The sequence below is a fragment of the Howardella ureilytica genome (assembly GCF_054657495.1).
On sequence record NZ_BAAHYP010000013.1, the window covers coordinates 1 to 57,671 of the forward strand.

The 57,671-nt window shown below is 38.3% G+C and carries 48 protein-coding genes and 1 tRNA gene (1 of these 49 running past the window's edge); 6 read left to right on the top strand and 43 right to left on the bottom strand.

Features of this window, described 5'->3' with window-relative positions:
- From ACYQ1N_RS06705 to gltX, 7 genes are all read right to left on the bottom strand, one after another.
- Positions 1-2,499 (bottom strand): SHIRT domain-containing protein (locus ACYQ1N_RS06705; protein WP_459834193.1); only part of this gene is annotated, 2,499 nt, incomplete at its 3' end.
- Between the two features lie 2 nt (positions 2,500-2,501).
- Positions 2,502-3,485 (bottom strand): DNA polymerase III subunit delta, encoded by a 984-nt coding sequence (gene holA, locus ACYQ1N_RS06710; protein ID WP_459834195.1) that lies wholly within the window; start codon positions 3,483-3,485, stop codon positions 2,502-2,504.
- A gap of 28 nt (positions 3,486-3,513) precedes the next feature.
- A complete protein-coding gene (mscL, locus tag ACYQ1N_RS06715; RefSeq protein ID WP_459834197.1) occupies positions 3,514-3,945 on the bottom strand; it encodes a large conductance mechanosensitive channel protein MscL in 432 nt (143 codons plus the stop codon).
- An 84-nt stretch (positions 3,946-4,029) separates the two neighbouring features.
- Complete coding sequence (locus tag ACYQ1N_RS06720) at positions 4,030-4,890, bottom strand: bifunctional 5,10-methylenetetrahydrofolate dehydrogenase/5,10-methenyltetrahydrofolate cyclohydrolase (protein ID WP_459834199.1); 861 nt, start codon at positions 4,888-4,890, stop codon at positions 4,030-4,032.
- A 20-nt stretch (positions 4,891-4,910) separates the two neighbouring features.
- Entirely contained in the window at positions 4,911-5,576 is a 666-nt protein-coding gene (locus ACYQ1N_RS06725) for a cyclodeaminase/cyclohydrolase family protein (protein ID WP_459834201.1), read from the bottom strand.
- A 155-nt stretch (positions 5,577-5,731) separates the two neighbouring features.
- A complete protein-coding gene (gene glnA / locus ACYQ1N_RS06730; protein WP_459834203.1) occupies positions 5,732-7,072 on the bottom strand; it encodes a type I glutamate--ammonia ligase in 1,341 nt (446 codons plus the stop codon).
- A 12-nt stretch (positions 7,073-7,084) separates the two neighbouring features.
- The gene (gltX, locus tag ACYQ1N_RS06735; protein WP_459834205.1) at positions 7,085-8,761 is read right to left on the bottom strand and encodes a glutamate--tRNA ligase; all 1,677 of its coding nucleotides are present in this window, start codon (positions 8,759-8,761) and stop codon (positions 7,085-7,087) included.
- Between the two features lie 256 nt (positions 8,762-9,017).
- Between gltX and ACYQ1N_RS06740 the strand changes: the two genes are divergently transcribed.
- Positions 9,018-10,001 carry an alpha/beta hydrolase gene (locus tag ACYQ1N_RS06740; protein WP_459834207.1) on the top strand — a complete coding sequence of 328 codons (984 nt, stop codon included), beginning with the start codon at positions 9,018-9,020 and terminating at the stop codon, positions 9,999-10,001.
- A 71-nt stretch (positions 10,002-10,072) separates the two neighbouring features.
- Positions 10,073-10,154, top strand: a tRNA-Leu gene (locus tag ACYQ1N_RS06745).
- Positions 10,155-10,230: 76 nt separating this feature from the next.
- On the opposite strand, the gene trmB is transcribed toward ACYQ1N_RS06745, so the two are convergent.
- Complete coding sequence (gene trmB / locus ACYQ1N_RS06750; RefSeq protein ID WP_459834209.1) at positions 10,231-10,878, bottom strand: tRNA (guanosine(46)-N7)-methyltransferase TrmB; 648 nt, start codon at positions 10,876-10,878, stop codon at positions 10,231-10,233.
- Between the two features lie 154 nt (positions 10,879-11,032).
- On the opposite strand from trmB, the gene ACYQ1N_RS06755 reads away from it, so the two are divergent.
- Positions 11,033-12,415: a D-alanyl-D-alanine carboxypeptidase family protein gene (locus ACYQ1N_RS06755; RefSeq protein ID WP_459834211.1), complete on the top strand. Its 1,383-nt coding sequence runs from the start codon at positions 11,033-11,035 to the stop codon at positions 12,413-12,415.
- 112 nt (positions 12,416-12,527) lie between these two features.
- Here ACYQ1N_RS06755 and ACYQ1N_RS06760 read toward each other — a convergent pair whose 3' ends face one another.
- The 24 genes from ACYQ1N_RS06760 to ACYQ1N_RS06875 form a co-directional block, all read right to left on the bottom strand.
- Positions 12,528-13,961, bottom strand: a complete 1,434-nt coding sequence (locus tag ACYQ1N_RS06760; protein WP_459834213.1) for an alanine/glycine:cation symporter family protein — start codon at positions 13,959-13,961, stop codon at positions 12,528-12,530.
- Positions 13,962-14,181: 220 nt separating this feature from the next.
- Positions 14,182-14,862, bottom strand: a complete 681-nt coding sequence (locus tag ACYQ1N_RS06765; RefSeq protein ID WP_459834215.1) for a YoaK family protein — start codon at positions 14,860-14,862, stop codon at positions 14,182-14,184.
- 241 nt (positions 14,863-15,103) lie between these two features.
- Positions 15,104-16,534 carry an alanine/glycine:cation symporter family protein gene (locus tag ACYQ1N_RS06770; RefSeq protein ID WP_459834217.1) on the bottom strand — a complete coding sequence of 477 codons (1,431 nt, stop codon included), beginning with the start codon at positions 16,532-16,534 and terminating at the stop codon, positions 15,104-15,106.
- A 136-nt stretch (positions 16,535-16,670) separates the two neighbouring features.
- Positions 16,671-16,901 carry a hypothetical protein gene (locus tag ACYQ1N_RS06775; protein WP_459834219.1) on the bottom strand — a complete coding sequence of 77 codons (231 nt, stop codon included), beginning with the start codon at positions 16,899-16,901 and terminating at the stop codon, positions 16,671-16,673.
- 59 nt (positions 16,902-16,960) lie between these two features.
- A complete protein-coding gene (recG, locus tag ACYQ1N_RS06780; protein ID WP_459834221.1) occupies positions 16,961-19,036 on the bottom strand; it encodes an ATP-dependent DNA helicase RecG in 2,076 nt (691 codons plus the stop codon).
- 72 nt (positions 19,037-19,108) lie between these two features.
- Entirely contained in the window at positions 19,109-20,773 is a 1,665-nt protein-coding gene (locus tag ACYQ1N_RS06785; RefSeq protein WP_459834223.1) for a DAK2 domain-containing protein, read from the bottom strand.
- A 27-nt stretch (positions 20,774-20,800) separates the two neighbouring features.
- A complete protein-coding gene (locus tag ACYQ1N_RS06790) occupies positions 20,801-21,160 on the bottom strand; it encodes an Asp23/Gls24 family envelope stress response protein (protein WP_459834225.1) in 360 nt (119 codons plus the stop codon).
- A gap of 248 nt (positions 21,161-21,408) precedes the next feature.
- Positions 21,409-21,594, bottom strand: coding sequence for a 50S ribosomal protein L28 (rpmB, locus tag ACYQ1N_RS06795; RefSeq protein WP_177956349.1), 186 nt, complete (start codon positions 21,592-21,594; stop codon positions 21,409-21,411).
- A 131-nt stretch (positions 21,595-21,725) separates the two neighbouring features.
- Positions 21,726-23,069 carry a S1C family serine protease gene (locus tag ACYQ1N_RS06800; RefSeq protein WP_459834227.1) on the bottom strand — a complete coding sequence of 448 codons (1,344 nt, stop codon included), beginning with the start codon at positions 23,067-23,069 and terminating at the stop codon, positions 21,726-21,728.
- Between the two features lie 88 nt (positions 23,070-23,157).
- Complete coding sequence (locus tag ACYQ1N_RS06805; protein WP_459834229.1) at positions 23,158-24,912, bottom strand: phospho-sugar mutase; 1,755 nt, start codon at positions 24,910-24,912, stop codon at positions 23,158-23,160.
- A gap of 273 nt (positions 24,913-25,185) precedes the next feature.
- Complete coding sequence (locus ACYQ1N_RS06810) at positions 25,186-26,061, bottom strand: DUF368 domain-containing protein (protein ID WP_459834231.1); 876 nt, start codon at positions 26,059-26,061, stop codon at positions 25,186-25,188.
- 269 nt (positions 26,062-26,330) lie between these two features.
- Positions 26,331-27,290, bottom strand: coding sequence for a 3-hydroxyacyl-CoA dehydrogenase (locus ACYQ1N_RS06815; RefSeq protein ID WP_459834233.1), 960 nt, complete (start codon positions 27,288-27,290; stop codon positions 26,331-26,333).
- A gap of 331 nt (positions 27,291-27,621) precedes the next feature.
- A complete protein-coding gene (locus ACYQ1N_RS06820; protein WP_459834235.1) occupies positions 27,622-28,251 on the bottom strand; it encodes a carbonic anhydrase in 630 nt (209 codons plus the stop codon).
- Positions 28,248-28,376 (bottom strand): hypothetical protein, encoded by a 129-nt coding sequence (locus ACYQ1N_RS06825; RefSeq protein ID WP_459834237.1) that lies wholly within the window; start codon positions 28,374-28,376, stop codon positions 28,248-28,250. The genes ACYQ1N_RS06820 and ACYQ1N_RS06825 overlap by 4 nt, the downstream gene beginning before the upstream one ends.
- 209 nt (positions 28,377-28,585) lie before the next feature.
- Positions 28,586-29,557 (bottom strand): ATP-dependent 6-phosphofructokinase, encoded by a 972-nt coding sequence (locus tag ACYQ1N_RS06830; protein ID WP_459834239.1) that lies wholly within the window; start codon positions 29,555-29,557, stop codon positions 28,586-28,588.
- 8 nt (positions 29,558-29,565) lie between these two features.
- Complete coding sequence (locus tag ACYQ1N_RS06835) at positions 29,566-30,141, bottom strand: chromate transporter (protein WP_459834241.1); 576 nt, start codon at positions 30,139-30,141, stop codon at positions 29,566-29,568.
- A gap of 24 nt (positions 30,142-30,165) precedes the next feature.
- A complete protein-coding gene (locus tag ACYQ1N_RS06840) occupies positions 30,166-30,765 on the bottom strand; it encodes a chromate transporter (protein ID WP_459834243.1) in 600 nt (199 codons plus the stop codon).
- Between the two features lie 87 nt (positions 30,766-30,852).
- Entirely contained in the window at positions 30,853-31,758 is a 906-nt protein-coding gene (locus tag ACYQ1N_RS06845) for an alpha/beta fold hydrolase (RefSeq protein WP_459834245.1), read from the bottom strand.
- Positions 31,759-32,188: 430 nt separating this feature from the next.
- Positions 32,189-32,671: a dihydrofolate reductase gene (locus ACYQ1N_RS06850; protein ID WP_459834247.1), complete on the bottom strand. Its 483-nt coding sequence runs from the start codon at positions 32,669-32,671 to the stop codon at positions 32,189-32,191.
- A gap of 104 nt (positions 32,672-32,775) precedes the next feature.
- The gene (locus ACYQ1N_RS06855; protein WP_459834249.1) at positions 32,776-33,090 is read right to left on the bottom strand and encodes a hypothetical protein; all 315 of its coding nucleotides are present in this window, start codon (positions 33,088-33,090) and stop codon (positions 32,776-32,778) included.
- Positions 33,053-34,642, bottom strand: a complete 1,590-nt coding sequence (locus ACYQ1N_RS06860) for a Y-family DNA polymerase (RefSeq protein ID WP_459834251.1) — start codon at positions 34,640-34,642, stop codon at positions 33,053-33,055. The genes ACYQ1N_RS06855 and ACYQ1N_RS06860 overlap by 38 nt, the downstream gene beginning before the upstream one ends.
- A 92-nt stretch (positions 34,643-34,734) precedes the next feature.
- Entirely contained in the window at positions 34,735-36,879 is a 2,145-nt protein-coding gene (cooS, locus tag ACYQ1N_RS06865) for an anaerobic carbon-monoxide dehydrogenase catalytic subunit (RefSeq protein ID WP_459834253.1), read from the bottom strand.
- Between the two features lie 219 nt (positions 36,880-37,098).
- Positions 37,099-38,427, bottom strand: a complete 1,329-nt coding sequence (locus ACYQ1N_RS06870; RefSeq protein ID WP_459834255.1) for an MATE family efflux transporter — start codon at positions 38,425-38,427, stop codon at positions 37,099-37,101.
- Positions 38,428-38,634: 207 nt separating this feature from the next.
- Positions 38,635-39,852 (bottom strand): iron-containing alcohol dehydrogenase, encoded by a 1,218-nt coding sequence (locus ACYQ1N_RS06875; protein WP_459834257.1) that lies wholly within the window; start codon positions 39,850-39,852, stop codon positions 38,635-38,637.
- Positions 39,853-40,112: 260 nt separating this feature from the next.
- Between ACYQ1N_RS06875 and ACYQ1N_RS06880 the strand changes: the two genes are divergently transcribed.
- From ACYQ1N_RS06880 to murE, 3 genes are read left to right on the top strand one after another with little or no spacing between them, the layout of a single operon-like run.
- Positions 40,113-41,267 (top strand): aldo/keto reductase, encoded by a 1,155-nt coding sequence (locus ACYQ1N_RS06880; RefSeq protein WP_459834259.1) that lies wholly within the window; start codon positions 40,113-40,115, stop codon positions 41,265-41,267.
- Positions 41,268-41,327: 60 nt separating this feature from the next.
- Complete coding sequence (gene coaBC / locus ACYQ1N_RS06885; protein ID WP_459834261.1) at positions 41,328-42,533, top strand: bifunctional phosphopantothenoylcysteine decarboxylase/phosphopantothenate--cysteine ligase CoaBC; 1,206 nt, start codon at positions 41,328-41,330, stop codon at positions 42,531-42,533.
- A gap of 1 nt (position 42,534) precedes the next feature.
- A complete protein-coding gene (gene murE / locus ACYQ1N_RS06890; RefSeq protein WP_459834263.1) occupies positions 42,535-44,112 on the top strand; it encodes a UDP-N-acetylmuramyl-tripeptide synthetase in 1,578 nt (525 codons plus the stop codon).
- Positions 44,113-44,204: 92 nt separating this feature from the next.
- Here the strand turns inward: murE and ACYQ1N_RS06895 are convergent, their stop codons facing one another.
- From ACYQ1N_RS06895 to leuS, 11 genes are all read right to left on the bottom strand, one after another.
- Positions 44,205-45,080 (bottom strand): DegV family protein, encoded by an 876-nt coding sequence (locus ACYQ1N_RS06895; protein ID WP_459834265.1) that lies wholly within the window; start codon positions 45,078-45,080, stop codon positions 44,205-44,207.
- A 202-nt stretch (positions 45,081-45,282) separates the two neighbouring features.
- Complete coding sequence (locus ACYQ1N_RS06900) at positions 45,283-45,477, bottom strand: hypothetical protein (protein WP_459834267.1); 195 nt, start codon at positions 45,475-45,477, stop codon at positions 45,283-45,285.
- 307 nt (positions 45,478-45,784) lie between these two features.
- Complete coding sequence (gatB, locus tag ACYQ1N_RS06905; RefSeq protein WP_459834269.1) at positions 45,785-47,212, bottom strand: Asp-tRNA(Asn)/Glu-tRNA(Gln) amidotransferase subunit GatB; 1,428 nt, start codon at positions 47,210-47,212, stop codon at positions 45,785-45,787.
- 3 nt (positions 47,213-47,215) lie between these two features.
- Positions 47,216-48,691: an Asp-tRNA(Asn)/Glu-tRNA(Gln) amidotransferase subunit GatA gene (gene gatA / locus ACYQ1N_RS06910; protein WP_459834271.1), complete on the bottom strand. Its 1,476-nt coding sequence runs from the start codon at positions 48,689-48,691 to the stop codon at positions 47,216-47,218.
- 47 nt (positions 48,692-48,738) lie between these two features.
- Positions 48,739-49,029, bottom strand: coding sequence for an Asp-tRNA(Asn)/Glu-tRNA(Gln) amidotransferase subunit GatC (gene gatC / locus ACYQ1N_RS06915; protein WP_459834273.1), 291 nt, complete (start codon positions 49,027-49,029; stop codon positions 48,739-48,741).
- A 428-nt stretch (positions 49,030-49,457) separates the two neighbouring features.
- Complete coding sequence (gene aspS / locus ACYQ1N_RS06920; protein ID WP_459834275.1) at positions 49,458-50,792, bottom strand: aspartate--tRNA(Asn) ligase; 1,335 nt, start codon at positions 50,790-50,792, stop codon at positions 49,458-49,460.
- Positions 50,793-50,805: 13 nt separating this feature from the next.
- Positions 50,806-52,179: a DNA repair protein RadA gene (gene radA / locus ACYQ1N_RS06925; protein ID WP_459834277.1), complete on the bottom strand. Its 1,374-nt coding sequence runs from the start codon at positions 52,177-52,179 to the stop codon at positions 50,806-50,808.
- 14 nt (positions 52,180-52,193) lie between these two features.
- On the bottom strand, positions 52,194-52,607 hold the full coding sequence (locus ACYQ1N_RS06930) for an endosialidase (protein WP_459834279.1): 414 nt from the start codon (positions 52,605-52,607) through the stop codon (positions 52,194-52,196).
- A 291-nt stretch (positions 52,608-52,898) separates the two neighbouring features.
- On the bottom strand, positions 52,899-55,352 hold the full coding sequence (locus tag ACYQ1N_RS06935) for an ATP-dependent Clp protease ATP-binding subunit (RefSeq protein WP_459834281.1): 2,454 nt from the start codon (positions 55,350-55,352) through the stop codon (positions 52,899-52,901).
- A 36-nt stretch (positions 55,353-55,388) separates the two neighbouring features.
- Complete coding sequence (locus ACYQ1N_RS06940) at positions 55,389-56,954, bottom strand: putative polysaccharide biosynthesis protein (protein ID WP_459834283.1); 1,566 nt, start codon at positions 56,952-56,954, stop codon at positions 55,389-55,391.
- 1 nt (position 56,955) lies between these two features.
- Positions 56,956-57,671 carry the 3' end of a leucine--tRNA ligase gene (gene leuS / locus ACYQ1N_RS06945; protein WP_459834285.1) on the bottom strand. The gene runs 1,690 nt beyond the window's last position, so the window shows 716 of its 2,406 coding nt (coding positions 1,691-2,406); its start codon lies off the right edge, out of view; its stop codon occupies positions 56,956-56,958.

Below are 57,671 nucleotides of genomic sequence, written 5' to 3' on the forward strand. Positions count from 1 at the left end.
CCCGGAAATATCAACAAATCCGTCTTTTCTTGCAACGGTCTCTATGTTGTAATAATCTCCCGCATTCAGATTATTTATTATTCTGAATCCGTCATTTTCCAATTTTATCAATGAAGCGTCACTAGGAGCCGTTATGGCAATGGTTGTTGAAGCACTCTCGGTTACATCACTCGTACCCTTATATCTTACATAAAGTGTATGTGAACTTCCTTTTTTAACGTTGTAAAATGTATTGCTGTCCTGCCATGTACCGTTATCAAGCTTATATTCACATCCTGGTTTAACAGGAGCATTATATGTAAACGAACCGTTATTATCAGGTGAAAAACTTCCCTTTTCATATGAAGCAAATCTCGGTGCTCTTGTACTTGTTTTCTTGTTAATTACATAATAGGCTCTTCCGATTCCCCTGTTGTACTTTTCGCCTGCCTTAGGTGAAATTACTATAGTATAATCTCCTGCATGAATAAGTTTATCCGAAGAAACGGTCTCTCCCTTGTAATCCAAAAATGTAACCGTATACTCCGATGAATCAACTACATTTCCGTTATAAGAAACAGTAATAATCGGAACTATCGGATAGCCCGTATATGTTGTTGATGCAGGATATACCTGTATTCCGGCTTTACTGAAATCAATAATGTCGGTTGCAGTCCATGTTCCCGTATATGTAATTGTAGTATCGTTTACATTCTCAGTCCATCCGCTGAATCTGTATACTTTATCATCAACCACTGTTTCATATGAGGAAGTGTACTTTGTATCTTTATTCTTAGATGCATTTGTATATCCGTTATAGGTTTTTCCGCTTTCCGGAATTTCTTCCGTAACCGGTGCGTTAGTCCATTCATAATTAACAGTATAAGTTTTATCGTACTCATCTGCCGTTGTAGGAGCAACGGTCATTTTATGATCTTTAAATCCGACATATATAAGACCCGGATCCGCATCCTCTGGAATTGTAAATGTGGATGAATCCGCCGTTCTTACGTATATTCTGCCTCCGCCTTCTATATTGGCCGAAGTATTTGATGCATTGGCCGGGCATGTGTAAGGTCCGACATCTGCACTTATATTGCTTGCAATACCGTATATGCTGCCCTGTTCTTCTTTTAATACTAAGGAAATATAATGTGCCAATGTGAGCTTGGATAGCCATTCGTCCTCATTTTTACATATATCGCTGTTATCCGCGCTGGTATTTATATCCTGCTTGATACTATCCGGATATTCTATTACGGAATCGATCTGACTGACCTTGTCTGCCGGAAGTGTCTTCTTTAATATATTGCCGATATTGAGATCGGTTTTTGTTTTGGCTTCTCTCCAGTTTGTCAGAAATGTCTTCCACATTGTTACGTCAGAGGCCGTAGGATCCGATAATCTGGTTATATAATCCGTATACAGGTATGAAGCGCCGTAAGATGACACATTGCTCCGGAAGTTATATATTGATTTTCCCTTTATAATTTGATCCGATTCATTGAACTCATTTATGTATCCTTGATTTCTTACCAGTCCGCTCTTATATAATTCTTCGGCTTCCATTGCGGTACCTTCCGTAAGATAAGCCGGAATAAATCTCATCGCATTCTTATTGCCGAGTATATATGCATATGATATAAGATGCTGAAATTCATGTGCTATAACGCCGTAAACAGTCTGTTTTCCTCCCGACCTCGTCCATACATTATAGTTTGTATGCATGATACACTGGTCCGTATTCATTTTGGAAGGATCAAGATTGGAATAATAATTTGCTTCATCCGTTGAATAACAGTCCTTTGAATATGCGAATCCACCGAGATTCGACTGAGTCATCGGATAAACCAAAATATTAACAAGCTGATTGTTTTCAGGGTCGTCGAACCTTGCATTTCCGAAATGCTTATTATCCGATGCATAAATGTTATCATCAAATTCTTTTAATATTTCCTGTGCGAATTCCGTGGTTATGTTAGGAGAATCATATGTCCATACTATTCCCTTGCTTCCCACGGCCATGCATTTAAATTGCACAGCATTATCATATGCGCTTTCATTGTTCATATCCTGAAGAATATGAAAATCCTTTGTTGATCCCACGGCAGGAAGCACGTTCTTTTTGGAAATCACTTCGTTTGAACTGTTGCTCTTGTTGCTCTCCTTGGCTTTGGAATTATAATATTCCGTAAGATCCTGAAACTCATCTTTGCTGTGATCGAAATATTCTATTCCGGATGACGCAGCGTTTTGTGCACTTCCGGCATTCTCATCATTATCAGCAGGCACATACAGACCGTTTATGGTTTCATACGCATCAGTGCCCTGTCCTACAATATTACCTGTAGATTTTGTCACACCGCTTTCATACATAAGCGGATTATATATTAAAACAGTATCTACATTTGTTAATTTTGTGGTTGTTTCCGCATTTGTAATTTGCGGTAACCCTATTCCTACAGTGCCCGCCGCAACTGTTACGCTGCTGACCAAGGCTAAAAATCCCGTTTTTTTCATTCCTAAATCCCTTTCATTGCACTTATTATCATAAGTTCCGTTCCGTTCCTGTCGGAAATTTTACCGGTTTTTATGTCTCCCTCAATAAGTGCAAATTCCCTAATAAGTTGTTTTAATCTTTCCGTTGAATACATGGAAGCAAATCTTTTGTACTTTTCAACAACAAATCTCATAACACCCTTAGAGCCTATAAGCTTTGCCAATTCCGAATCCGGCAGTTTCCCGTTACCGCTTTTGGTCTGCAATATTCCAATATAGTTTCTTTCCAACAGAGTCAATATCTTAAGCGGAGCTTCCTTCAATGCGATGGAATCATAATAGAGTTTCAGAGCCTTCTCTTTTCTGCCCGCACATATGGCTTCTATCATTTCAAACACCCTCTCTTGAGGCTGAAAGATAACAATGTAGTCAATATCATCTGTGGTAATTTCTTCTCTTCCTTCACAATATGATATTATTTTTTCAAGTTCATTATCGATATTATTCATATCATTTCCGGTTCTTGACAACAGATGACTTACAGTACTTCCCCTGATTTTAAAACCTGCGTCCGACAGTTTCTTAACTGCCCATTTTGTTAGATCACCGTCCGACAATCTGCTTATTTCACAAATATACCCCTTTTTGTTAATGATTTTATAAAGCGTCTTTCTCTTATCTACGTTGTCTTCAACAATGACAACGGTGAGATACGACGGTATATTATCCATTAACTCATTGATTTCATCATTATTATTTTTAAATAATGATACTCTGTTAAGTACTATAAGCCTTCTGTCAGCAAAAAAAGGCAGTGTGCCCGCAACCGATATAAGTTCTTTTACATCAACTTTATCGGTATATTCCGATAAATTCATGGCATCCTCTCCGACAATTGCCTGCCTGAGTTGTCTCAGGCAGGCTGTCTTTAAGTATTGCTCATCTCCGTATAACAAATATATCGGTTTAAATGATTTGTTTTTTATATCCGATGCGATATTCTTCATACAGTACTGCTCACGATACAATCATATGTCAATTCTTTTCCGTATCTTCAAGTATTGAAGTACAATGCGGACATCTTGTAGCGGAAATATCTATTTCGCTTTTACAAAACGGACAAATCTTTGTTGTCGGTTCTTCTTCGGCAACCGCTTCGGTTTTTCTTAATGCCGCCTTTTTGAATCCCATCATTGCCTTGATAAGAAGAAATAAAACCAATGCGATTAAGAAAAAGTTAATTGCGGTCATAATAAAACTGCCGTATTTGAATTCCGCATCTCCGAACTTAACACTTAAATCATTAAAGTTTATTCCGCCGGTAAAAAGTCCCAAAAACGGTGACAATATATCTTTGACAAGGCTGTTGACAATTGCTGTAAACGCACTGCCCATGATAATACCCACGGCCATATCAAAAATATTACCTTTTGATATAAATTCTTTAAACTCCTTTATAAAGCCCATATCCGCCTCCTTTCCGTTAATTAATTATAAACTATTTTAAAGAAAAATAAATTATAATACATGTAATATTTTATACTTTTATCATTAAATGTCAAATTTCTTAATAAAGCTTCTCAACAGGTGTTCCGATAAAACAGAAGTTGTTATGCTTCCCACTCCTCGCGGAACGGGAGTTATTAGTTTGGCCTTTTCAAACACCGATCCATAATCTACATCTCCGCATAATTCTCCGTTTTCATCGACATTTACACCTACGTCTATTACAACAGAGCCGTCCCCTATGTAACTTCCGTCAATCATCTTCGCTTTTCCGACGGCTGCAATAACTATATCAGCCCTTTTGCAGATATCTTTTAAATTTCTCGTGTGTGAATGACAAATCGTAACCGTTGCGTTTTTGTCGATTAACATCATTGAAACCGGTTTCCCGATTACATTGCTTCGTCCTATTACGGTGACATTTTTCCCGTCCGTTTCTATATCGGAGTACTCCAATAACTTTATTACCGCTTCTGCGGTGCAAGGGGCATATCCGCCTGTTCCTGCGTACAGACATGCCATATTGGTAAGTGTAAGACCGTCCAAATCTTTTTCCGGGGAAAGGTTTGAAATTGTTTCCCTCGTATTGATATTTTCAGGCAGCGGCATAAATAACAGTATTCCGTCGATATTATTATCGTTGTTTATTTTAATAAATTCTTTTTGAAATTCTTCATTTGTTATATTTCCGTCAAATTCAAATATTTCAAAATTCATTCCCAATTTTTCAATTCTTTTAACGGCGCCTCTCTCATATGCAAGATCATCGTCTCTTTTGCCTATTCTTACAATAGCAAGCTTGGGAAGTCTTCCCGGATATTTATCGCTTTTCTTGGCCGCTTCCAGACTGTCGGTTATCTTCTCGCATATTTTCTGTGCTACGGGTCCACCCAAAAGTTCAGCCATATTCTCTCCTTCTTAATAACTTATACATTCTCGTCGGTTCTGAGTGACACAATAACCTTAGGAAGATTATTGGCTCTTATCTGGAACGATCTCTTTATAAGTTCATCGGCCTCCTCATTCATCTTATCAGCCACACTTCTGTTTTTCATAAGTTTGGTATTGCAATATACGTTTAACGCCGCGGATGTTGCCGCTGCGTCACATAAAAGCAAACCTGTTCCGATATCACTTACAGCCAGCTTTGTACCTATCTCCGTAAGCCTTTCCAATATTTCCATTGCAGGGATGATCTTCCTTATAAGTTCAAGAGGAGCACTTGCGGCGACAACCAATAACTCTTCAAGAGTTTCTTCCTTATACTTTTTCTCTTCTTCCGTTTCGCTCGGAAGTGAATATGCCCCGGCAAGAGGCAGGAAACTTTCGGCGTCCCTGCTTATTCCGTCCATAAGATCCTCTCTTATTACATCTGCGGTTTTTATAATATCTTCTATTTCTTCCTGATATTCCGCATATTTCTTTTTACCGCTTGTAAGATTTGCAACCATTCCCGCAAGAGCGGTTCCGAGAGAGGCCACATATGCGCTTACGCTTCCGCCGCCGGGAACAGGTGATGATGTTGACAAAAGTCCGCAAAAGTCCTCTATGGAGAGATTTTTTATCATATCCATATCTAATTGTTCGTCCATATTTTCCTCCGTAAATTCCGTATAAACATCCGTATATACCATAAAAAGCCATTACTTAATATTAAACCGTATCTAAAGCAGAGCTGTATGCAAATGCCGTTGATTAGCGATAAATAAAAGTAATAGCCTTTAATATATTTTATTAAATATAGTTATTAGTATTTGTCTAAATAATTGCTGATTTCCCATGATGAAACCGAATTTTTATATTCATTCCATTCACGGATTTTTGCCTCAGTATATTTTTCAACAATATGACTTCCGAGAGCTTCGCAAATCACATCATCTTCCAGTAAACAATCAACCGCATCTATAAGACTCTCCGGAAGTGTTCCCACCCCCGCTTCTTTTCGTTCTTTCTTTGTCATTTCATATACATTGCAGTCAACGGATTCAATGACCTGAAGCTTATTTTTAATTCCGTCCAAACCGGCTGCAAGGCATACCGCAAGCGCCAAATAAGGAGTTGCCGACGGATCCGGGTTTCTGAGCTCTACTCTTGTGGATCTTCCTCTTGCCGTCGGTATTCTTACAAGCGGACTTCTGTTTGTCCCGGACCACGCAATATACACGGGTGCTTCATATCCTGGAACAAGTCTTTTATATGAGTTGACAAGCGGATTTGTGATTGCCGCCATACCCTTGGCGTGTTTCATAAGTCCGGCTATGAAATGATATGCCGTCTGCGATAAACCGAGCTTGTCATTCTCGTCACAGAATACATTGTTGCCGTCCATATCTTCAAGTGACATGTTAACATGCATGCCCGAGCCCGCAACACCCGCAACCGGCTTCGGCATAAATGTTGCATAAAGTCCGTTCTTTTGAGCAATGGTCTTTACTGCAAGTTTAAATGTCATGATATTGTCTGCGGCGGAAACGGCATCATCATACTTAAAATCAATTTCATGCTGAGCCGGCGCACATTCATGGTGCGACGCTTCGATCTCAAACCCCATTTTCTGAAGGTTGAGTACCATCTCCTGACGAACTCCTTCCCCGGGATCTGTAGGTCCTAAATCGAAATATCCGCAATTATCGATAAATTTCGTGGTAGGTCTTCCTTCATTGTCATATTGGAACATAAAGAATTCACACTCGGGACCCACATTGAATTTATAACCCATATCTTCGGCTTCTTTACATACCTTCTTAAGTATTGTTCTCGGATCTCCCATAAACGGTTCCTTATCCGCCGTCTTAATGTCACAGATAAGTCTTGCCGTCTTGCCTCTCTCCTGATTCCACGGAATTATGATAAATGAGTCGTAATCCGGATACAGATACATGTCCGACTCTTCGATTCTGACAAATCCTTCAACGGATGATCCGTCAAACATACATTTATTATCAAGCGCTTTTTCTATCTGATCTGATGTAATAGCCACATTTTTTAGGGTTCCGAAAATATCAGTAAACTGCAGTCTGATGAATTTTACATTTTCTTCTTTTACTATTTTAATAATATCTTCTCTTGTGTACTTGTTTCTTGACATCTTTACCCCTCCTTACGCTTCTAATTCTCTTATAACTTTTTCAACTCTGTCAACCATTGTCTGTAATCCGAGAATCTGATTTATACTCCACAAATCCGGTGTATTACTTCTTCCCGTTACGGCTATTCTCACTATGGTTGCAACCGTTGTTATATCTCCTTTATATTTTTCCGGCTCTTCCTTATATGCCTTACGGTCTGTTGCAAAACCGTTTGTCATGGCAATAACTCCCAGCTTATCAAACCATTCGGCATTAGTATCGTTATAATCATATGATGTAAGGTAATCCTTAAGCACGGATACAACCGTCTTGTCATCCACCGGAAATTCTTCTCTTTCAGGCATGAATTCATTGAAGAATATTGCCATCTGTTCGAATGTCTGCTTAGCGTTTATGAGATCCTTTCTTCTTCTCTTCTGACCGTATCCCATAAGAAGCATTAAAATATCAGTAAACTTATTCTCGTCCGCAAACCATACTTTCTTTTTAGCAGGTTCATATTCATGAGCCCATCCGGCAAGAAAAGTATAGAGTTCCACAACGCCCATTTGTGACAATTCATTCTTACAAATGTTTTCCAGTTTGTCTATATCAAATAACGCTCCTGAATTATTCATATGTTTAACCGAGAAAGGAAATTCCTCCAAAGGCTTTCCCGGATTTTGCTTATGCCATTCTTCGAAGTTTGAATTGAGAAGGGTCATAAGATATATCTTTATGCACTCCGGATGAAATCCCGCCTCTTTATAGAATGAAAGTCCCATTTCAGGATCTTTTCTCTTTGAAAGCTTTCTCTTTCCTCCGGTTTCTTCGTCAATCTTCATCATATGAGCCGTATGAGCATATTTAGGGTGTTTCCATCCAAGCGCTTTAAACAGTTCGATATGAATAGGCAGGGAAGCAAGCCACTCTCCGCCTCTGAGTACAAGAGTCGTTCTCATAAGATGATCATCCACCACATGAGCGAAATGATATGTCGGTATGCCGTCTTTTTTTAAGAGCACAACATCATGAATATTCTCGGGCAATTTTACCTTCTTCTTAATTTCATCTTCAAATTCGAATTCTTTGTCCGGAGAGCCCTCGCTTCTCAATCTGATAACATAAGGTCTTCCTTCTTCAAGATTTTTCTTTATCTCATCCAATTCAAGATTTCTGCTTACGGCATATTTCCCGTAGTATCCGGTAAGCTCATTATTTTTCTCCTGAATCTCTCTTATTTTCGCCAATTCTTCTTCGGTGGCAAAACACGGATATGCCCTTCCCTCTTCCACGAGTTTTTTAGCATATGTATGATAGATACTCACCCTTTCACTCTGGGTGTAAGGTCCGTAAATGTTGGCCGGGTCATCTTCCGGAAGTCCGGCTCCCTCGTCAAATTCAATTCCGAAATAACTTAAAGCCTCTATAACAAGTTCAACGGCTCCGTCTACCTTTCTCTTTGCGTCGGTATCTTCTATTCTTAAGAAAAAAACTCCGTCCTTGGTATGGGCTATTCTTTCATCGGCAAGGGCACTGTATAAGTTACCTAAATGAATATATCCCGTAGGGCTCGGAGCAAGTCTGGTAACTTCCGCCTTATTCCCAAGCTTTCTGTATGGATACAGGGCCTCATATTCATCAGGTGTTTTTAATTCCTCTCCTTTAAAAAGAAGCTCTGCAAGATCTTTATAATCAGTTTCTGTCATCTGCATTCTCCATTATCAAAAAATCATTTTACACACTATAATACAATGAATATTAATGAGTATCAAGAATTCATATATCATTAAATACGGAAAATATTTGCTTTTTATTAAATGTCACATAAAGTGTGTCTTTTCATAATCAAGATATCAATATTCTTTATATTGTGTTGATTTTAATTTGTTTTTTATATATATTGTGGTATATATGCCCGTATTGAGCAGATACGCTTCAATATATTAAAAGGGGGACAATACAGTGAAAAAAGCATATAAAATAGCATTTGGAGCAGGACTTGTATTGACAGGTTCACTTTCCGTAGGATCATACATAGCGAGAAAGTATATTAAACTTGCCGTTAAACGCAATTACAAAAAATACAGCAATGAGAAAAACAGAAATGCAACATTTGCAAAAAAATCACCCGAAGAAATAAAAACTCTTATTTCCAACCATACCGCGAAGACTAACGAAGCTAAAAAATGGATGGAAAATGTACCTATGCATCAACTATATGTTACGTCCAGAGACGGTTTGGAGTTGTACGGCGAGTTATATAAAAATCCGAATTCAAAAAAATATGTAATAATCGTACATGGTTACAACTGTAATCTTGAGATGATGTACCCTCTTGGGCCTGATTTCTACAACATGGGATTCAATGTTCTGTTCGTTGATTTAAGAGCTCACGGAAAAAGCGAAGGAGATACCATCGGTATGGGTTGGCTTGAACGACTTGACCTTATTAATTGGTGTAATCTTCTTATTAAGTATGATCCGGATTGTGAAATCGTTCTTTACGGTCAGTCTATGGGTGCTGCTGCGGTTATGATGGCTTCGGGAGAGGATACTCTCCCGGATAACGTAAAAGCCGTAATCGAGGATTCGGGATACACGTCAATCAAGGACATATTCGATAAAGTCGTAAGAGCAAAGGTACATATTCCGGCAGCTCCTCTTATAGCTCTCACAAGCTACAGATTTAAAAAAATGACCAAGTATTCCATCAAAGACGGAGACGCCGTTAAACAGTTAAAGAAAAACAAGCTCCCTACATTATTTATACATTGCAGCGATGATTCTTATATTCCTTTTCCTATGGTATATAAGTTATACAGCGTCACAAACGGCCCTAAGGATATCTACACCGTTCAGGGCGGAGAACACGTTATGGCATATTATATGGATCCGAAAAAATATATGGATCATGTAAAGGCTTTTCTTGACAAATATTTAGATTGATCGCATGTTTAATGTTTGTTGACAACAGATTGGAAATTTAGTAGACTTCTACAAGTGCTTAAAAAGCATTTGCGGATATGGCGGAATTGGCAGACGCGATAGATTTAGGTTCTATTGTCGAGAGGCGTGGGGGTTCGACTCCCTTTATCCGCACTTTAAAAAACCGATGTCATATTTTGACATCGGTTTTTTTGTTTGAAATATTGCATCGTTTTTATCAAATCGGAAATCATTTCACGTTTCTTGCAATTAATTTACATATCGGATTACCTGCCTCGGAAAACTTAAGCTCATATTCCGTACAAATGTTTCCGACAAGTCTTTCGGCATCATTATGAAGATCATATGTATAATCCACAAGTTCCCATCCGCACTCTTTTATGGATTCAAGCGAAAAGTCAAATAAATCTTTGTTGTCTGTTTTAAATTCAACGAGACCTCCCTTTACAAGAATTTTCTCATACTTTCCAAGAAATCTGTCCGATGTAAGTCTCCTCTTTGCATGTCTGTCCTTCGGCCACGGATCCGAAAAATTAAGATATATTTTATCTGCTTCTCTTTCCGCAAATGCATCCAATATGTTATCGGCATCCATTCTTATTAATCTCAGATTGTCCAAGTCCGCTTCTTCCAACTTGTTAAGAGCCTTTAGAAGCACGCTCGAATACTTTTCAATACCAAGAAAATTCACATTCGGTTCTTCCTTTGCATGTGCCGTAATAAACCTGCCCTTTCCTGTACCTATCTCTATATGAAGCGGATTGTTGTTTTTAAAAACCTCTTCTCTCCACTTTCCTTTTTTAAGCTCACTGTCCGTATATACGAACTCATTTACAATCATTTCTTCCCTCGCACCGGGTATATTTCTCAGTCTCATTACATTCTCCTAAATTTTATATTTTGAATAATATAAATGTGCTATAATCATTTTTTGTACAATGTATCGTTAAAATAACAGTTTTCAAATAGACGTATTATTACATTATATAACATACACTTGCAATAAAACAAACAACTATATGAGGTTATATATGAAACATAATTCTGCAACAGTTTTTTTTAAATCCGTACATAATAAGATAATCATTATACTTGCTTTATTTGCGGTTATAATGTCATACGCGGTCGCTTCGGTTTCACGGGTTGACGCCGATGAGATAAAATGGCCCGAAGCACCTGAGCTTGTATCGGGTGCCGCCATTTTAATGGATGCCGATACGGGCGCAATACTGTATGAAAAAAATGCCTATGAAAGAAATTATCCGGCTTCAACAACTAAGATACTGACCGGTCTTTTGGTTGCTCAGAATAATGCCCTTTCCGATGTTGTTACATTTTCCTCCGAAGCCGCCAATTCGGTCTCACTGGAAGATGCCACTCTTGCAACCAAGCCCGGAGAACAATATACGGTAGAACAGGCATTGCACGGATTGTTATTATATTCTGCCAATGAAATTGCATACGGTCTTGCGGAACACACATCAGGTTCGCTGTCGGCTTTTGTTGATAAAATGAATGAGGCTGCCAAAAATGCCGGTGCGCTTGATACTCACTTTGCCAATGCAAGCGGTCTTTATAACCCGAACCACTATACTACGGCATATGATATGGCGCTTATTGCGAGAATGTGTTTTAATAATCCGACATTCTTAACCATTGATTCAGCCACAACATATACCATCCCGCCTACCAATAAAACCAAGGATGCAAGGGTGTTCAGCAACAGAAACCTCCTGCTTCCGGGGCGAACATACGGATATGAATATTGCGTGGGAGGTAAAACCGGATTCGTCGGAGAAGGCGGATATACATATGTTTCATATGCCATGAAAAACGGTATGAGACTTATTTGCGTTTGTTTCAAATCAACCGCCGACGGACGATTTAAAGATGCAAGATCTCTGTTTGAATGGGGATTTAAAAACTTCACCAAAGTTCCGATTACCGGAACGGCTCTTATATCCCAATTTTCAACCATATCATATCTCAGCTCAACCAGATTCAATTCAAACAATGTCGTATCGGGATTTAACGGCTCATATGTAACTCTCCCTAAGGATACATCTCTTGGTCAGGTTACAATATCAGGCGATTCAAAGCATAACGTTCAATCCACCGATAATAAAGTTGATGTTCCGATTAATTTTATGTACGGAGATCATGTAGTCGGCACAGCCGATATTACTTTCACATCCAAAGAAGATACGCAAAACGAATCTTCGCTGCTTCCTTATGCGGAAAATTCAAACGCTTCAGGTTCAACACAACCCTTTGCGGTTGTAATTAATATATGGATAATAATTATAGCCGTAGCAGCTGCTGCCGTAATTATATTCTTTATCAGAAGGAAAAGAATAATAGAGGAAAAATCTCCCGCTAAGTTCAGAAGAAAAAGACATTATAAAAAACACTGATTCAAAGATTATAATTTTCAACAACAAAATCCCGCTTTGCGCCGTTGCAGGTGTCCGAAATTTCGGTCATCTGCACATGCAAAGCGGGATTTATCATATTGTTAATTATTGATTATTCTTCTCCGAGATTATGTATTCTTTTTCTCATTTTGAAAAACTTCTTTGTTTCAAATGCCGCAACGCCGCTTAATGCAAACATTGCTATCATATTAGGTATCGCCATCAGTCCGTTAAATATACTTGCGGATGTCCATACGGCGCTTACCGTCATATACGGTCCTATAAATACCGCAGCTATGTACAAAATTCTGAATATCTTTATAACCGCCTTCTTACCTCCGGTAAGATATTCAAGACATTTTTCGCTGTAGTGACACCATCCTAAAATGGTGGTAAAAGCGAAGAACACCAGACTAACCATCAATATGAAGCTTGAAACCTGAGGAGGAAAAGGAAGTCCCTGTCTGAATGCATATGTTGTCACCTGTACGCCTTCCAAACCTTCTACCTGCCATGCACCGGTAATAACTATGGCAAGTCCCGTCATTGTACATATTATAATGGTGTCAATAAATGTACCTGTCATGCTGACAAGTCCCTGTCTTACAGGCTCTTTGGTCTTTGCGGACGCTGCAGCAATCGGTCCCGTTCCCAATCCTGCTTCATTGGAGAATATACCTCTTGCAACGCCGCTCTGTATAGAAACAAATATTCCCCCTACAACTCCTCCCGTAACCGCAGCCGGATCAAACGCTCCCTTTACAATGGTGCCTATGGCCGCAGGCAGAGCTGTTACATTGGTCAATATCAATATTAATATTGTGACAAAATACAAAATTGCCATAAACGGAACAATAATTTCACTTACACCGGCAATTCTCTTAATACCGCCGATAAGGACTATAGCCACAACCGCCGTAAGAACTATGGATGAAATTACGATAACAATCGAATATGTTCCTATAAACGGAATACTAACCGTATTGGCATTGGCAGGGTCAAAAAAGTCTCTTAAAGCACTTGTTACACCGTTTACCTGTGTAAATGTTCCGGTCCCCAGCAATGCGGCAAGAGGACACAATACCGCAAAAACTCCTGCAAGCCACTTCCAATTTTTTCCCATTCCTCGCTCAATATAGTAGAACGGACCGCCGAGAGCATGTCCCGTTTTTGTATCCACCGTTCTGTATTTTATTGTCAGCAGACCTTCCGTATACTTTGTCGCCATACCTACAAATGCGGCTACCAACATCCAGAATAGCGCTCCCGGACCGCCTAAGGCTATTGCGGTCGCAACTCCGACTATGTTACCCGTACCTATTGTAGCGGAAAGCGATGTACAAAGTGCGGCAAAACTTGATACCTCTCCCTTTCCGCCTTTTTCGTTTCTCACCATCCACCTTAACGCAAGCGGAAGTCTTCTCACCTGTATTAAGCCCAAGCGAATCGTGAGAAGCGTACCGCCGACAAGAATAAGTGCCATAAGCGGTATTCCCCAGACATAGTTCTCGACTGTGGACAAGATATTGTTAATTGCTCCCCACATGTTTAATAACTCCTTAATAATTAATTCCAGATTACAAAAATATTCTTTTTGCTATGATGTAAAACATTGGATATTGACAACCGTAATAATGATACAGTTAATTTATGATAACATAAAATTTTAATTCTTTATATATTTAATTCATAATCATGGTTTATCCGAAATTTTATTATTTACCGACAGGTCACCCTGTTTTACTGCCGTTACACTGTAAAATACTTTATTTCCGGGTTACTTCCGAATCCTTATCATCTTCGGATTTTTGAAACATTATAATCAAAACAATCAGCAGCAGCACCGGAGAAAGCAGGATTGCATAACCGTTCATTACCATAAGCATTCTGCTTTCAACAAGAGCACCTGCCACAAACGACAATATTATTCCGAAATACAAAAACGCCTTCCTCAAATAAGATTTCCGATGCGTATTAAAATATTCACCCATGTTGAATATACCGCTTCTTAAATTGCCTACGCACATCGTTGTTGAGATTACATTCCCGTGTATTTTCCTGAATGACTCTACCTGAATTCCGCAGGCAAAAGAAATCATAATGTTAGCCGTATTATCCAATGTCGACGGTACAAAAACAACGATAATAAGTGTAATCGCTTCAATTAAAACAGATATTTGCCGCCAGTGAACATGTAAAAATATTTTCTTCCTGTTAATAATATCTGAGATAATGATACCTCCCGCAAAAGCCAAAACAGGCCATAGGAATCTTAATGCGGCAAAAAAATCCCCGTTTCCGATATTTAATCCCAAGAATAAAATATTACCCGTCTGAGCATTTGCAAAAACATGTCCTCTGTACAGATACGAATATGCATCCATACAACCGCCGGATAATGCCAATAAAATACCGCACGGAATTGAATCCGAGATTTGTTTACTCATTACAAAAACTCCGTTAAATAATCATATAAATCCTACTTTCCGTTACATACCGTTTTATGATATGTAACAGTATTTATAACATTCTCCGTTATATAAATATTCATCAATATATAAAAACAAACATAATATACTTACGTAAGCGTAACATACAAAAATCTCAAGTGTTTTATTGACCATACATATTTACGAAGATGCGCCCTTTCGTAAGATTGTAAATATCAAATAAACACTTGAGATTTTATTATCCCATATTGTGAATTGTCTTTCTTGACTTAAAGAACTTCCTTGTTTCAAAGACCACAACGCCGTTGAGCGCGAATATTGCAATCATATTAGGAATTGCCATAAGCCCGTTAAATATATCCGCAATAGTCCATACCGCGCTTACTGTCATATACGGCCCTATGAAAACCGCAATAATGTAACATACTCTGAATATCTTTATTGCAACCTTTTTGCCGCCTGTAAGATATTCGAGACATCTCTCACTGTAGTAGTCCCAACCCAATATGGTTGTAAACGCAAAGAATACAAGACAAATCATAAGGATAAAGCTTGACACCTGAGGTGCAAACGGAAGTCCGTTCTGAAATGCGTATGTCGTAATCTGAACACCCTCAAGTCCTTCAACTTTCCATGCTCCCGTAAGCATTATCGCAAGTCCCGTCATGGAACATATAACAATGGTGTCGATAAATGTTCCTGTCATGCTGACAAGTCCCTGTCTTACAGGTTCCTTTGTCTTTGCTGCGGCAGCCGCAATAGGTGCGCTTCCGAGTCCGGCTTCGTTTGAGAAAATACCTCTCGCAATACCGCTTTGCATTGCAACAAATAAACTTCCCACTGCACCGCCGGTAACAGCCATAGGGTTAAATGCACCCTCTATTATTGTTACTATGGCATCAGGTAATTTATCTAAATTACAGAGCACAAGAATAAGAACCGATACAAAATACGCAATAGCCATAAACGGAACAATTATTTCACTTACTCTGGCAATTCTTTTTATACCGCCTATAAGAACAACGGCAACTACGGCTGCAAGAACAATTGAAGAAATAACCACCACTATGGAGTATGTTCCTATAAAAGGAATTTCCACCTTTAATGCATCACCGTTAGGATCGAAAAACCCTTTTACTGCGCTTGTTATTCCGTTTACCTGACTGAATGTTCCGATTCCGAACAGACCCACGCATACTCCGAAGAACGCGAATAACTTGGCAAGCCATTTCCAGTTTTTACCCATTCCGCGTTCAATATAATAGAACGGGCCGCCGAGAGTGTGTCCTGTTTTAGGATCCACGGTTCTGTATTTTACGGCAAGAAGACCTTCCGCATATTTTGTTGCCATTCCGACAAAAGCCGCAACAAGCATCCAGAATAACGCTCCCGGACCGCCCAATGCTATGGCAGTTGCGACTCCGACAATATTTCCGGTTCCTATTGTAGCGGAAAGAGCCGTACAAAGAGCCGCAAAGCTAGATACTTCACCCTTTCCTCCGTCCTCGTTTCTGACCATCCATTTAAGTGCCAGCGGCAATTTGCGCGTTTGCAGCACTCCCATTCTGATGGTTAGAAGAAGTCCGCCCGCAAGAATAAGTACCATAAGAGGTATTCCCCATACGAAACCGTCCACGGCAGACAAAAAATCATTGAAAGCTGACCACATACAAATACATATCCCCTTTTAAAAATAATTAAAAATAATCACACACACAATAAACCATATGTTTATTTTTGATATTTTCAAACGATTATATAATAAAATTATAAAAATTTATAGTCTTTTTATTTTTTCTGCGGTTTTACTCATCAAATTCCACTTCAAGTAAATGTCCTCTGCTCGTTTCTCTTATGTCCGTTACCCTTCCCCTGCGTGATTTTAATCTTTCAACGGTTGTATAATTCCCGGACATCGCAACCGCAGGCTCTACCGTATAATAATAGCTTGCCGGAAGTTTCCCCTCCGTAACTTCCACTTCGTCTCCTATATTGACAAGACCGAGCCTTGCCATTGTGAAATCCATTTTTCTCATAACTTCTCCGTTATATTTACCGAATTAAAATTATATATTAAATAAAAGACCGCCGAAAACTACAAATTAAGTGCATCCTCTCTGTCTTTCATATATTTTTTCAGCCGTTCCGTGATTTTTTTATACTTATCAATCTCTAATCCGTATTCATTGTCCATTATTTCATCAACAAGCAGTTTTGCGTTTTCGAATATCTCCGTATCTCTTTCCGGATCCGCCATTGCAAAAAGTATCTCTCCGCTCTGCCTGACTCCAAAGAAATCTCCCGGTCCTCTGAGTTTTAAATCATCTTCCGCTATTTTAAATCCGTCGTTGGTTGAACTTATTACTTTTAAACGTTTCTTTGCGTTTTCTCCTTTGGAATCTGACAAAAACATACAATATGACTGAATATTTCCCCTGCCGACTCTGCCCCTCAATTGGTGCAATGCGGAAAGGCCGAATCTGTCGGCATTATATATAAGCATCACCGTGGCGTTCGGTACATTAACTCCTACTTCGATAACCGTAGTCGAAACAAGAATATTAATTTCACCTTCGGAAAATCTCTTCATTATGTCTGTTTTTTCATTCGGGGACATTTTACCGTGCAAAATTTCCGTTTTTACGGATTTCGGTAAATGTTCCTTCAATTCTTCCGAAACAGTATATACGTCCGCCGCATTTATTTCATCGTTTTTTTCTATCATCGGACAAATTACATATGCCTGCCGTCCCGCACGAATATGCTTTTCCATAAATGAATATACATTTTTCATATACCCGGAATCTATTACGGCATTTTTTATCGGAAGTCTTCCCATAGGCATCACATCCATCACCGAAATATCAAGATCTCCGTATATTATCCAAGCAAGCGTTCTCGGTATGGGAGTTGCGCTCATTACGAGAACATTACATGATATTGTTTCGTCGGAACCCTTATTTCTTAAGTTTTTCCTTTGATTAACACCGAATCTGTGCTGTTCGTCAGTAATGGCAAGTGCAAGATTTTTAAATTTGACTTTGCCCTGAATGATTGCGTGTGTCCCGATTACAATATCGATCTCCCCGTTTTCCAAACCTTCATATATTTTTTTCTTTTCAGACATATCTGTCGAACTTGTAAGTAAGGCTGCTTTAATATCCATGTTATTATTTATTATAATACGCTCAAGTTCGGTATATTCCTGAACCGCAAGGACTTCGGTGGGGGCCATTAAAGCTCCCTGAAAACCGGCAAATACCGTATCAAATAAAGCAATGAAAGCAACTATTGTCTTGCCTGATCCCACATCACCGTGCAGCAATCTGTTCATGGCTTTCTCTGACGCCATATCTTCCCTTATGCTTTTTACAGCCGCCTTCTGACTGTCCGTAAGGGCATACGGCAATGTATTTATTATATTTTCCGTTTTCTTGCTTTTCTCTACGATATATGAATTACTTATTTCCTCGTTTAACCGCTTCTGTCTCTGCACTGCCAGCATAAATAATAAGAATTCGTCAAATATGACTCTTTTCCGTGCTTTATTAAGTTCTTCGGTATTTTGCGGAAAATGCATCGAATATAAAGATTCGAATAAATCCATAAGCTTAAACCTGTCTCTTGTTTCATTTGGCAAATAATCATCCTTAAGCTTATCCCCCATAATATCAAATGCGTTTTTAACCGCTTTGATTACAGTATTGTTTGACAGTCCCTTTGTCAAAGCATAAACGGGTTTCAGCTTACCTGACAGTTCTTCATATTCGGACAGAGAATATACTTTCGGCTGTTCCAGAGTAAAATGTTCCGACGACCGGGAAAGTCTTCCTCTGAGAACAAAGCGCATACCTTTTTTTACCGTATTTATAATATACGGCATATTAAACCATATGCATTTTATTCCGTCTCCGTTTATGTCTTTTGCAATACATGAAACTATGCTTTTTTTGCCGTATCTCTTTATATCCGGTTTATTGTAAATCACACAATCGACGGCAACATTTCGACCTGTCTGTGAATATGTAAGGCTGCCTATTGTTTCCGGCGCCTTAAACAATTCATAGTCTCTTGGATAAAATTCCATTAAATCTTCAACCGTACTGATTCCCGTTTTAAAAAACAATGCAGCTGTTTTATCCCCTATTCCCTTTATTTCTTTAATATCCATGTTAATCGTACTTTAAATAAAAAACCATTGAAGTAAATGAATAAACATTTTCAACAATGGTTTTATTATGGGTTATTCTACTGAAATTATATAATAATAAACCGGCTGTCCGCCGTATTCCAGCTCGACGTCAATGTCTGAGTATTTATCTTTGACAACTTCCGCTACATCTTCCGCGTCGGCTTCATCGACGTCAGAACCGAAATAAATGCTGATGAGCTCATGTTCATCACTTACCATACCGTCAAGCATTTTAAGTATGGAGTCCTTTATATCCGTTTCCGATGCAACAAGACCTTCGTCATTAATTGCAATGTAATCTCCTTTTTTAACATCATGACCGTCAATCTGTGTATCTCTTACGGCATATGTAACCTGTCCGCTCAATACGGATTCTATGGCCTCCATCATATTCTCTTTATTGGATTCCGCATCTCCCGTATGATCAAATGATACAAGTGCTGATATTCCCTGTGGAATTGTCTTTGTCGGAATGACAATTATTTCCTTATCATCGCATAATACGTCTGCCTGTGTGGCAGCAAGAATAATGTTACTGTTATTAGGAAGCACAAATACGGTCTTTGCGGGAATCTTCTCAACGGCATTTAAAATATCCTCCGTACTCGGATTCATTGTCTGACCGCCCGAAATGGTTGCATCGGCTCCTATTCCCTTAAATATCTCCGTAAGACCGTCCCCCGGTACCACTGCCAATATTCCGAGTTCCTTTAAATCCTTATGAACCTCTTTCGCTTTTTCTTCATTGGCTTTGTCCACGGCTGACTGAGAAATAATCTTATTTTCATGTTCTTCACGCATATTATCTACTTTCATTCGTGAAAGCTGACCGTATGTAAGGCCTTTTTCAAATACTTCTCCCGGATGGTTTGTATGGACATGAATTTTAACTATATCATCAAGAGCAACACATACTATTGAGTCTCCGACAGAGTTAAGATATGATTTAAACTCGTCCTCATCCTCTTCCGTAAATTCCTTATCAAGCTTGATAATAAATTCCGTGCAATATCCGAATTCAATATCAACGTCATCAAATGCCGCTCCTACCCCGGATGTATTCGGTGCTTTATCCGGTGCGGGAGTAATGTCAAATTCGCTTACTTTTCCCGTCAAAGCGTCAAAACATCCGTATAAAACACATAAAAGTCCCTGTCCGCCGGAATCGACAACTCCTGCCTGCTTAAGAACAGGAAGCATGTCAGGCGTGGAAGCCAATACTTTTTCGCCGTGTTCGAGAACATTTTCAAATGCTTCCGCTATATCTGTGGTTCTTCCGGCTTCTTCCATTGTTTTTTCGGCTATTCCCTTGGCAACGGTAAGAATAGTACCTTCTTTAGGTTTCATAACCGCCTTATATGCAGTTTCTGCAGCTTTTTGCATGGCAACCGCAATATCTTTCATATTTAATTCGTCATGCTCTTTGATTTCCTTGCAAAAGCCTCTGAATAACTGTGAAAGAATAACACCCGAATTGCCTCTCGCGCCTCTGAGCGACCCCGTTGAAATTGCCTTTGACAAGTTATCCATGGTAGGATTCTCAATACATCTTACCTCATCTGCGGCAGAATTAATCGTCATTGTCATATTAGTACCGGTATCACCGTCCGGGACAGGAAAAACATTCAGGTCGTTGATTTTTTCCTTATTAGATTCAAGTGTTGCAGCTCCAGAGAGAAACATCTGCTGTAACATACGAGCATTTATTGTCTCCATTAACAATTTTCCTCCATAATCTCAGGCTCAGTCTATAACTCTGACGCCCTCAACATATACTCTTATCTTATCTATATTCATTCCTGTAAGTTCTTTAACTTTATAAGACACATTATAAATAAGATTATCCGTAACAGTTTTAATACTTACTCCGTAAGATACAATGATATGAAAATCAAGTTCTATACTGTTACCGTTATTTATACTTACTTTTATGCCTTTTGTAAGACTGCTTCCCCTAAGCAGCTTGACCAAGCCGTCAGTCATGCTTACGGTAGCCATCCCTACTATTCCAAAACATTCAAGAGCTGATGTCCCTGCATATTGTGCAATTACCTCAGAAGATATTGATACGGACCCTTGTCCCGTCTTAAGACGTCCCTGCATTTCAATCACCCCCATGATTTACTTAGTGACCATATATTTAAAATATGTAATATACTGTTTTTAATTTTAAAAATCTTTATGCCATACGGTATATCATAACTATATAAGAAGGCAAATTTCTTATATCGGATTATTATAACATATAAAAATAATTTTCGACAACAATACAAAATAAAAAGAGGCTCTGTTGAGCCTCTTTTACGCAGTGTAAAGAACGTTTCCGTATTTCTCTAATAGTCATCTTAAAATTAAGCACGCTCTACCTTACCTGAACGAAGGCATGAAGTACACACATACATTCTCTTTGCCTGGCCATTCTGCTTAACTCTTACAAGCTTAACATTAGGCTTCCAAATCTTACTTGACTTTCTATGTGAGTGACTTACCTGTTTGCCAAACTGAAGAGTCTTCTCGCAAACTGAACACTTTGCCATGTCAATACACCTCCTCGCCATTCATTAGTAAAAACTGTTGCAAATTATACCAAATTTATAAATGCTTGGCAAGTTAATATGTAAAATATATTACTGACCGTTTTTTATATTGTTGTTTTGCGTATATTTTCTTATTGTTTTGCATCATTTGCATTTGCAAGAGTAACTTCGGCGGTCTTTTCTTTATATTCGTTATTCTCAAGATGATAGTACTTAATTGTAACGGTTTCTCCAGCTTTATAATATTTCAAAAGATTTTTAAATCCGTCCATTGAAGATACGGACTGACCGTCAAATGAACTTAAAATATCATATTGTGTAAGACCTGCCTTCTTTGCCGGTGAATCTTCTCCCACCTGACGAATAAGTATTCCCTGAGGATATCCGTAATTTTGACTTACGGTACTTGTAATATCAACACCCGCTATACCAAGATATGCACTTTCGCTCTGATCTACGGCAGTTCTCGTCTCTTTGGTCATCAATGAATCAATCAGATCCTGTACCGTATAAATAGGTATTGTATAACCCATATTTTCTACATTTGACGATGTATTTCCCGCAAAGTTAATTCCGATGACTTCACCCTTCATATTGAGAAGAGCTCCTCCGGAGTTACCCGAACTAATGGCCGCATCGGTTACAAACAACTTGGAAAATGTCGTTCCGTCCACATTAATGGATCTGTCCTTTGCGGAAATATATCCTACCGTAACATTTTGTCCCAGACCTGCCGAGTTTCCTATTGCAACTACCTGTTCTCCTACATTAACATTTTTCGAATCGGCAGAAAGAGTTGCTATTGAAATTGCTTTCATTGTATCATCTTTTATCTCTGAGAGCGGAACAGCCACTATAGCCACATCATGTGTAGAATCGGCTCCTTTGACATTTGCAGTCACCGTAGCATTGTTTACAAACTGTGCGCTTAATGTGTCTAAACCGCTGACAACATGTGCATTTGTTAAGATCAGAAGTTCTTTGTCATTTTTTCCTATTATAATTCCGGTACCTTTAACTTCTTCAGTTTGAGCTCCTCCGTATATCAAACCGGAGCTTGTTGTTGTCGTTCCGTCAAGTATTACCATTGCAGGCATATTTGCGCTTGCAATCGACTCTACAGAAGTTGTTTCATTCGATGCATAAGATGCGTCAGACTGTAATGTATTTGAAACCTGAGAAATATTTGCGCTGTTTCCGCTTCTGTTTGCTACGGCGTTTCCGACGTAGTTAATTCCGAACATGGTACCGCCTGCAATCGCTCCGAATGCTAATGCAGAACCAATAAAAATTGCAATTTTATTTTTCTTTTTAGGTTCCCTTACTTTCTTATGGCCACCCAGCTCTTTTTCCGTGCGTTTTTCGGCACTTTCATCTTTTTTTGATGACGACTCATTATTCAAATCTTCTTTTTTATATCTGTAAATATACTTATTTTCGTCATCATTTATGTTGTTATTTTCATTTTCGCTCATATTGTATAACCTCCATAAATAGTTTATATTCATGATCATCGACTTAATGCATTAACTATAATATGGCAACCTTAAATGAACTTAAAACTTATTTAACAAAATTTACTGTATTTTCCATTAACATATTAAGCAAATTCTTTGAATCTTCCACGGAATTTCCTCTTACACCTATATAGAATTTTATTTTCGGTTCCGTACCCGACGGTCTGATACATACCCATGCATCATTTTCCAATTCAAGATAGAATACGTTTGATGTAGGAAGTCCCGTAGGGCGCGTATTTCCCGTTGATGTATCGGTTATAATTCCCGTGCCGTAATCTCTTATTTCAAGCACTTTAAAACCTGCCAATTCCTTTGGAGGATCGGAACGGAACATCTCCATTATACCGTTAATTCGCTTTGCACCGTCTGCTCCCTTCATGGTAATGGAGTGCTGTCCTTCTCTGTAATAACCGTATTTCTCATATAATTCGTTTATTCTGTCTATAAGAGTTCTTCCCTTTGCGTATTCGTACGCCGCAACTTCGCAAAGACTCATAACGGCTGACGGAGCATCCTTGTCTCTGGCGTGAGTTCCCACAAGACAACCGTAACTTTCTTCAAATCCGAATTCATAAAATCTGTCACCACGCTCTTCAAAGAACTTAATTTGCTCCCCTATGTATTTAAATCCCGTTAAGGTTTCTATATAATCTATGTCGAAATCATTTGCCAGCACTCTGCCCATATTTGTTGAAACTATGGTGGTAACCAACGCTCCGAGTTTTCCTTCTTTTTTTGTTATTTCGGCATCTCTTGAGTGAAGCAAACCTCTTTCCTTTCTTCTTGAAAGAAGATAATCCGCAATAAGTATTGCCGACATATTACCGGTAAACGGCTCATACTCTCCGGTTTTGGCATCCTTTACATATATTCCCAACCTGTCCGCATCCGGATCTGTTGCAAGAATAATATCCGCATCCTTTTCCTTTGCAAGCTTTAATGCATATGTAAACGCCTTAGGATCTTCCGGATTAGGATAATCCAGTGTTGTGAAATTCGGATCAGGATTTTCCTGTTCCTTAACAACATATACGTTTTTAAACCCAAGCTGTGACAACACTCTTCTTACCGGAATGTTGCCGGTTCCGTTAAAAGGCGTATATACTATTTTTATTTTATCCGCAACGGATTTTATAACCTCCGGTTCAATGCAGTTACTTAAAAGTGCATCTGTATATTTATCGTCAATATCAAATCCGATTACATTGTATAAGCCTTTAACCTTTGCTTCATTATTATCTATTGATTTTATTTCACCAAGGTCTTTTACTTTTCTTACTTCCGAAATAATTTCACCGTCAATAGGAGGCGTAATCTGGGCTCCGTCTTCCCAATAAACCTTATATCCGTTATATTCCGGCGGATTGTGGCTTGCAGTAATAACAATGCCTGCCATCGCTCCCAACTCTCTGAGAGCAAAAGATAATTCCGGAGTAGGAGTAAGACACGGAAAGATATATGTCTTAATACCGTTTGCGTTAAGGCAGTTAGCCGCTTTTGCCGCAAATTCGGGAGACATTCTTCTTGAATCGTAAGCAATTGCAACCCCTCTGTCGGCTCCGTTCTTCTTATTAATATAATTAGCCAAGCCCTGAGTCGCTTTACCCACGGTATAAACATTCATTCTGTTTGTTCCCATGCCGAGAACTCCCCTGAGCCCTCCCGTTCCGAAATCCAACTCTTTATAAAATCTGTCTTCTATCTCTTTCTCGTCTGTAACCGCTTTAAGCTCCGCCTTATCGCTTTCGGCAATGATGTCGCTTTCAAGCCATTCGTTGTAAAGATCAATATAACTCATAGAAAAACCTCTTCATTTACATAACCTAACAAAAACTCTTTATAAATAAAATATTATAAACAAGTGAAATATACTATAATTGACAGATTTTATCAAATTAAGTGCATTGCCATGCTTTACGCTGATTAAAATTCTTTTTACATATCTGTTAATAAATAATAAAAACCTCCGCGAGTCAATTTTAAGTGCATCATAGGTTATGATACATTCAAATTACTCACGAAGGTTCGTATTATTAAATATATTCTACATCAAAGGATATACAAATAAATTTTATTTATGATTTTTTTTATTTCCCAAAAACTGTAATAAGAATATAAGTGCAACACCTATTCCGAACGCAATCCAGTTAAATGTTCCGAAGGTTATCGGCGGTTTAGGATCGGTTAAAGTCGTAGGTCCCATGATAATGGAATATATTGAACCTATCATCAATCCCAAAATAAAGAACATCGTAACGACTCTGAACTTTGCCATGCATATTTCTATAATCTTAACGATAAATAATGCTCCGACAACTATTCCTGCCGCAAAGATAATCATTCCCGGCAGGTAAGAAAGATGAAACTTAAGCAGCTCTCTTCCGGCTGCCATAACAGGAAGATATAATCCCATTATCAGAAGAATTGTCGATCCTGAAATTCCCGGAAGGAACATTGCAGATGTAGATGCCACCGCTCCGACAAATATAAGAATACCGCTTCCCCATGTTATGTTATTCATGCTTATGCCTGAGGAGAAACTGTGCTTATTTAACATTGTAATCAGTATAACGAATACAATACCGACACCCAATGCTATATATCCTCCGACACATGGTACAAATGACTTTTTCTCTTCTTTTATCAACATCGGGATAGAAGCAACAATAAATCCTATAAATAATGAACTTACCACATATACACTGCTTTCAAATGAATGAGTGATAATAAGAACAGACAGAATCATTCCCACTATCCATCCTATTCCCAGCTTAATTAAATATTCAAAGGCATTTTTTCTCTTCTTTCCGCGTTCATAAAAAATATCATGTGTTCCGCCTACGAAGTCATTATAGAATCCCATAATGAGGGCCACCGTACCTCCCGACATTCCGGGAACGCTGTCGGCGATAGCCATGCAAAAGCCATTGATAATAGTCCTTATCATATGGAAACCTCCGGTAAATAATTAGAAATATTTTACCATATTATCTTATTTATTTGTAGGATTTATTAATTTTGTATTGCTTTTATATTATACATTCTAATATTTATGTGTAAAATATGATTTTATAAAATATTAATTGTATAATAAAATGTCACTCTCCGAATAACGATATATTCCCATAGCGTAACATATCATTAAACTTAGAGTGACATTTAAAAATTTATTAATTATTTAATCAGTTACATGTATTAATCGGTTACATGTATTAATCAGTTATATTTATAGAAGCCTTCTCCGGCATTAATACCTGTTTTGCCTTCATCGATATACTTCTTAAGTATTGCCGCAATCTTACCGTTTTCCGTTGAAGGATCACTTGCGTCAGGGTTGTTCATAATAATATTGTAAGCAGTTGTCAAACCTACGATATCAAGAATTTCAAAAGGTCCCTTAGGAGCTCCCGTTCCCAACTTCCATGTTAAGTCAATGGTCTGTGGGTCTGAAACTTCTCTTGCAAGAAGCACTTCTGCTGCTTTAAGGAAAGGAATAAGCATTGAGTTGAGGATATAACCCGGCTGTTCCTTTTTAAGTAAAAGAGGTACCATTTGAATCTGTGCCGCAAATTCAGCAACTTCATCGTAATATTTCTGCTCGGTTCCGGCATGACCCATAACCTCTGCGGTATTGCCTCTCCAAATGTTATTTGCAAAATGAAGAGCAAGATACTTCTCAGGTCTTCCCGTATACTTTGCGAAAGCACTTGGAAGCATGGAAGAAGAGTTTGTTGCGATAACTGTTTTTTCAGGTAATACAGGAGCAAGTTTTTCGTAGAACTCTATCTTAGCCTGTGGATTTTCTGCCATTGCCTCAATCACAAGGTCTGCATCCTTTACCGCTTCGGCAAGATCTGTTACATATTTAATATTTTCATATGCCTTATCTGCATTTGACTTAAGTTCATCAATCTTTTCAGCCGTAAGATTTTCAGGATGTGGGTAAAGTCCTCTTCCGAACATTCTTGTAGCAATAAAGTCACCCAATTTTGACTTATAATCTTCTAACTCGGCAAGATAAATCTTATGAAGTCTGTCAATTTTCTTCTTTGCTCTTTCTACAGACTCTTCGCTTCTTAAATAAATTGTTACGTCAAATCCGCAATAAGCAGACTGATAAGCAATCTGACTTCCCAATACTCCGCCGCCGGCTAATACAACATTCTTAAAGCTCATAATGTTCTCCTTTTAAAAACTATTTTCTCATGTGCAGCAAATTAATGTTTATAAAAGTGTAATATTACATCAACAATACTATTTTTTTCTACATAAGTAAAGATAATTGCCATTATTTACACTATGTACATATTTTTTTATACATGTTTTATTCTTTGTATTGTCACTATGATGTATCTGTCTTATTAATATGTCAGTTGAATTATATCTCACAATAATATTTTGCACAATATACAATTATCAAATATTATTTAAAAACAAGACCCCGAAGCAGGACTTTGCCTGTTCCGGGGTCTTTATATGAATTTATCTAATATAAATTGTATTAATATTAATTATTTAAAAATTCCACGGCACCTGTTTCGATATTGTATCTTGCACCTACAATTTTAAGTTTGCCATCTTCCTGAAGCTTCTTTAACGTACTGCTTTCATTTAACTTGGCAATGGAATTCTCAATGTTGTAAATCTCAGCCTTATCTGCTACTTCATCCGTATGGTGATCGGCATCCTGAACATCGTTTCTTGCCTTATCCACGGAAGACTGGATTGTTGAGAGAATAGTACCCAAGTACACTTCACTGCTGTCAACATGTCCGTGTCCGGCAGCCGCTTCAACAACTCCGCCCACAGCTCCGCAATGAGTGTGACCCATTACCACAACAAGAGGTGTATTCAAATGACTTGCGGCATATTCTACACTTCCGAGCTCATAATCACCGATAACATTTCCTGCATCTCTGATAGTAAAGATTTCTCCCAATCCTGCATCAAATACTAATTCCGCAGGCACTCTTGAATCTGCGCATGTAATAACGGTGGCATATGGCTTCTGACCGTTGCTTGCCAAATCTGTTCTTGTTGATTCGCTTGTATCAATTGTCTTTGCACCCTTTAAGTATTCCGCATTGCCGTCTTTTAACGCCTGAAGAGCCGCATCTGCGGATGAGTATTTATTCAAATTCTCTGTATAAGTACCTGAAGAACCTGACTGAGTCGTTGTTTCTTCAGCTGTTGCAGCAGCTTCAGTGGTACTTTCGCCGCCAATGCAATTGCCATTGCCTTATTAAATCTGAATTTTTTCATAAATAAGAACCTACCCTTTTCCTAACATAAAACACAAAACGTAGAACAACAGTCTGTATATCCGTTATTTTAAATTTAAATATTTCAGTTAATTTATATAACTCGCTTTGTAATAACAAAAATATACAGCAGATATATAAATATCCACTCTAATCATAACAAAAATATTGCTGTTTAGCAATTTATACATTTTTTTATTTTTAAATAGATTATATTGAAATTATGTACGATAAATTGTATAATTTATTGTCAAATTTACTCTTTATTTTTATTCCCGCTTCCAAATCAATATCTTCCACCGCACCGTTTTTACAAATAATCATCTTACTGTCCTTATGATTATCTTTAAGAATCCTTGCGGCCGATTCTCCCATTTCACTGCCCGTTATTCTGTCTTTTGCACACGGACTTCCGCCTCTCTGTACATATCCCAACACACATTCTATAGAATTAATTCCGGTGCGTTCTTCTATTCTTTTGTAGAGATTATCAACTCCTTCCGCACCTTCCGCAGCAATAAAAATAAAATGTTTTTTCCCTGTTGACTTCGTAAATTCAATTCTCTCAATCACATCTTTCTCAAAGTCAAACCTTATCTCAGGTATTATTATCCCCGTTGCTCCTGTTGCAATACCGACTCCGACAGCTAAATTTCCGCATTCTCTTCCCATCACCTTTATTACACTGCATCTGTCATGAGACGTCATGGTATCTCTTATTTTATCAACCATCTCTACGGCGGTATTCATGGCCGTATCAAAGCCTATCGTATAATCCGTTGCCGGAATATCGTTATCTATGGTTCCCGGTATTCCGATACATTGAACACCGCGTTTTGATAATTCGCACGCACCCCTAAACGAGCCGTCGCCTCCTATTACTATCAGGCTGTCAAGCCCCATGTCCCTGCAATTTTCGACAGCCTTTTCAACACCTTTTTCCGTTGCAAACTCTTTGCTTCTTGAGGTATGAATCATTGTTCCGCCTCTGTTAATAATTTCCGAAACGGAACGTATATCTAAATCCGTAAATTCTTTTTTAAGCAGGCCGTCATATCCTCTTATTATCCCCTTCACTTCCATGCCGTATGATATACATGCTCTTGTTGCCGCCCTTATAACGGCATTCATACCCGGTGCGTCTCCGCCGCTTGTTAATATTCCGATACGTTTTTTCTTCATGTTATTCCTCACCATCCTATAAAAGGCTGTAAATATCCGTATGCAATTCCAGCTCCCGCCGATATTCCTATTATGATTATTGGGTGAACCTTTTTTAACGCAAGTATAAGCATTGATACGAAAATTATTACCGAACTTATAAATGCAAATGTCCCCATAACTTCAAGCTTTATTCCCGTAGGGAAAAATACAGTTATTGCGGTTGACAATACTGCGGTTGCGATAAATCCTATAACCGCCGGTTTTAGTCCCCCCATGGCGCCCTGCACATATTTGTTGGTTTTGAATTTTTCATATATTCTTGCAACTATTAAAATAATAACAAAGGAAGGCAACACGACGCCCAATGTTGCAAGTACTGATCCCAATATTCCTCCCGCTTCCATACCGACATATGTTGATATATTTATTGCAAAAGGACCCGGTGTGCTCTCGCTTACCGCAATAAAGTTTATGATCTGATCGTCATCCATCCAGTGATTTTCTTCTATACTCACCCTTATAAGGGGGAGCATTGCATAACCTCCTCCGAATGTAAACGCTCCGATTTTAAGAAATGTAAAAAATAAGTTAATAAGTACCATAATTCTTCTCTGTTTTCGTATACTTTATTTTAGTTTGTTCTTTACGGTATTTCCAACCGCAATTGAATATATAATACCGGCAACGGCACATATTATTGTCATATAAATTACATTTATATTAAAAAATGCAACCGCAACAAATGCCGCAGCCATAATTATGTATGAGAATACATTTTTAGGGCATGTTTTATACATTGAGATCAATCCCTTTATAATTAATGCCAATACTCCTGCCCGGATTCCCCAAAAGGCATATTTTACTATTTCAAGATTTTCAAATTGCCTAAGCACAAAAGATATTCCCACAATTATTCCGAATGACGGCAATACAACTCCCAATGTTGCACAAAAAGCTCCGAAGAAACCTGCAGTCCTATACCCGACAAACGTAGATGTATTAAGTGAAATCGGTCCCGGCGTACTTTCCGCTATTGCCACAACATCCAATATATCTTCATCGGAAATCCATTTCTTTTTTGTAACGGTTTCTTCCTGTATGAGCGGAATCATTGCGTAACCGCCTCCGAATGTAAATGCTCCGATCTTAAAAAAAGTAATAAACAATTCCCAAAATACATTTTTCCGTTTCTTGTTTATTGCACTGTCTTCTCTGTTTTTTTCCATATAAACCTTCTTTTATTTTATCTGTTTAGTCTGTTTTCTCACATTTAACTTCTCAAAACATTTTATTCATAATAAGTAATAAAATTATTATCGGTTATTCTTATTTATAAAGGAAATAATCGTCTTATAAACCTGCCCGTTGTTATGCTCGTTTAATATTTCATGCCTCATATTCTCAAAAGTTTTTCTTTTAATATTCTTAAAGCCTGCCTTGTGCAGGAAATAAATCGAAGCATTACTTCCTCTGACTCCGTCAATGCACGGATCCTGTGCTCCTCCAATACACAATATCGGAAGATATGAATCAACATTTTTATACAGTTCAGGTTTTCTCATATTTTTAACAAGTCTGAATAAATCATTAAAAGCAGAAACGGTAAATCCGAATCCGCAATACGGGTCTTTCATATATTCATCGACATTTTTCTCATTTACACTTAACCAATCTGCTTCCGTTCTCGGATTATCAACAGCGGAATTAAATGTTCCCACCGACATTTTTTCAATCAGCGGCGAATATGCATTTGCTCCTTTGAATGTCATTATAATATTCGAAAGTATTATTCCTGCGGATGCCTCTTTTGCCGGAGCCGGATACCCCGACAGTATTACGCTTTTATATTTATGAGACTCCGTCTGAAGCAGATTTCTCGCTATTATAGTTCCGAACGAATGCGCAAATATATTCACTTTATTTACACCGAATCTTTTAAAGATATATTTTGTTATAATCTTTTGATCTCTTATAAGTTCTTTGTATCCGTTTTTTTCTTTAAAGAAACCTAATGTTTCGGCAGCCTTGCCATGCCCTCTTAAATCTGAAGTTACAACGGAATATCCGGCTTTGTTCAATTCGTTTGCAAGCTTTTCATATCTGCCCTTATGCTCCATCATTCCGTGAATGACCTGTACAACACCCTTTGCGTTTGGAATTTCGTACACTGATAACGATATGTCAGTACCGTCTTTTGACTTTATAATTAAATTTTCCATTGGCGCACCTCATTTACATATAATAAACATTCATCTCTGCCGATTATAAAACCGACCTATTATTAATATAATAAAGAAAATAAGTGTTTATAGTTAATATTATTACATAGTATACAGCTTATAATATTTTTTTCAAGCTGTTAAAGCTTATATAACAAGACATCAGTGTCAAGAGCTCATTTTGATATTTTAATAATATCGGACATTCTCAATAATACGGTATTATTAAAATCATGAATGTGCAAGATGATTATAAAATTTTCAATCAAAAAAGCCCCTGCAGTGATATGTGCCGCTTTACCGGACTAAACGGTAAGAAATATACATATCTCTGACAGAGGATATCAAACTCCCGAACTGCAGATAAAAGTCTTGCCTGCAGAACCGTGGAATATTAATATATTAAATACATAATTGTATACTATGATTTTTATTTAATTCTTTCATATTTATATTGTTTGTAGGATATATCATCGGTCACTTCATTTATCAGCGTTTTTATATATTTTTTTTCGTCCGTTTCGGGGAAAAAGGTATCTCCCTCAACATACATGTCTATTTCGGTTAAATATAGTATGTCAGCAAGTTCTATACCCTCTGAATATACCGATTCGCCTCCGGACAGATAAACATCCTTATCCGGATCCAAAACATGAGCAAGTTTTACGGCCGTTTCCAAATCATCTGCGGAATATAAATTTTCTCCGCTGTATTTTCGGGATTTTGAAATCACTATCGTAATTCTGTCGGGAAGCGGTCTTCCTATTTCTTCATACGTCCTTCTGCCCATGATTACCACATTGTCAGTGGTAAGTTTCCTGAACAGTTTCTGTTCGCCGGGTATTTTCCACGGGATTATTCCCTTGTTTCCTATTACTCTGTTATGCGCATAAGCGGCTATAATGGCAATCATATTGTCATCCTTTATAAATCAAAACTACTATATGCCTAAAACAGTCAATCACGATTTAATATTGTGCCTGTGTAAAAGAGAACCGTTTTAAACATATAATTATCTTAATCTGAATATTCTTCATATTCTGTCTCATTATTTATCCTGTCATCATTATTTTTTGCAGTATCCGAAAGCATGCTTTCATAGCCTTTCAGCGGTGAGAACGGCATAAAACGCGCAGCTCTTTCACTGACTGTCATTCTTTTATGCTTCTTTGAGATAGGATGAGGCAAATCGATTATATCATTATATTTATCTGTTTTGTATAAGTTTAAATCACCCTTGTTATCCATATCTGCGTTTATCTTATCCTCCCTAAACACTTTAATAAAAATATGTCTATGCCTTATGACCTCCCACCTGCCCGTTTCTTTCAATCCCCGTTGCTCCATCTTCTAAACTTGTGCCTTTTATAAGTATATTACTTCCGTACTTGCTTTTCAGCGATAAAAGCGTGCTTTGCAATTTTTTCAGTTTGTCTTTTGAATCTTGTGAATCCCGACCGGGAATAACATTTTTTACATGTTGATTGTTTTTAATGCCTCCCGTTCCTCCTTTTAAAATCCCATCCGACGAATTGTCTGTTGAATTATCGCAATCCAGATCAAAATCATCAAAAAACGATAATTGCTTTTTTTCATTTTTCCTGATATTTTTTAATTCTTCTTCATTTATCACATCATCCGCCGACAATGTAATACGTCGTATAAGCAGTCTTGTATCGGTAATTGAGTTATATAATTTTACAAATGCGTCTGTGATATCCTGAGCAATATATGTATATTCATCGAGATTGAAAGTACCTCTGGAATGCTTGGGTTTCAGTCTGCCGTATTCGTCTTTTACCGTATCTCCTTCATATTCATCACCGAATATATTGATGTTATCCGCATCATATCCGACGGTAAGGACAAGTTTTTTTGTCACCAGTTTCTTTTTCATAAGTTCATATGACAGATTTTCTGCCATTTCCCGGACTATAATCTCCGCTTTTTTGTTGTCGTATGCACATTTTAAAACCTGTCCGCTGTTAACACTTCGGCTTTGAGGTTTATATTCCTTTACATCTTTTATGGTACACGGATCATATCCCCATGCATTGTCTATTAAAATCTCTGCATTTATGCCGAATAAATCATAGAGTAAATCCTCATTGTAAAAATCCGATTCCCCGCCTATGGAGCATCTGGCAATATCTCCCATTGTATATAATCCTACATCGGCAAGTTTTTCCTCATAACCCCTTCCTATTCCCCAAAATGATCTGAGAGGTCTGTAATTCCAAAGGTGCTCTCTAAAGGATTGTTCGGTAAGAATTGATATTCTTATACCGTTTTTATCTGCCTTCATATGCTTGGCTACGATGTCCATGGCAATCTTTGCAAGGTACATATTGCTTCCTATACCTGCCGTTGCGGTAATTCCCGTTGTGTCATATACATCTTTCATAATCTTCTTTACAAAATCATATTCACTTATGTCGTAGTATTCAAGATAATCCGTAATATCAATGAATACCTCGTCAACGGAGTACGGAAATATATCATCCGCGGATACATATTTAAGATAAATATTGTAAATTTCAGCACTGCGTTTCATGTAAAGTGACATCCTCGGCTTTGCGGCGATAAATTCCATTCCTATAGTAGGATTGTTATCTATAACGGATTTAAATGCGGATGTGCCGGACATATTTCTTATTTTCCCGTTATATGTTTTTATCTCTCTTATTACTTCAAATAATCTGGCTCTGCCCGGAATTCCGTATGATTTCAGAGCCGGCGAAACCGCAAGGCAAATTGTCTTTTCCGTCCTTGAAGGATCCGCAACAACAAGGTTAACATCAAACGGATCCAATCCTCGCTCCACACATTCCACGGATGCATAGAAAGATTTCAAATCTATTGAAGCATATACTCTGTCTCTCATTTTATTCACCAAAAAAATACTATCATACAAACATTTGTTTATATGATAGTATTTTCTTTTTGTATTGTCAACGAAGTGCTTTTATATTGATCTTAATCCCATCCGAGTTTCTTTCTGCTTTCTTTCATGTCATCTAATATCTGTTTTGCAAGCAGTTTCGGATTTGCGTTTATTGTCATTTTAGACCCGAGAGTTTCCATACTTCCGGATTTAAGATACTCACTTACGTTCCTTGAACCGTAGATTTGCTGTTCAACACAATGATATGAATTTATGCCTAATAATCGAAAACCTAAAGCAGCGTCGATTGCCTTTTCATTTGACCACTCCGGTGATGAAAATCCATAAGGCATGTCCGCAATCGGTATTCCCGCTTCCCTTGCTATGGCAGCCATAATTCCCGAGGATCTCGTATTATCAATACACTCTCCGACATGCCACACAGGAGGAAGATCAGCTTCCAGGAATTCCCTGAGCCCGTCACCGGCAAACTTTTCTCCTGAGCCCTTTTCACAAAAGCCCAGCTTCATAAGCGGATACGATGCACAACCGTTTGTAAGTATCAGTACGTTATTTTTAATAAGTTCCTCCGCAACATCAACTATACATCTTTCAAAAGGAACCTTAGGATTATTACATCCTACCATGTTGACAATTCCGAATATTTTACCTGACTTAAGCGCATCGGCAACAGGTCCGATACCCTTGAAACGTCGGCTCAGATATTCAAGAGAAAATCCGACTTCCGCCGTAACTTCCACATTTGGAATATGAGTCTGTATTCCCCTCTCTCTTCTCTCTTTAAACCTCTCAATTCCTTTTATAACAATTTCTCTCGCAATTTCGTCGGTCTTATCTATATTGCTGTGATAATGATCATATTCTATTCTTTCGGCTCCCGGAAGTCTGGCAGACTCGCTTGTCGTTACCACCTTAGTGTGGAAACAGTTGGCAACGTCCATTATTGCGGGATAAACATCCTGAACATCGGCAATCCAAAGGTCAATTGCTCCCGTTGCTACAACAAGTTCTGAGGAAACCGCATTTGAAAGAGGTATAACCCCTCCGTATCTGTACATTGCTGCAAGTGATGAACAACAAATTCCGTAAAACTTAATTCCCTTTGCTCCGCTTTCCTTTGAAAGCCTTACAAGTTCATCACTTTGTCCGACCTCTACGATTTTACTTACAAGTGTCGGTAAATGACCGTGAAGAGCAATATTTACATATCCCTCTTCTATTGCGCCAAGATTTACCTTTCCGGTTACTCTGTCGCCTACGCCAAACAATGCATCTGTTGCAATAGAAGATCCCATAACTCCGGAAAATGTAAATGCCAAACCGCAGCGATGGAATTCTTCCATAAGACTTTTCCAATCGGCGTCTGTGCCTACCCCCGATTTATGGAATGATTCAAACACCTCATGATACGCTCCTATAGGAATAATTCCAAGCTCCTTCCATATCTTCTTTCTCTCGGGAGGAGCAAATGCTTCCAAAGTTTTATATTCTCTTCCCGGATCTGTATTTGACAAATCTTCAAGAAGAACATCGGCAACATCTTTAGCTATATTGTTAAACTGTCTTCTCTTAGTCTTAATTCCCAACGCATCGGCAACATCAATAACTTTCTGTTTTCCGATAATCGGAATATTCAATTTGCCTTCTGCCGCCCATTTAAGGGAAAGAATTACCTCTCTTGCATGCATTCCGTGCTGTGAAACACCGGCTGCGGCACCTCTTAAAAGATTTCTTGCCACAATGGTGTCGGCATCGGCGCCGCAGGTGCCCTTAGGCGACTTGGCTGTAATCTTGCACGGCCCCATATTGCAGGCTTTACAGCATGTACCCGCAAGTCCGAAGCTGCAATGCGGCTTTTGTTTATCAAATCTGTCAAATAAATTCTCAATGCCGTTTTCTTTTTCATATTCAAGCATATCCTTAATTGCCGGATCCGGTGTTTTTTCAATTACCTCATCTCTCGTCGGAAATGTCTTTTTATATGCCGCAACGGCATCCATATAATCTTTTATAAAATCGGGATTCGCCGAATCTTCCGTATCATATTCTCTGTATTTTACATTCTGATTATGTATATGTTCATTCTCATAACTCTTTTTATTGCCGTCGTTCGTATCAACGTTGTTATGATATACATCCGCCTTATGAATAATAACCGAAACACCGTTCTCGTCAAAGCCTATTATATTTCTGTGTGTGTGAAATTTTTCTATCATGTGCCCTCCATAAATACCTATATAATCTATATGTATTATCAGTTTTATTTAATAATACTACACACTGAAATATATATCCAGTAATTCCGATATAGTTAATATTTATAGTAGGAAATAAAATCCGAATATTTTATTTAACCACTTTAAATAAAATATTGCGAAACCGTTTAAAACAGTGCATTGTGAAGCATTGTTTCAAACAATTCCGCAATAAAAACATTAAGATTTATTGTATTGTCTTAATTTATTATTTCTTAAAATATACAGAATAATACCTATGACGGCGACTATTGTTTCCGTAATCGGGAACGCCATCCAAAGTCCTATTCTTCCTCCCAAAAACGACATTAAAAACGCCATTGGAATAATAAGCGCAAATCCCCTGAGAACGGATATTATATGAGCCGGAACGGGATATTCCGTAGATGTAAAAAATATGGATATAATTATGTTAAAGCCTACAAAAGGACAGGAAATATAATATATTTTTAATCCCTCTTCCGCAATAAATTGCAATAAGTCATTGTGCTCACTGTTAAATATTGACGCAACATATTCCGCTCCGAAAAACATAATCGAATATATAACGGCCGAGATTATTCCCATAAGTATAAGACCGTATTTTAGGACTTTTTTTACATTATTATAATTTCCTCTGCCGTAATTATGACTGATGATAGGTTGTATACCCTGTGATATACCCGTAAACATTGACACAACTATAAACCAAAGATTGGCAATTACTCCGTATGCGGCAACTCCCGTATTTCCCTCTGTTTTCATAAACAGGAAATTAAATACTATAAGGACTATACCTGTGGAAATCTCTGCCAGGAATGAAGGAAATCCGCTTGAAAGTATTCCGCCGACCAACTTTCCGGAAATTCCGGTTTTAGCAACGTGAAAACTGTTTTTCTTTCTTATGAAATACTGCATGGTAATAAGAATACTGAGTACCGGAGAAATACATGTTGCAAGTACCGCACCGAACATTCCCATACCGAGCGGGAAAATAAACAGCCAATCAAGGACTATGTTTGACATACTCCCTATTATCATTGCTATCATTGACAAATGAGGAGATCCGTCATTTCTGACAAAACATTGTATTATGTTATTCAGTATAAATGCCGGCGAAAACAGCAAAAGCATTTTTAAATATATTTCCGTATTGTACATAACCCGGTCATTGGCTCCGAGAAGTACGGCTATGTTACCGGAGAAAAAAATGCCCAAAACAACAAAAACGGAAGCAGCTGCGGCACTCAGGTATAAAGTATTGGTAAATACCCTGTTTGCCTCTTCATGATTATCTCTGCTCACGGCCAATGTATACTTTGTGCCTCCCCCCATGCCGATCATAAGTCCGGTTCCGTTCACAAGGCTAAATATAGGCAATGCAAGGTTGATTGCCGTTAATCCGTCAACGCCTATTCCCATTGAAATAAATAATGTATCGGCAAAGATGTAGCATGAAAGAGCAATCATTCCGAATACATTAAATGAAGTATACTTTAAAAATATCTTAAAAAGATTATTTTCCGTCATTTTATTCCTTTCCGTCACTCTCTGCTGCATGATATTGTAAATACAAAAACAGCTTTATAAAAAAAGTAAGTTATCGGTAGTATACCAATAACTTACTTCAATATCCAATATTTTACTTATTTATTAACTTAAATGACTAACCATAGCAGGTGCCTGTTAGAAAATGTCGATATCCAAATTTACTTTTGTCTATGCAACTAAATAAAATCAGAAATCTACTTCTGTATCATAGTAGCAAGCCTTAAGAACCTTTTCCATCTCATCAACCGAAACGCTGCGAGGGTTAGATCCTGTACATGCATCTTCAACTGCTCTTTCTGCGATTGCTCTTGATCTCTCAAGGAATACATCCTCAGGAACAAATCCCTGTTCTGCAACAGAACCGTCTGCAGCATAGAATTTGATACCGTGTGGAATATTCATATCATCACTGAGCTGTCTTACGGCCTTAATAAGAGATGCAACTTTCTCATCCTCATTAGCGCCTGATAAATGCATATAATCAGCGATTGTAGCATATCTCTTCTTAGCTTCAAGATCTCTTGCGTTAAATGCGATAACCTTTGGAAGGTACATTGCATTAGCTGCACCGTGAACAATATGAGCTCCGCAATCCTGGAAAACAGCTCCCGTTTTGTGAGCAAGTGAGTGAACTATACCGAGTAATGCGTTTGTGAATGCCATACCTGCAAGACACTGAGCGTAGTGCATATTATCTCTTGCATCCATGTCCTCTTTGTATGATTTTACAAGGTTCTCCTGAATCATCTCAATAGCGTGTATTGCAAGAGGATCTGAGAATGGGCTCTTAGCTGTTGCAACATATGCCTCAACCGCATGTGTTAAAGCATCCATACCTGTAAATGCAACCATCTTCTTAGGAAGTGTATGTGCAAGTTCAGGATCAACGATAGCAACATCAGGTGTAATCTCAAAGTCAGCTATAGGATACTTTGTACCTGTTGTATAATCAGTGATAACGGAAAATGCAGTAACTTCCGTAGCTGTACCTGATGTTGAAGAAACAGCACAGAAATGAGCTTTCTTACGCATCTCAGGGAGTCCGAATACCTTACACATATCCTTAAATTCAATGTCAGGGTACTCATACTTAATCCACATAGCCTTTGTCGCATCGATAGGTGAGCCACCGCCGATGGCAACAATCCAGTCAGGACCGAACTCTTCCATAACGGCTGCACCCTTCATAACTGTCTCGATTGATGGGTCAGACTCGATTCCTTCGAATATCTTAACTTCCATGCCGGCTTCCTTAAGATACTCCTCAGCTCTCTGTAAGAAACCGCCTCTCTTCATTGCGCCGCCTCCGACACAAATCATTGCCTTCTTACCCTTAAGTTCCTTAAGATGCTCTAAAGCACCTTTTCCGTGATAGATGTCTCTTGGTAAAGTAAATCTTGCCATAATGGTATCCTCCGATTAAATATACTTGTCTCATGTATAATTAATGCCAGAATGCCTTGTCTTGTCTATGGGTCGTATTGTATTAAAAAAAATGCATTTAGTCAATAGCTGTTTTATTATTTTTTTAATCTCATTTAAAACTTTTGTTAATTATATTTAATTTATACTGTTTTTTTGTTTTAAATTTAAATATCTCATTACGGATTATATTCTCATATGTGTTATAATACTTTGAATAATAATTCGACGGGAGAATTGAAATGGGTAATAACTTTCCGAAAATAAATAAAAAACTCGGCTTCGGTATGATGCGCCTTCCAATGAACGGTGAGGATGTTGACATTGAACTGACAAAAGAAATGGTTGACTTCTACATGGAAAACGGCTTCAACTATTTTGATACCGCTCACGGGTATATAAACGGCAAATCCGAACTTGCGGTAAAGGAAGCGCTGACGGACAGATATGAACGTGAACGATACATACTTGTCAATAAGCTCACGGGATCATACTTTGAAAAAGAGGAAGATATAATACCGTTTTTCAATAATCAGCTTAAACTGTGCGGTGTTGATTATTTTGATATTTACCTTATGCACGCTCAAGGTTCTTCTAATTTTGAAAAATTCAAAAAATGCAAAGCATATGAAACCGCTTTTCGTTTAAAGAAAGAAGGTAAGGTAAAACATGTAGGGCTTTCCTTTCATGACAAAGCAGATTTTTTGGACAAAATTCTTACGGAATATCCCGAAATCGAAGTTGTCCAGATACAATATAATTATATGGATATGGATAACCCGACCATTGAAAGCAGAAAGGTTTATGATGTTGTTTGCAAACACAATAAACCCATAATAGTTATGGAACCCGTAAAGGGCGGAAATCTTGTAAAACTTCCGCCTAAAGCTCAAGAAGTGCTTGACGAAATTAACAGGTCGGATAACTCGCACATGTCAAACGCAAGCTATGCAATTCGCTACGCCGCAGGCGCCGAAAATGTAGCCGTCGTTTTATCCGGAATGAGCAATATGGAGCAAATGCGTGACAATGTTTCATACATGAAAGATTTTAAACCTCTTTCACATAAAGAAAACGCCGCGGTGGAAAAAATCGTTGAAGTGTTTAACCGTCTTGAAATGATAGATTGTACATCATGTCACTATTGCACGGAAGAAAATAAATGTCCGGTCAATATACAAATACCCGAAATATTGGCATGTCTTAATTCTAAAAAAATATTTAATGATTTTTTGTCAGGTTACTATTATAAAAATTCACTTACGGCAGGAGCTCATTCAAAAGCAAGCGCCTGTGTCGGGTGCGGCGGATGTGAAAAAGTTTGCCCTCAAAAACTGCCCATTATAAAGCTGCTTAAAGATGCCGCCGAAGAATTTGAAACGTTTGAAGGGAATTGATTATTAATTCATGTTTTCGACATTATTGTATTGTCTGTTATTTTTATTGTGAGGTGACATATGCTAAAAGGAAAAAATATTTTACTCGGTGTTACCGGCGGAATCGCGGCATATAAGGCCGCTTCTCTCGCTTCATTACTGGTTAAGCAACATGCAAATGTTACTGTTATTATGACTGAAAACGCAAAAGAATTTATCAGTCCGACAACATTTGATGCCATCACCCGTAACCGTACCGTTACTGATACATTTGACAGAAATCACGAATTTTCAACTGAACACATATCGCTTTCCGACAGCACCGACCTGGTAATTATTGCTCCGGCCACTGCCAACGTGATTGCAAAACTAGTTCACGGAATTGCCGATGATATGCTGACTACCACTGTTTTGGCATGTGATTGTCCAAAGCTGATCGCGCCTGCGATGAATACCAAAATGTGGAATAATCCAATTACTGAAGACAATATAAAAAAAGCAAAAGAATACGGTTTTGAGATTATAGAGCCCGACAGCGGTCGCCTTGCCTGCGGAACCCGCGGCAGCGGCAGACTCCGTGAACCCGAAGAAATTCTTGAAGCCGTTACATCTTTCATAAGTGCGCCTAAAGATATGTCTCAGCTTCATATTCTTGTAAACGCGGGTCCCACAAGAGAAAAAATAGATCCGGTCAGATTTATTTCCAACAACTCTACCGGTAAAATGGGATATGCCATTGCAAGTGCCGCTGTGGCAAGAGGTGCCAAGGTAACTCTTGTAAGCGGTCCCACCGCACTCAAGCCCCCCATGTATGCCGAAACGGTACATGTAACAAGCGCAATGGAGATGTTCAACGAAATGACCGACCGAAGCGATGATGCGGATATTATTATAATGGCCGCCGCCGTTGCGGACTTTACACCGGTCAGTGTTTCCGAACAGAAGATAAAAAAAGAAAATGCTTCGGGCGAGATTCTGCTTGAAAGAACTCCCGACATACTTAAAACCGTGGGCAATGCAAAATCAGACAGGCAGGTTGTATGCGGTTTTGCCATGGAAAGCGAAGATTTACTTCCAAATGCAAGAAAAAAACTGTCTTCCAAGAATCTCGATTTGATAGTAGCCAATTGCATAGGAACTCCCGGTGCGGGATTTGCCCATGACACCAATCAGGTTACAATACTTACCGGTTATGACGAAGAAGCACTTCCGCTTATGTCAAAGATCAGATGCGCACATAAAATACTTGATAAAGCACTTGAAATTTACAATAAAAAAGGACAATAAAATGAGTTATTCACTTACGCTTTCCGCGATAAAGCAAATTTTAAAAAAATATAAGTTATTAATTACCACCAACATACGGGACGATGACGATACTGTTGTTGAAAAACTGTCTTATGATTCACGAGACATTGATGACAAGACATTTTTTATTTGTAAGGGTATAGGATTTAAAGATGATTTCCTTAAGGCGGCCGTTGACAATAAGGCCCTGGGATTTGTCTCTGAAAAATATTATGAAGAATATGTCGATACAGTTCCTTTTGTACAGGTCAACAGCGCAACAAAGGCACTTTCGGTACTTGCAATATATTTTTATCAAAGACCGTCGGAATCTTTCTTCCTGACGGGAATTACCGGTACCGCAGGTAAGACGACAACCACATATATGATTCACAGTATATTTAATGCCAACGCGGGAAAAGAAACCGGCATAATATCCACCAATGAAACATACTGCGGAACCGTGCATAAAGAAGCGGAAAATACTACTCCGGAATCATTAAAACTTCAGGAATTGTTTTCCGAAGCTAAAGAGAATGATATTCCTTACGTTACAATGGAAGTTTCTTCTCAGGCCTACAGTGTGAACAGAGTATATGATCAAACATTTGATATCGGTATATTTATGAATATTGACAAAGATCACATAGGAGGTTCGGAACACCCATCATATGAGCATTACCGAAACTGCAAGCTCCAACTTATAAAAAACAGTCGTACCATGCTTGTATACTCAAGAACAAAGGAACTTGATTTAATTCTCGAAACCGCTTCCGAAAGCGACTGTAACCTTATATTATTCGATGTAGACGATACCGATTCGAATTGCGGTCATGGAGAAACCATAGCAACTTTTGACGGCATAAGAACAATCAGTGAACTCCAGAAAAAACTGGGAAGACAGCTGGATGTATATAAAACAACTCAATTCAAAAGCTTGGGATCCCGCGGATATTCATTTACCGTAAGTACTCCGATTAAAGGTGACTTTGAGTTTACTACCAACCTTACCGGTTTCTTCAATCTGGTAAATGCCACTGCAGCCGTTACAGCCGCATTTGAAGCAAATGTATGTGTATCCGATATCAGAAAGGGAATATCAAATGTATTTGTTCCCGGAAGGATGAATATATATAACAGCGATAAAAATGTCATTATTGTTGATTATGCTCATAACAGACTTACTCTTGAGGAATTTCTAAAATCCATTGAACACGATTACCGTGATTATACTGTCAATATAGTAATCGGCGCGGCAGGAAAAAATCATTTGCGTCGTGAGGATATAGGAAAACTTTGCGGCACATACGCTCATCACTTATATTTGACTGAAGAAGATCCGGATTTTGAAGATCCTGAAGAAATATGCGAAGATATTGCACGATTCATACCGGAAGGTCATGCAACGTATGAAATAATTACAGACAGAGAAAGCGCAATTAAAAAAGCTATAAGCGACAACAGAGGCAAAAAGGCACTTATTGCCATATTGGGAAAGGGAAGCGAAAAGTTTTCCAAGTTTAAAGGTAAGCATATACCTTATAAATCAGACTCTGTAGTTGTAGAGGAAAATATATAAAAATATAATAAATTCAGCCGAAGCTAATCAAACAAATCGTAAAGTGAGACTTTTACGAGCATTGCTTAATTAACTTCGGCTGTTTAATTGTATTATTTTTTTACTCCGGCAAGTCCTATGGCTCCCTTACCCCCGTGACATGATATAACACATCCCGTCATTACGTATTCAATATTTTTAAATCCGTATTCCGTTGCCAATTCTTTCATTCTGTCAAGAACGCTTTTGTCCAATCCCTTTCCGTACATTAAATAAATAATGTCTTTATTAAGATCAAACTTTTCAAAAAAATCAGGCAAAAACTTTTCACATACTTTTGCCATATTTCCCCTGTATTTCTTTGAGGCTATAAGTACGCCGTTTTCATCTATCTCGATTAGAGGATGAAGCTTTAATATACCTGCGATAAGTGCCTTAGCATTAGATACTCTTCCGCCTGCCTTAAGATATTCCAAAGTGGCCGGAATAAAATTGCACTCTATCTTATCGGTTATTTTATCCAGTTCATGCCCCAATTTAATATAATCTTCATCCGAATCAAGAGAACCTGAATAATTATCAATATGCTTTATGGCTTCAATGATATATGCGGTACATCCTCCTGAGACGCTTTTTGTATCAATGAGATAAATATTTTTGAAATGCCCCTGCTCCAACGCAATATGACATGCTTCATATGTTGCACTGGATCTGGATGCATACGAAAAATGATAAATAAAAGAATCAGGGTTTTCTTCCTGTAATTTATTGAAAAAATCAGTATATTCATGTGTATTGACACATGATGTTGTAGGAACCTTTCCTGTCCTTTCAAAATATTCAAATACAACGTCCGGATCCGTAACTCCGTCATCATAAGACTTTCCGTCCATAACCACATGCATCGGAATAATCTTTATATCGTATTTTTCCGCTAAATGTTGAGGAACGTCAGAACCGCTTTCAGTTGTTATAATAATCTTTTTCATATTACTCCTGTCAAATATTTGATATTCATATTTTATTTCTAAATTTTTTTTATTATAACAAGATGTGGTTTCTATTACTACATAATACGGATATATTAATATAAAGTTTATAATTAAAAAAATTATTCCATCATTGTTTTATTTAAATACACTTTATAATATTAAGTTAATAAAATATATTTTGATAAAAACCTAATTTTGTTTAATTCTCTTTTTTATTGGTTTTCTTAATTAATTTATCTGTATTATTTGATCTGTCGGATATTCCGGATAATTTTTTGCTTCCTCCGTAATATCTGTTATATTTATATTCACTCTCAGCCTCGGAAATAATATTTAAATTATTATATTTATCATAAATATCATTAATAACATGCTCACTGAAATAACTATACAATAGAGCCCCTCCTCAAAAACAAAACAAATTTTAAATAATCTAATAATGGAAAAAGTGCGAAATGCACAAAAATAAAATAAAAAGAATAAATTTTGCCTATATATTAATATAATATCATGTACATATCAATATATAATATAATTCGTTTATATTCAAAAAAGGATAAAGGCTTTGGGTATGTACCCTGCCTTTATCCTTTTTACTTAACATTATATGAACAATATCATTTAATTTTATATTTGTTTCGTATTGAAAAAATATGATTATCTCTTATAAAACCATATTAATATACTGTCATATCCTGCAATTATAATAATTCTTTGAGAATTTTGTTAACCATACCCGGATTTGCCTTACCCTTCATGGCTTTCATTGTCTGACCCACAAGGAATCCTATTGCTTTCTCTTTTCCGTTTCTGTAATCCTCAACGGATTGCGGATTATCTTCTATAACTTTAGCAACCGTATCACGAAGAAGGCCTTCGTCATTTACCTGTGCAAGTCCGTTTTCTTTTACATAAACTTCAGGATCGATATTTTCGTCAAATATTTTCTCAAATACTTCCTTGGCAACCGAACTGTTTATTGTTCCTGCCTCTGTTAATTTAACAAGCTTTGCGAGATTCTCAGGCGAAAATGAAATATCAATTGCATCAATTTCACGTTCTTTGATAAGTCTAAGTGTATCAACCATAAGCCAGTTTGCAACCTTCTTAGGCTCATTACATATAGCCGTTGCCTCCTCGAATATGGAAGCCATTTTTTTAGAGTCTGTTATTATATCGGCATCATATTCCGGTATACCGTACTCCTCAACGTATCTTACCTGTTTAGCCGCTTTAAATTCAGGCTCTCTTGCCTTCACTCTCTCTATCCATTCGTCTGATATATGGATACCTGGAAGATCCGGTTCCGGAAAATACCTGTAATCCTGAGCGTCTTCCTTGGAACGCATTGAAAATGAAGTTTCTTTGTTATCGTCCCATCTTCTTGTTTCCTGTATAACTTCCCTGCCGTCTTCAATAAGTTCTATCTGTCTTTCTCTTTCTCCGGCAATTGCGTGAGCTATGGCCTTAAACGAGTTAAGGTTCTTCATCTCGGTTCGTGTGCCGAATTCAACGGAACCTACCTCTCTTACGGATACGTTAACATCGGCTCTCATTGAACCTTCCTGCAGCTTACAGTCTGATGCGCCGAGATACTGTATTGTTGTTCTCAAAGTTTCCAAATAAGCAATAACCTCATCCGCAGACCTCATATCAGGCTCCGAAACTATCTCTATAAGAGGTACGCCGGAACGGTTAAAGTCTACGAGAGACGCATCTTCCCATTCGTCGTGGATGAGCTTACCGGCATCTTCCTCCATATGTATCTCATGGATTCCGATTGATTTTTTAACGCCGTTAACCTCAATATCAACATGACCGTTTCTGCATATCGGTTCATATAATTGGGAAATCTGATAATCCTGAGGATTATCGGGATAGAAATAATTCTTTCTGTCAAATCTGCAATTCTGATTAATAGTACAGTTTGTTGCAAGTCCGACTGCCATTGCATATTCCACAACCTGCTTGTTAAGCACCGGAAGAGATCCCGGGAGGCCTGCGCATACAGGACATGTATGTGTGTTTTTCTCTCCGCCGAACTTAGTTGTACATCCGCAGAAAATTTTTGTCTTGGTTGCAAGTTCCACATGAACTTCAAGACCGATGACCGTTTCGTACTGTTTCATTTCTTACGCCTCCTTTCCCTGTGCTAACGGACTGTTCTTATATTCTCTTGTCTGCTCAAAAGCATATGCCGCCCTAAGAATCTTATCTTCCGCAAAACAATCGCCTAAAAGCTGCATACCGATAGGCATTCCGTCCTTATCAAATCCGCATGGGAGTGATATTCCCGGAAGTCCGGCAAGATTTGCCGAAATGGTATAGATATCTCCGAGATACATACTGATAGGATCCGACAGTGACGAACCTGTTTTAGGAGCCGTAGTAGGCGCAACGGGACCGAGAATACAGTCATACTTTGAAAAAGCCCTGTTAAACGCCTGTTTTATCAATGCTTTTGTTTTGAGAGCCTTAATATAATATGCATCATAATAACCTGAACTTAATACGAATGAGCCGAGCATTATTCTCCTCTTAACTTCCGAACCGAATCCTTCGGTTCTTGTCTTTTTATACATTTCATGAAGTTCTTCGTACTCAGGTGTTCTGTAGCCGTATTTTACACCATCGAATCTTGCCAGGTTTGAACTCGCCTCTGCCGATGCAATTACATAATAAGCCGGAATTGCGTAATCAACCAGGCTTAAATCAAATTCTTCAACCTCAGCTCCCAGGCTTCTTAATACTTCCGCTGCGTTCAGAACCGCATCTCTTACCTCGGAATTAAGACCTTCCGAAAAATAGTCTCTCGGTATTCCGATCTTTAATCCCTTTACTCCGCCGTCAAGCATCTTTGTAAATTCAGTGTTCTGTCTTTTTACGGATGTGGAATCTTTCCTGTCATGTGATGCAATGGTCTCTAAAACCGCAGCTACATCGGCAACATCCTTTGCTATAGGTCCGATTTGATCCAGCGAAGAGCCGTATGCAATAAGGCCGTAACGGCTTACGGTACCGTATGTAGGCTTCATTCCGGTAACGCCGCAGTACGAACTTGGCTGTCTTATTGAGCCTCCCGTATCCGAACCGAGTGCAAAAGGAACTTCATTTGCCGCTACGGCAGCTGCGGATCCGCCCGATGAACCTCCCGGAACTTTCGTGGTATCCCAAGGATTGGCAGTAACACCGTAAAATGATGTTTCCGTTGTAGATCCCATGGCAAACTCATCCATATTGGTTTTGCCGACCATAACGGAACCTGCATTTTCCAAGTTCTCCACAGCCGTAGCCGTATAAGGAGGCACAAAATTGCTGAGAATTTTAGATGAGCATGTCGTAAGGACACCCTTTGTACACATATTATCCTTAATTGCTACGGGTACGCCTGCAAGAGGTCCGGTGAGTTCTCCCGCTTCTATTCTTTTTTGTACATTCTCTGCGGTTTCTAATATTTTTTTCTCATCAAGGACAGTAACAAATGCATTGATATCAGATTCTAATCTGTTGATGTTTGCAATACTCTCCTTTGCCGCTTCAACCGCTGATGTTTCGCCCGACTTGATTTTTTTACCAAGCTCTACAGCCGTTAAATCCATTAAATTCATGTTTCAATCCCCTTAATTTATATATTGATACAATATTACAAATTATCTTAAAATGTTCTCGGAACAACATATTGACCGTCTTTTTTCTGCGGAGCATTCGCAAGCATGTTATCCCTGTCGTCGCCGTTTGTTACTTCATCTTCTCTGAAGACGTTTTCCAAATCAATGGCCTGAACGAGAGGTTCCGCTTTGCTTGTGTCAAGTTCCGCAAGCTTATCAACATAATCAAGCATTTTTTCCATATCTGCTCTTGCTTTTTCTTTTTCTTCTCCCTCAATGTTGAGCTTTGCAAGTATTCCAACATATTCAAGAGTTTCATCATCTATTTTATTAGACATGTTTTTCTCCTTATTTTTCCGGTTCAAAATAAAAATTTAAAATAAATGTTTATTGGTTTTCAAATTAACCTGTATATTATATTACAATAAACAAAATAAATCACCACATAAAACAGCGCTTTTAAATTGTATTTTATACTTTGTTCAAGCTGCGTTTCAACAATACGGCAAATAACTTTCCCGCTGCGGTAACTTATATGTTAACATCGATAATTAAATTTTAAAATAATTCATATAAAAAGTAATCATTTTTATGACACATCACGGTTCATTATATTCTGTTCCCCCGCCAAACACATGACTGTAACTCAGAGGAGAATTAAATTATATATCGGCAACGGGAAGATAAATATATCTATACAAAAAATCTGAAATATACAAAATGTATATCTCAGATTTTAAATCGGTATAAGTTTTAAATTGTAAAATTAAGGCTCAAGTCTGCTTAAATCTCTTGGGAAAAGTGTTGTTTCCCTTACATTGTCTTCGCCGAGCATTTTCATTGTTAATCTTTCAAGGCCGAGACCGAGACCTCCGTGCGGAGGCATTCCGTACTTGAATATAGACATATAAGGCTCCATGCCCTCTTCAGTCATCTTTCTTTCTTCCATTTTTGCTTTCAGCTCGTCATAGTCATGAATACGCTGACCGCCCGTTGTTACTTCTATTCCTCTGAATAAAAGGTCAAAACTGAGCGTAAACTTAGGGTCTGCCGGATCATCCATTGCATAAAACGGTCTCTTCTTGGACGGATAATGTGTAACAAATACAAAGTCACATCCGTATTCATCTTTGAAATATTTACTGATGAGCTCTTCCTCTTCAGGCTCAAGGTCATACGGATTCTTGATATTTCTGTTATACTTCTCGGAAACTAATTTCTTAGCTTCATCGAATCGTACATAAGGAATTCTCTCAACATTAGGCATATCAATTTTAAGAGTGTCAATTTCTTTCTTATATTCCCTGTTAAGCAAATCCATAACATATTGAAGCATTTCGGTTTCAAGCTCCATAATATCGTAAAACGAATCAATATATCCCAATTCAAAGTCAAGGGATGTATATTCGTTAAGATGTCTGTGAGTATTGTGCTTCTCGGCTCTGAATACGGGACCTGTTTCAAACACTCTGTCGAACACTCCTACCATCATCTGCTTATATGTCTGAGGACTCTGCGCAAGAACGGCGTGTTTTCCGAAATATTCAAGCTTAAACATAGTAGCTCCGCTTTCGACGGAACGGGCTAAAATCTTAGGAGTATGAATTTCTACAAATTTTTGTGAAGTCATATACTCTCTGAAACCTCTGCATATGGCTTCCTGTATTCTGAACTTTGCTCTTTCCCTCAGGTTTCTGAGGGTAAGAGGACGAAGGTTAAGTATAGTTTCCAGTGATGTATTAAGTTTCCATTTGTTTATCGGAACAGGCATCTGAGCAATTGCAGGCTTTGAAAGTATTCTGATATTACTTATCTTTATTTCATAACCGTTAGGTGAACGATCCTCACTTGAAGCAATGCCGGTGATTTCAACCGTCATTCCCTCGGTGATATCCTTCTTTGTCATGTTGGCTTTGCCTTCTTCAAGTGTACACTGTATAATTCCTCTGCTCTGTCTCAAAATTACAAATGACACATCAGACATATCTCTTATATTGTGAATGGCTCCCACAACTTTAACTTCACTGCCGATAAGGTTTTGTGAAATAATTTCATCATATGTGACTGTATCTTTCTTTTTAACCTCACTTATAAATTCCATGCTAACTCCTATATTATCTTATATATTTTATTGCATCGCCTATGGTTTCCACACCTATATATCTGATGCCGTCTATCTTTTTAATTCCGTCCAGGCACACGGACGGAGCTATTATTGTCTTAAATGACAACTTAATCGCCTCGGCGATCCTTTCTTTTGCCCGACTTACGGCCCTTACCTCGCCGGAGAGTCCTACCTCTCCGAAACATACAAGGTCATCCGGGATGGATATTCCTTTCATGCTGCTTACCAGAGCAAGAACAAGCGCCAGATCAAGTCCCGGTTCATTGGCTTTTATTCCTCCGGCTACATTGACATATGCATCCATGCCCGAAAAATCCATTGACGTTCTTTTTTCAAGCACCGCTATAAGGAGATTAACTCTGTTATAATCCATTCCCGAAGCGGTTCTCCTCGGTAAACCGAAATTGGATCTTGACACCAATGCCTGTATTTCAATCATGATAGGTCTTGTTCCTTCCATCAGGCAGGTAACCACAGACCCCGGAGCATTTATACGACCGTTAAGCATATATGCGGACGGATTCAATACTTCAATCATTCCGTCCGAATGCATCTCAAATACTCCGATTTCATTGGTTCCTCCGAATCTGTTTTTAACACCTCTGAGGACTCTGTAGGAAGCACTTCTCTCTCCCTCCAAATACAAAACCGTATCCACCATATGTTCAAGCATTCTGGGGCCCGCCACAACGCCTTCTTTTGTAACATGACCTACAAGAAATATAGCTGTCGACAGCCTTTTGGCAAGTTTCATAAGTGAAAGCGTGGACTCTCTTACCTGAGTAGGACTTCCCGGAGCGGAATCGGCATTATCCGAATACATCGTCTGTATGGAATCAATAATAACCACATCAGGTTTCGTATTTTCAATAACTTCCGATATTATCGATACGGATGTTTCGCAAAATACTTTTAGGTTGTTGCTTTTTGCGCTCAATCTGTCTGCTCTTAACTTAATCTGTCTTTCAGATTCTTCCCCGGATACATAAAGCACTTCATGACCGTCATCGGAAATGTTTTTGCACATTTGCAAAAGCAGGGTTGATTTACCTATGCCGGGATCGCCCCCTATCAATACAAGGCTTCCCGAAATAATTCCGCCTCCGAGAACCCTGTCAAATTCATTAAAGCCCGTTGAAATGCTTATTGATGTGTTCGTATCTATATCTCCGATTGCTATCGGTTTATTGTCGAAATGCGAAATTGTTTTTGACGTATTTTTTCGGGTATTTCCGACAACGGAAGAAGGTGCCTCCACTAATGTGTTCCACGCTTTACAGGCGGGGCATTGCCCTGACCATTTACTTACTTCATTACCGCATTCGGAACAGTAGAACAATGTTGAGGATTTAGATTTGGCCATACAGCAACCAATCCTTATACTCTGACAACTCTGACGTCAACACTTCCGCCCGGCTTGTCATTGATGGTAAAGGAAAGCTTTCCCGAAATACCGGTGTCTATTGTTCCCATTCCTTCATCATCGATGAATAATCTATAAATTGTATTTTCTGCAAGACCGAGTGTAATTTGAGCATCGGACAGGCAGTCAACGGTAAATGAAACTTCGTCTTCACTCTCCGAAAAATTAAATACGCTTGTACCCGGAACGGACTCATAACAAAATGCTTCATCCTTTTCAAGCTTTGTAAGCTCATTAAATGTCTTCACTTTATATGTGTCTCCGCCGTGGGCGAAATCCGCAACCTTTGTTTTCTCCGTAAGCTCAAAATTACCGAAACTAAGACTTCCGTCTGCTTCACTTCTGATTATCTCTTTTACTACAGACATATATGTGCCTCCTTAATGTATATTTACAGGTATGATATCAACCCATACGGTAATTCATACCTTTCCTTATATAAAAACGATATGTATCCTTTTGAAAAATGTATGATACATATTCATTCATAGAATATAACATATATCATGTCAAATATCTATTGCATTGTATTGAGTTTAATTATATTTGTTTAAGAGCAAAACCCCCTATTTATCGCTTTGATAAATAGGGGGTTTTGAAGCCTGACAACTTAATAAGAATACAAAACGGCAATACGGTATCGTTTATTAAATTGTTATTCAGCTGTTAACCTGTATTTTAAACGTAAGTTCATTTTTCTTTGTATCCGACGATATTTTAACGATATCGCCCGGATTTACTTCATGAAGAATGATTTTTTCGGCAATAATATCTTCAATGTCTCTCTGAATCTGACGACGAAGCGGTCTTGCTCCGTATTTAATGTCAAATCCTTTCTCAATGAGATAATCATATGCCTTTTTATCAAGCTTAACTGAAATATTCTTAGATTTCAGCAATCTGTTATTAAGATTGTCTATCATGATGTTTACAATCTTTCTCATGTTTTCCTTATCTAACTGACGGAACACTATTATTTCATCAATTCTGTTAAGGAATTCCGGTTTATATGCCTTTTTCAGCTCTTCCATGACATTTTTCTTCATGTCATCAAACTCCAAAGCATTTACATCGCCCTTACTGAATCCGAGCTTTTTAGGCTCAACAATGTGTCTTGCCCCAAGGTTTGAGGTCATAATAATAACCGTATTTCTGAAATCTGTTTTTCTTCCCTGAGAATCAGTCATATATCCGTCATCAAGCACCTGCAGCAGAACATTAAAAATGTCGGGATGTGCTTTTTCTATTTCATCGAAAAGCAATACGGAATACGGATTTCTCCTTATTTTATCCGTAAGCTGACCTCCCTCTTCAAATCCAACATATCCCGGAGGTGAGCCTATAAGTTTGGAAACGGTATGTTTCTCCATATACTCTGTCATATCAACTCTTATAAGAGATTTTTCCGTACCGAACAATGCTCTTGCAAGTGCCTTTGCGGTTTCTGTCTTTCCGACGCCTGTTGGACCGAGGAACATAAATGAACCAAGCGGTCTGTCGGGATCGGCAATTCCTGCTCTTCCTCTCTTTATTGCCCTTACAACGGCTTTAACAGCTTCATCCTGTCCGATTACGGCTTTTTGAAGCTCCGGTTCAAGATTAATGAGTTTTTCCGTCTCTGTTTCAGTCATCCTGTTAAGCGGAATACCTGTCCATTGCGACACTACGCCTGCCACGGATTCTTTGTCAATAACAGGCTTATTGACAGATTTCTCAGCCTCATATTCATCTTCCCGTTTTTCAATCTTTTTCTCAAGAGCTTTGATCTTTCCCGTTATGGCTTTAACGTCGTCAAATTTCTTTTCTTTTATCAATTCTTCTTTTTCGGATATTAATTTATAAAGCTTATTTTTTAAATTAACAATATCATCGGGAACCATACCCCTGTTAAGCCTTATCTTTGAAGACGCTTCGTCTATGATATCGAGAGCCTTATCGGGAAGAAATCTATCCGTAATATATCTTTTGGACAATGTTACGGCCGCCTCAACGGCCTCGTCGTCAATAACCACATTATGGAATTCTTCATACTTCGGTCTAAGTCCTTTTAAAATTTCAATTGCGGCTTCTTCGCTTGGTTCTTCAACCGTAACGGGCTGAAATCTTCTTTCAAGAGCGGGATTTTTTTCTATATGCTTCTTATATTCGTCTATCGTTGTGGCTCCTATAAGAGTGAGTTCTCCTCTTGCAAGCGACGGCTTAAGCATATTTGAAGCATCTATCGCCCCATCGGCATTGCCCGCTCCGATAATTGTATGTATCTCATCCAGGAATAATATTATATTCTTGTTCTCCGACACCTCTTTGATTATTCTCTTTAGTCGCTCTTCGAACTCACCTCTGTACTTGGTACCTGCTACAACCGCAGGAAGGTCCAAAGAAACCAGGCGCTTACCGGCAATGGTATCGGGAACGGTTCCGTCAACCATTCTTTGAGCAAGGCCTTCCACTATGGCTGTTTTGCCGACACCCGGATCGCCTACAAGACAAGGATTATTCTTCGTTCTTCTGCTGAGAATCTGAATTACTCTTTCAAGTTCTTCTTCTCTGCCTATTACGGGATCCAGCTCTCCGTCTGTTGCCATGGCCGTAAGATCCTTGCTGTACTTGTCAAGAGTAGGAGTTTTACTTGATGTATCCTGAAAATTCAGGTCGTTATATGCCTTATTATTAGGGTCATATCCCATAGTTGTTATTATTTTGGAATATACTTCATTGTCGTCCAGTCCGAGTCCCAGCAATATTCTTAAAGCCACACAGTCTCTCTCGGTGATTATCGCCATAAGAATATGCTCCGTTCCGATTAGATCGGAATCAAACTTTTTGGCAATTGAAGATGCATTTTCCAATATTCTTTTTGCTCTCGGAGTGTATCCGTCTTTATCGCTGACAGCAACTTCCGAATTGTCGGAAATACTGAAATTTACGGAGTTTAGTACCTTATCCGAAGTAATTCCCCTGTCATGCAATATGTTGTATGCAAGAGTATCCGGAACTTCGAGTATACCCAATAAAATATGTTCCGATCCGACGCTGCCGCTTCCTTTTTCAAATGCGTATGTTTTAGCATGCTTTAATACTTCTTCCGATTTCTTTGTATAATTATCCGGCACCGAACATCACCTCCTAATCTGTTGTATCAACAATCATCAATATAATTTCTTTTTCTTCATGAGAATTAATAATCCAAAGTACACCAATACCGCCACTACAACCGCTGCGGCCAGTGAAATGATATTAATATGTATCACCGTGTATATTCCAATATATACAAGCAAAGCCGCAAGAGCCATTACAGCCGAACACATTAAAGGAATAATAAATGTTTTAAATATCTCCTGTCTATAACCAATATATCTGTTAAGGGCAATAAAATTCAAAACAAATATTAAGCCGCTGAATGTCATTACACCTATAACAAGTGCATATACACCTAAATCAGTCGCAGCAAATAAAATCAAAATGAGAGGAATATGTATTGCAAGTGATATAAGCGAATGTTTAACGGGAACTCTCATTTTGTCGATTCCCTGCAATGCCGAACTTGATATTGTTGACAATGTATAAAATACGATTGCGGACGATCCGAGCTTAAGCATGTTTCCGCCTATTGCGCTGTCATAACTTCTGAACAACAGCTGCACCACGGGTTCTCCCAATACCGCCAGTCCGAACACAAACGGGATTGATACCATCATGGTTATTCGAACGGTCTTTTTAATCTTCAGCTCCACTCCGTGAATGTCACCCGTAGAATGTGATTTAACCACGCTCGGAAGCATTGAGGCGGCCATTGCCGATGCAATTCCCTGAGGTATGCTTAAAAGTAATGTATAACTTGAACTGTAATTACCAAGCATTATCTTAATCGTGGAACCGTCCATCTTGCCTGCCATCATGTTGCTGAAGAATATATCATCAAGCATAGTGCTTATATTATAGAACGTCTGTCCCAAAATAATCGGGAACAACGTAAATACAATACTTTTATATGCGGTCTTTGTTGTTAGTTCTATGTCACTTGTATCCGCATACATTTTTGTTTTGTATTTGTCCTTTGCCCTGAGAAAAATCACAACCACAACGACAAGAGCCGCTATGGCTCCCAGACATGTACCCAGTGTTCCGCCGGCAGCTCCGTATGCAGCTTCGGATCCGCTTCCCAAAAACATTCTCATAAGAGCGAATGAAGCAACAATACTGACAACAGCATTTACTATCTGCTCTATAAGCTGGGATACGGCAGTAGGTATCATATTTCCCTGACCTTGGAACAAACCTCTGAATACCCCCAGAACGGCTACTATAAGTACCGTAGGAGCAAGAACCCTGAGGGGTATCTCAAGTCCGGAAACAGTCGGATACAGGACTCTTTGTATTATTCCCGCTCCGAACAGAAGAACCAGCATCGCTATACCGCCCGATATAATTGAAAATATAAGCGCACTTTTAAATATTTTGGCGGAATTTTTATATTCTTTATTTGCGATTCTTGCGGAAATCAGCTTCGATACGGCCATAGGAATGCCGTATGACGAAAGAATAAGTACAATGTTGTATATGTTAAATGCAACTCCGTATATTCCGTTACCTTCGCTTCCGATAATATTGACCATAGGTATTCGATATAACATACCTATAATTCTGACCAATATCCCGGCTATGGCAAGAATGCCTCCGTGAAATATAAATCCGCTTTTTGCTAATTTAGACATTTTATTTACCTACGATATTTACAATCTTGCCGGGTACATATATTTCCTTGGTAATATTTTCAGGTAATCTGTTTCCGAGTTCTTCCTTTGCCGCACTGATTACTGAATCTTTATCAAGATCCGTATCTACATTTATTTTAGCCTTAACTTTTCCGTTAACCTGTACAACTATCTCTATTGTACTCTCTTTTAATGCGTTTTTATCAACCTCAGGCCAGACAGCCTCAAATACGGAATTTGACTCTCCCAGATTTTCCCATAATTCCTCTGCAACATGAGGTGCAAAAGGAGCAATAAGAACAGTCATGGTTTTAAGTGCATCTTTATCGATTCCGCCCTGTTTCTTTGTAAGATCGGTTATCTTGTTGGTGTTTTCCATAAATCCGCTTATAACCGTATTAAGGCTGAAACTTTCGGTTCTCTCGGTTATTTCCTGTATCATCTTATTCTTTAATCTGTCCATTTCAGGCGTTTTTCCGAAGTTGCCGTCCTTATTGTCCGTAATAAGCTTATAAAATCTGTTGATGAACTTGTAAACACCTTCCATTCCCCTGTCGTTCCATTCCGCATCAAGTTCCGGAGGACCTACGAAAAGCTCATACATTCTTACCGAATCGCATCCGTAATCTCTTACCAGATCATCCGGAGAAACAACATTTCCCTTGGATTTACTCATCTTGGCTCCGTCCTTACAGATCATTCCCTGATTAAATAATC

Coding starts and splice junctions, on each gene's coding strand:
- ACYQ1N_RS06765 (WP_459834215.1), bottom strand. CDS start 14,862: ATGAGTAAACAAATCTCGGATTCAATTCCGTGCGGTATTTTATTGGCA.
- ACYQ1N_RS06860 (WP_459834251.1), bottom strand. CDS start 34,642: ATGAGAGACAGAGTATATGCTTCAATAGATTTGAAATCTTTCTATGCA.
- ACYQ1N_RS06725 (WP_459834201.1), bottom strand. CDS start 5,576: ATGGACGAACAATTAGATATGGATATGATAAAAAATCTCTCCATAGAG.
- radA (WP_459834277.1), bottom strand. CDS start 52,179: ATGGCCAAATCTAAATCCTCAACATTGTTCTACTGTTCCGAATGCGGT.
- ACYQ1N_RS06940 (WP_459834283.1), bottom strand. CDS start 56,954: ATGTCTAAATTAGCAAAAAGCGGATTTATATTTCACGGAGGCATTCTT.
- ACYQ1N_RS06790 (WP_459834225.1), bottom strand. CDS start 21,160: ATGCAGGGACGTCTTAAGACGGGACAAGGGTCCGTATCAATATCTTCT.
- ACYQ1N_RS06815 (WP_459834233.1), bottom strand. CDS start 27,290: ATGAGCTTTAAGAATGTTGTATTAGCCGGCGGCGGAGTATTGGGAAGT.
- ACYQ1N_RS06755 (WP_459834211.1), top strand. CDS start 11,033: ATGAAACATAATTCTGCAACAGTTTTTTTTAAATCCGTACATAATAAG.
- ACYQ1N_RS06895 (WP_459834265.1), bottom strand. CDS start 45,080: ATGAAAAAGATTATTATAACAACTGAAAGCGGTTCTGACGTTCCTCAA.
- rpmB (WP_177956349.1), bottom strand. CDS start 21,594: ATGGCAAAGTGTTCAGTTTGCGAGAAGACTCTTCAGTTTGGCAAACAG.
- ACYQ1N_RS06930 (WP_459834279.1), bottom strand. CDS start 52,607: ATGTCTGTAGTAAAAGAGATAATCAGAAGTGAAGCAGACGGAAGTCTT.
- ACYQ1N_RS06770 (WP_459834217.1), bottom strand. CDS start 16,534: ATGTGGTCAGCTTTCAATGATTTTTTGTCTGCCGTGGACGGTTTCGTA.
- ACYQ1N_RS06880 (WP_459834259.1), top strand. CDS start 40,113: ATGGGTAATAACTTTCCGAAAATAAATAAAAAACTCGGCTTCGGTATG.
- ACYQ1N_RS06760 (WP_459834213.1), bottom strand. CDS start 13,961: ATGTGGGGAGCAATTAACAATATCTTGTCCACAGTCGAGAACTATGTC.
- glnA (WP_459834203.1), bottom strand. CDS start 7,072: ATGTCAAGAAACAAGTACACAAGAGAAGATATTATTAAAATAGTAAAA.
- cooS (WP_459834253.1), bottom strand. CDS start 36,879: ATGATAGAAAAATTTCACACACACAGAAATATAATAGGCTTTGACGAG.
- gatC (WP_459834273.1), bottom strand. CDS start 49,029: ATGTCTAATAAAATAGATGATGAAACTCTTGAATATGTTGGAATACTT.
- aspS (WP_459834275.1), bottom strand. CDS start 50,792: ATGGAATTTATAAGTGAGGTTAAAAAGAAAGATACAGTCACATATGAT.
- ACYQ1N_RS06875 (WP_459834257.1), bottom strand. CDS start 39,852: ATGGCAAGATTTACTTTACCAAGAGACATCTATCACGGAAAAGGTGCT.
- ACYQ1N_RS06800 (WP_459834227.1), bottom strand. CDS start 23,069: ATGAGCGAAAATGAAAATAACAACATAAATGATGACGAAAATAAGTAT.
- recG (WP_459834221.1), bottom strand. CDS start 19,036: ATGGATATTAAAGAAATAAAGGGAATAGGGGATAAAACAGCTGCATTG.
- gatB (WP_459834269.1), bottom strand. CDS start 47,212: ATGAAACAGTACGAAACGGTCATCGGTCTTGAAGTTCATGTGGAACTT.
- ACYQ1N_RS06870 (WP_459834255.1), bottom strand. CDS start 38,427: ATGACGGAAAATAATCTTTTTAAGATATTTTTAAAGTATACTTCATTT.
- holA (WP_459834195.1), bottom strand. CDS start 3,485: ATGAAGAATATCGCATCGGATATAAAAAACAAATCATTTAAACCGATA.
- ACYQ1N_RS06835 (WP_459834241.1), bottom strand. CDS start 30,141: ATGGTACTTATTAACTTATTTTTTACATTTCTTAAAATCGGAGCGTTT.
- ACYQ1N_RS06720 (WP_459834199.1), bottom strand. CDS start 4,890: ATGGCTGAACTTTTGGGTGGACCCGTAGCACAGAAAATATGCGAGAAG.
- ACYQ1N_RS06775 (WP_459834219.1), bottom strand. CDS start 16,901: ATGAGAAAAATGGATTTCACAATGGCAAGGCTCGGTCTTGTCAATATA.
- coaBC (WP_459834261.1), top strand. CDS start 41,328: ATGCTAAAAGGAAAAAATATTTTACTCGGTGTTACCGGCGGAATCGCG.
- ACYQ1N_RS06830 (WP_459834239.1), bottom strand. CDS start 29,557: ATGAAGAAAAAACGTATCGGAATATTAACAAGCGGCGGAGACGCACCG.
- ACYQ1N_RS06825 (WP_459834237.1), bottom strand. CDS start 28,376: ATGAAAAAATTCAGATTTAATAAGGCAATGGCAATTGCATTGGCGGCG.
- murE (WP_459834263.1), top strand. CDS start 42,535: ATGAGTTATTCACTTACGCTTTCCGCGATAAAGCAAATTTTAAAAAAA.
- mscL (WP_459834197.1), bottom strand. CDS start 3,945: ATGGGCTTTATAAAGGAGTTTAAAGAATTTATATCAAAAGGTAATATT.
- gatA (WP_459834271.1), bottom strand. CDS start 48,691: ATGAATTTAATGGATTTAACGGCTGTAGAGCTTGGTAAAAAAATCAAG.
- ACYQ1N_RS06805 (WP_459834229.1), bottom strand. CDS start 24,912: ATGAGTTATATTGATCTTTACAACGAATGGCTTGAAAGCGACATCATT.
- trmB (WP_459834209.1), bottom strand. CDS start 10,878: ATGAGACTGAGAAATATACCCGGTGCGAGGGAAGAAATGATTGTAAAT.
- ACYQ1N_RS06785 (WP_459834223.1), bottom strand. CDS start 20,773: ATGGAGACAATAAATGCTCGTATGTTACAGCAGATGTTTCTCTCTGGA.
- ACYQ1N_RS06845 (WP_459834245.1), bottom strand. CDS start 31,758: ATGGAAAATTTAATTATAAAGTCAAAAGACGGTACTGACATATCGTTA.
- gltX (WP_459834205.1), bottom strand. CDS start 8,761: ATGACAGAAACTGATTATAAAGATCTTGCAGAGCTTCTTTTTAAAGGA.
- ACYQ1N_RS06840 (WP_459834243.1), bottom strand. CDS start 30,765: ATGGAAAAAAACAGAGAAGACAGTGCAATAAACAAGAAACGGAAAAAT.
- ACYQ1N_RS06850 (WP_459834247.1), bottom strand. CDS start 32,671: ATGATTGCCATTATAGCCGCTTATGCGCATAACAGAGTAATAGGAAAC.
- ACYQ1N_RS06810 (WP_459834231.1), bottom strand. CDS start 26,061: ATGATAAGGACTATTATCAATGGCTTTTGCATGGCTATCGCCGACAGC.